The organism is Streptomyces sp. NPDC001204, assembly GCF_053598035.1.
Genome location: NZ_JBSFJL010000012.1, coordinates 42758 through 100428 on the forward strand (window position 1 = coordinate 42758; position 57671 = coordinate 100428).

Here is a 57671-nt window from a genome sequence, read left to right on the forward strand (position 1 = left end):
CGTCGGAGCCCGAGGCAACTCCGGCCCCGGCAGCCGAGGAGCCCACCCCGACCCCCGAACCGGCAGCCACGGAACCGGAGTCGGAGCCCACCCCGACTCCCGAACCGACGGCTGCAGAGCCTGAGTCGGAGCCCGAGGCAACTCCGGCCCCGGCAGCCGAGGAGCCCACCCCGACCCCCGAACCGGCAGCCACGGAACCGGAGTCGGAGCCCACCCCGACCCCCGAACCGGCAGCCGAGGAGCCGACCCCGGCAGCCACGGAACCGGAACCGGCAGCCGAGGAGCCGACCCCCGCAGCCACGGAACCGGAACCGGCAGCCGAAGAACCGGCTCCGGCATCCGAACCGGCGTCTGCGACCTCCGATCCGGCGGTTGAGGACCCGACTCCGGAACCGGCAGCCGAACCGGCAGCAGCGGAGCAGGAGCCGGAGCCCGAGGCGACCCCCGAATCGCAGGCCGAGTCCGCGGCAGCGACCGGGCCCGAGGCGGAGCCGAAGGCCGACGCACCGCAGGCCGCCGACGGCGAGGAAGCCCCGGAGCGGCCACTCGCACCCGACGACGAGACCCGCACGGGTGGTGCGAGTGCGAACGAACCGGCCGAAGGCGAAGCCGAGGCCGAACCCACCCCCGAACCCGCAGCCGAACAGCCGACCACGGAGCCGGAACCGGAGCCCACGGCTGAGCAGTCGCCCTCACCGGCCGAAGGCGAAACCAAGCCGGAGCCGGACGCCGAGTCCGAGGCTGGGCCGGCCGCCGAACCCGAGGCTGAGCCGGACGCCCAGTCCAAGCCGGAGCCGGCCGCCGAACCCAAGGCGGAGAACACGGGCTCCGAGCCCGCCACCCCCCGCGCCCACATCCACTCGCAAGCCCCCGCCCTCACCACCGCCTACCAGTCCGCCGCCTCCGCCCTCGCGAAGTACGACCTCACCGGCACCCGCGCCAAGGTCTACCTCGTCCTCGACCGCTCCGCCTCCATGCGCCCGTACTACAAGGACGGCTCCGCCCAGGCCCTCGGCGAGCAGACCCTCGCCCTCGCGGCCCACCTCGACCCCGAGGCGACGGTCCAGGTCGTGTTCTTCTCCACGGAGGTGGACGGCACCGGCGAGCTGACCCTCGCCGAACACGAGAACCGGATCGACGACCTGCACGGCTCCCTCGGCCGCATGGGCCGCACCAGCTACCACGCCGCAGTCGACGCCGTACTGGCCCACCGCGCCGAGTCGGCCGACGACCCGGCGACCCCCGCCCTGGTGATCTTCCAGACGGACGGCGCGCCGGACACCAAGACCCCGGCCACCCAGTCCCTCACCGACGCGGCGCAGAAGCACCCCGCCGTCTTCTTCTCCTTCGTCGCCTTCGGCGAGCACGACAACAAGGCCTTCGACTACCTCCGCAAACTGAAGACCGACACCGCGTCCTTCTTCCACGCCGGCCCCACCCCCCGCGAGCTCACGGACCAGGAGCTCTACGAGGGCGTACTGGCGAACTGGCGCCCGTGACCCAGCGGGCCGCACGCCCGTGACCCACCGGACCAGGGCCGCCCCTTCCCACACCTCAAAACGGGAAGCGGGCGGCCCGCCCGTGTCGGCTACGATTTCAAGGTTCCGTAGACGACCCGCACCCGACGAGATCGTCACCCCACGTAGCGACTTGGGAGCAGCCCGCGATGGCTCGACACCTCATCACCAGCGCCCTTCCGTACATCAACGGGATCAAGCACCTGGGCAACATGGTGGGGTCCATGCTCCCGGCGGACGTGTACTCCCGCTATCTGCGCCAGCGCGGCCACGACGTCCTGTACATCTGCGCGACGGACGAGCACGGCACCCCGGCGGAGCTCGCGGCCAAGGAGCAGGGCCTCCCGGTCGACGAGTTCTGCGCGCAGGCGCACGACGCGCAGAAGGCGGTCTACGACGGCTTCGCGCTGGCCTTCGACTACTTCGGCCGCAGCTCGTCCCCGCAGAACCGGGAGATCACGCAGGAGATCGCCCGCGAGCTCAAGGCGAACGGGTTCATCGAGGAGCGGGCCATCCGCCAGGTGTACTCCAACGCCGACGGCCGCTTCCTGCCCGACCGGTACATCATCGGCACCTGCCCGCACTGCGGCTACGACAAGGCGCGCGGCGACCAGTGCGAGAACTGCACGCGGGTCCTGGACCCGACCGACCTGATCGAGCCGCGCTCCGCGATCAGCGGCAGCAGCGACCTGGAGGTCCGCGAGACCAAGCACCTCTTCCTCCTCCAGTCCGTGCTGGCCGGCGAGGTCGAGGCGTGGGTCGACGAGCGCGCCGACGACTGGCCTGTGCTGGCCTCCTCGATCGCCCGCAAGTGGCTCACCGAGGGCCTGCACGACCGTGCGATCACCCGCGACCTGGACTGGGGCGTCCCGGTCCCGGCCGACACCTGGCCGGACCTGGCCGCCGAGGGCAAGGTCTTCTACGTCTGGTTCGACGCCCCGATCGAGTACATCGGCGCCACGAAGGAGTGGGCGGACCAGGACCCGGAGAACCGGGACTGGCGTTCGTGGTGGTGGGAGTCGGACGCGGACGTCCACTACACGCAGTTCATGGGCAAGGACAACGTGCCCTTCCACAGCGTGATGTTCCCGGCGACCCTGCTGGGCACCCGCGCGCCGTGGAAGAAGGTCGACGTCATCAAGGCCTTCAACTGGCTCAACTACTACGGCGGCAAGTTCTCCACGTCGCAGCGGCGCGGTGTCTTCACGCACGACGCGCTGGAGATCCTCCCGGCCGACTACTGGCGCTACTTCATGATGGCGAACGCGCCGGAGTCCGACGACTCGTCCTTCACCTGGGAGCACTTCACGGCCACGGTGAACAAGGACCTGGCGGACACGCTGGGCAACTTCGTCAACCGGGTGCTGTCCTTCTCCCGCAAGCGCTTCGGCGACGCGGTCCCGGAGGGCGGCGAGCCGGGCGAGGCCGAGGCCAGGCTCGGGGAGGAGATCGCCCGTCTCCTCGCCGAGTACGAGGAGCACATGGAGGCCATCCAGTTCCGCAAGGCGGCGGCCTCCCTGCGCGCCCTGTGGTCGGCGGGCAACTCCTACCTGGAGGAGAAGTCCCCCTGGCTGGAGATCAAGACCGACAAGGACGGCGCGGCCCTCACCCTGCGCACCGCGATGAACCTGATCCACCTCTACGCGGTGGTCTCGGAGCCGTTCATCCCGACCTCGTCGGCGGCCATGCGCGCCGCGTTCTCCCTGGACGACGACACGGCGACCTGGGTGACCCCCGCCGAGGCGGCCTCCCTGACCACCGTCCCCGCCGGCACCCCGTTCACGGTCCCGCCGGTCCTCTTCGCCAAGCTCACGGACGACGACCTGGAGACGTACAAGGAGCGCTTCGGCGGCTCGGACGAGTAGGGCTCACCGCTCGCGCACAGGGGCCCGGGAACGACGTGTCCCCGGGCCCCTTCGCACGCCTTACAAGTCACCACTCTCCTGGGAGATCCAATCCGAGGGCGAGGCGCGTCGCGCCGCCGCGCACGTCCTGGGCGTCCTGGACGTGCGCGGCATCGACGTCCCCGGAGCGATCCGGGAACGCATCACCGGCGGTGGCGACCCCGAGATCCTGCGCCACTGGCACCGGCGTGCCGTCACGGCCCGGCGGCCGAAGAGGTCTTCAAGGATGAGTAGCCTCAGGCCTTGAACAGGCAAAGGCCCGGAACCATGCAGGTTCCGGGCCTCACATCCACAGGCGAACTACTTCGGCTGCGGCTTGCGTACTGACAGGTGCAGTTCCCTCAGGCGGGACTCGTCCAGTTCGGTCGGGGCGCCCATCATCAGGTCCTGGGCGTTGCCGTTGAGCGGGAAGGCGATGGTCTCGCGGATGTTGGGCTCGTCCGCGAGCAGCATGACGATGCGGTCCACGCCCGGCGCGATGCCGCCGTGCGGCGGGGCGCCGAAGCGGAACGCGCGGAGCATGCCGGCGAACTTCTCCTCGACGGTCTCGCGGTCGTAGCCCGCGATCTCGAAGGCCTTGAGCATGATGTCCGGCTCGTGGTTCCGGATGGCGCCGGAGGACAGCTCGACACCGTTGCAGACGATGTCGTACTGCCAGCCCAGGATGTCCAGCGGGTCCTGCGTCTCCAGGGCCTCAAGGCCGCCCTGCGGCATCGAGAACGGGTTGTGGGAGAAGTCGATCCCGCCCGTCTCCTCGTCCCGCTCGTACATCGGGAAGTCGACGATCCAGCAGAAGCGGAAGACGTTCTCCTCGAACTGGCCGGCGCGCTTGGCGGCCTCCACCCGCACCGCGCCCATGATCTTCGAGACCTCGTCGAAGTCACCCGCGCCGAAGAACACAGCGTGACCGGGGGCGAGCGACAGCCGCTTGGTCAGCTCAGCGACGTTCTCCTCGGTCAGGAACTTCGCGATCGGGCCGGTCAGCGCGCCGTCCTCGCCGACCCGCACCCACGCCAGGCCCTTCGCGCCCTGCTCGACCGCGTACTCGCCGAGCTGGTCGAAGAACTTGCGGGGCTGCCCGGCGGTGTCCGGCACCGGCAGCGCGCGGACGTGCTTGCCCGCGAACGCCTTGAACTCCGAGCCCGCGAAGATGTCGGTGATGTCGACGAGCTCCAGCTTGGCGCGCAGGTCCGGCTTGTCGGAGCCGTACTTCAGCATCGCCTCGCGGAACGGGATCCGCGGGAAGGGGGAGGTGACGTGGCGGCCGTCCCCGAACTCCTCGAAGAGCTCCGTCATGAGCTTCTCGATCGGCTGGAAGACGTCCTCCTGCTCGACGAAGCTCATCTCGACGTCGAGCTGGTAGAACTCGCCCGGCGAGCGGTCCGCGCGGGCGTCCTCGTCACGGAAGCAGGGCGCGATCTGGAAGTAGCGGTCGAAGCCCGAGATCATCAGCAGCTGCTTGAACTGCTGCGGGGCCTGCGGGAGGGCGTAGAACCTGCCCGGGTGGACCCGGGAGGGGACCACGTAGTCGCGGGCGCCCTCGGGGGAGGTGGCGGACAGGATCGGCGTCGCCATCTCGTTGAAGCCCATCGCCGACATCTTCTGGCGGATGGCGGAGATGACCGCCGTGCGCAGCAGGATGTTGCGGTGCATGCGCTCGCGGCGCAGGTCCAGGAAGCGGTACTCCAGGCGCCGCTCCTCGTTGACCCCGTCCTCGGCGTTGATGGTGAAGGGGAGCGGGGCCGCCGCGCCCAGCACCTCGACCTCGCCGACCTCGATCTCGATCTCGCCGGTGGGAAGCTCGGGGTTGACGTTGTCGGCGCCGCGGGAGACGACCTTGCCGTCGACGCGGACGACGGTCTCCTTGGAGAGCTTGTCGAGGGCCTCGTACGCGGGCGTGCCGGGACGGGCGACGAGCTGCGTGATGCCGTAGTGGTCACGCAGATCGATGAAGAGGATGCCGCCCAGGTCGCGCCGATTGTGCAGCCAGCCACTCAGCCGGACGTCGGTGCCGACGTCAGAGGCGCGGAGCTCGCCGCAGGTGTGGGACCTGTACCGATGCATCGTCGTTCATCCAGTCTTCGCGGATCGGGGATCACCGGGCGGGCACGGCCCGGACCTACCAAGCGTACCGGGCACCTCAAGATCGGCTCCCCACCATTGAGAGAGGCCCCGGGCGGCAACGGGGCAGCACCGGGGCAGTTCCGAAGTCCGCACGGCCGTACGCCTTCGGTGGCAGTGTCCGATCGCCTCTTCTTACAGTGGGGCAATGCGCACTGGTGAGCCCCTGCCCGCCGTGGGGGACGTACTCGCCTCCCTCGCGACCGGGATGTGGCACTGGGACACGGCCACCGGCCTGGTCTCGGTCGACGCCGAGGCGGCCCGACTGCTCGGGCTGCCGGCCGAGGAGGCCACGCTCAGGGAAGCCCAGGTGCGCGCCCGCCTCCACCCGGTCGACTGGAACGAGATAACCGGCGTCGTGCAGCTGGCCGTCGCCGAGGGCACCCTCGCCGAGGTGCGCATCCGCATCATGGACGAGCGCAACCGGATCGTCCGCGTCGTGCGCAGCCGCTCCAAGCCGACCTTCGACGCCCGCAAGAAGGCGTACAAGCTGATCGGCACCCTTCAGGAGGTCGCCGAGCCGACGCCCGGTTCCCCCGCCGGGCGAAGAGCGGTCACCGGGGACTGGCGGCGCTCGCGGGAGGCCTTCCTGCTCGACGCCGGCCGGGCGCTGGCCGAGGCCCGCTCCACGGCGGAGGTGCTGCGGGTGGCGGCCGGCCTGCGGGTGGCGGCCGGCCTGTCGATGCCGGGTTTCTCGCCGGACGGGCTGGCGGTCTTCGGCATCCGGGGCGACCGGCTGACGATCATCGGCCACCACGGGCAGCGGCCCGGCGACGAGGGCCCCTTCGTGCACATGGCGCTGGAGACGGACTACCCGGCCGCCGAGGTGGTCCGCACCGGGCGGGCCGTCTACCTCTCCTCCCCGGGGCAGTACAAGTCCCGCTATCCCCTCACCTGGCCGCTCGCCGAGCGCTTCCACCGCCGCTCCTGGGCGTTCCTGCCGCTGACCGTCGCGGGCCGCACGATGGGCGCCTGGATGGCCGCCTTCACCTACCCGGTGGCCTTCACCCCCGACGAGCGCTCGGTGCTGACCACGGTGGCCCGCATGCTCGCCCAGGCCCTGTCCCGGGCCGGGACCGCGGAGACCGAGCGGGAGCTGAGCGAGGGCCTCCAGCGCGCGATGATGCCGACGGTGGGCCCCGAGGTGCCCGGCATGGACGTGGCCGCCCGCTACGTCCCCACCGGCGGCGGCCTCCAGGTCGGCGGCGACTGGTACGACATGATCCCGCTGCCCGGCGCCACCTCGCGGTCCCGCACGTCCGCCGGGCCGGGACGCTTCGCCCTGGTCATGGGGGACGTCCAGGGCCACGACGTGCGTGCCGCGGGGCTCATGGGCCAGCTGCGCATCGCCCTGCGCGCCTACGCCTCCGAGGGGCACCGCCCGGACGCGGTGCTCTCCCGCGCCTCCCGTTTCCTGCACGGCGTCCTTGCCGACGGCGCGGACGGCGCGGACACTGCCGAGGTCGCCGACCTGCGCTTCGCGACCTGTCTGTACGCCGAGGTCGACCCGCGCACCGGGGTCCTGGAGGTGGCCCGCGCGGGGCACCCGGACCCCGTGATACGGATGGCGGACGGCACGGTGCTGCAACGCCCGACGGCGGGCGGGCTGCCGCTCGGCATCGACCCGGACTCCGACTACCCGACCACCCGGTTCACCCTGGAGCCGGGCGAGACGATGATGATCTGCACGGACGGCCTGATCGAGACCGGCGGCCACGACCTGGACACCGGCTGGCAGCGGATCCGTACGATCCTGGAACGGCACGGCGGCGACGCCGAGGAACTCGCCGACGCGCTGGTGCAGGCCGTGCACGGACCCTCCTCGCACCACACCACCGGGCCCCTGGCCGACCGGCGCGAGGACGACATCGCCGTGCTGCTGCTGAGCCGGCGCCGTGACGGCCGGGCGGTCCGCCCCCGGCTGCGGCACACCCTGATGACGGTCGCCCAGGCCGAGCCCGAGCGGGTCTCCGTGGCCCGCCGGCAACTGCGGGAGCTGCTGCACGACTGGTCGAGCGAGGAGCACGTGGACACGGCGGTGCTGCTGCTGTCGGAGACCCTCGCCAACGTCCTGCTGCACACCGACGCCGACGCGCTGGTGCTGGCCGAGGTCAGTGGCGAGAGGGGCGAGCGGCGTCTGCGGGTGCAGGTCACCGACGCCGGCGACGATCTGCCGCACAAGCGCCGGCCCGGCGAACTCGCCTCCTCCGGGCGCGGGCTGGTACTGATCGAACTGCTCGCGGACGCGTGGGGCGTCGTGCCGCGGGGCCAGGGCAAGAGCATCTGGTTCGAGCTGTACGAGGCCTCGGTGGCCAGGTGAGCCGTTCCCGGCATGAGCCCTACGGCGAAGCCGCGTACCGTTCCCGCAGCTCGTGCGCGGTCCCGAAGGCCGCCGCGGTCAGCGGCACCGCCAGCAGCATCCCCACGATCCCGGCGACCGACGCGCCCCCGGTGATCGCCAGCAACACCACGGCCGGGTGCATCTGCACGGTCCGGCTCTGGATCAGCGGCTGGAGCACGTGCCCCTCCAGCACCTGTACCGCCAGCACCACCCCGAGCGTCCACAGCGCGACGACGAACCCGCGGTCGGCGAGCGCGACCAGCACGGAGACCGCACCGGAGAGGAAGGCGCCCAGGTAGGGGATGTAGGCGCCGACGAAGACCAGCGCGCCGAGCCCGACCGCGCCGGGCACCTTCAGCACGAGCAGGCCGACGGTGATGCAGACGGCGTCGATCAGCGCGATGAGCGTCGTGCCGCGCATGAAGCCCTCCACGGCCGCGAAGGCCCGCCGGGCCATGGCCTCCGCGGTGTCGCCGGTCCCGCGCGGGGCGAGCGTGCGCAGGGTCGCGACGGCCTTGTGCGAGTCGCGCAGGAAGAAGAACACGAGCAGCAGGGCCAGTACGGCCATGGCGATCGACTCGGCGACCACGCTGACCCCGCTGATGACGTTGGAGGCGGCCGTCCCGCCGAACTTCTCCAGCAGTCGCCTGCCGTTGGAGGCGAGGTCGTCCAGCGAGGTCCCGGCCGCCCCGAAGTGGGTGGTGAGCGACTGCGCGGCCTTCTTGAGCGAGGCGAGGATCTGGTCCCCGCTGTCGATCAGCGCGGCCACCACGATGTACACCGCACCGCCGACGACCACGACGACCGCCACACAGGTGATCCCGGCGGCGAGCGACCGGTTCACCCCCGCTCCCGCGAGCCGCCGGAACAACGGCCGCAGCAGAGCCGTCCCCAACAGCGCCAGCAGCACCGGGATCACCGCGGTCCGGAACTTCACACACAGCTCGACCCCGATCCACACCACCCCGGACACCAGCAGCACGGCGGCGCACCAGGCGGCGAGACGCCGGACGGGCTCGGGCAGCAGAGGAGCGGGGGCCTGCACACCTCCAGACGATCACACGCCGGACGTGCTGTCCCGCGCGGACGGCCCACCCGGGTGACACGGCGTCAGCCACCGGCGCTCCGGCCGGTGGCGCGGTCCGCGTCCCGCGCGGGGCCCGGCAGGAACGCGAAAGGGCCCCGTCCACCATCGGACGGGGCCCTCGCGCCGAGCGGCCGGGAGGGCCTACAGCCCTTCCTCGCTCATCCCGTGGATCGCCGGGACGGTGCCGAGGCGGCCCTTCTTGAAGTCCTCGAAGGCCTGCATGAGCTCGTCCCGGGTGTTCATGACGAAGGGGCCGTAGTGCGCCATCGGCTCGCGGATCGGCTGCCCGCCGAGGAGGACGACCTCCAGGTCGGGCGTGTGCGCGTCCTGCTTCTCGTCCGCGCGGACGGTCAGCGAGGAACCGGCGCCGAAGACCGCGGTCTGGCCGAGGTGGATCGGCCGGCGTTCGGCGCCCACGGTGCCGCGTCCCGCCATCACGTACGCCAGGCCGTTGAAGTCCTCCCGCCAGGGCAGGGTGACCTCCGCGCCTGCCGTCACCGTCGCGTGGACCATGGTGATCGGCGTGTGCGTGATGCCGGGGCCGGCGTGGCCGTCCAGCTCACCGGCGATGACCCGCAGCAGCGCGCCGCCGTCGGGGGAGGTGAGCAGCTGGACGCTGCCGCCGCGGATGTCCTGGTAGCGCGGCGCCATCATCTTGTCCTTGGCCGGCAGGTTCACCCACAGCTGGAGGCCGTGGAAGAGGCCGCCGGACACGACCAGCGACTCCGGCGGGGCCTCGATGTGCAGCAGTCCGCTGCCCGCCGTCATCCACTGGGTGTCGCCGTTGGTGATGGTGCCGCCACCGCCGTTGGAGTCCTGGTGGTCGAAGACTCCGTCGATGATGTACGTGACGGTCTCGAAGCCACGGTGCGGGTGCCAGGGGGTGCCCTTGGGCTCGCCCGGCGCGTACTCCACCTCACCCATCTGGTCCATCATGATGAACGGGTCGAGATGGCGGTAGTTGATCCCCGCGAACGCCCGGCGCACCGGGAAGCCCTCACCCTCGAATCCGCTGGGCGCGGTCGTGACGGTGAGCACGGGACGTGCCACGGCATCGGCGGGCGCGGCCACACGGGGCAGCGTCAGCGGGTTCTCGACGGTCACTGCAGGCATGTCGGTTCCTCCTTGTGCGACCACTTTAGTTGAGCGTTGAACTTTCTGCCACCCCCAACAGAGGAAGCCCGGAGGGAATTCCCTCCGGGCTCCGAGCGGCGGCGTCCACGGCCGGCCCTAGCCGTACATCCGGCGCATCGCGAAGTCGACCATCTGCTCGACCGCCTTGGCGTCGAACACCATCCGGTGCTCGCCTTCCATGTCGAGCACGAAGCCGTAGCCGGTCGGCAGCAGGTCGATCACCTCGGCACCGGTGATCACGAAGTACTTGGACTCCTTGCCCGCGTACCGGCGCAGCTCCTTGAGCGAGGTGAACATCGGGATCACCGGCTGCTGGGTGTTGTGCAGCGCCAGGAACCCGGGGTTGTCGCCGCGCGGGCAGTACACCTTGGAGGTCGCGAACACCTGCTGGAAGTCCTCGGCGGCCAGCTGCCCCGTGGTGAAGGCGCGCACCGCGTCCGCGAGCGAGGGCGTCGAGGGCTCGGGATAGGCCGGAGCCTGCTGGCCGTACCCGCCGACACCGCCGGGCATCTGCTGCTGCGGAGGGACGTACCCCTGCTGTGCCGCCCCGCTGTCCATCGGCTGGCCGTATCCGTACATGACCCACAGCGTACTGACCCGCACGAGGGCTCGGTCACACATGGCCGGATCGGGGTTGCTTCTTATTACCGACGGGTAGCATCATCGGAGCTACTAGTTGGTACGTGAACCAGATGCGAGGAGACAGTGCCTCGCCGAGTCCTCGACGGGAGCCGTGGCCATGGGGCACTACAAGTCGAACCTCCGCGACATCGAGTTCAACCTCTTCGAAGTGCTCGGACGCGACAAGCTGTACGGCACCGGCCCGTTCGAGGAGATGGACGCCGACACCGCCAGGAGCGTCCTGGAGGAGCTGACCCGCCTGGCGGAGAACGAGCTGGCCGAGTCCTTCGCGGACGCCGACCGCAACCCGCCGGTGTTCGACCCCGAGACGAACACCGCGCCGGTGCCGGAGACCTTCAGGAAGAGCTACAAGGCCTTCATGGACTCCGAGTACTGGCGCCTGGGCCTGCCCGAGGAGATCGGCGGCACCACCGCGCCCCCGTCCCTGATCTGGGCCTACGCCGAACTGATCCTCGGCGCCAACCCGGCGATCTGGATGTACTCCTCCGGCCCGGCGTTCGCCCGCATCCTCTTCGAGGAGGGCACCGAGGCGCAGCGGAAGATCGCCTCGATCGCGGTCGAGAAGACCTGGGGCTCCACCATGGTGCTCACCGAGCCCGACGCGGGCTCGGACGTCGGCGCCGGCCGCACCAGGGCGGTCCAGCAGGAGGACGGCTCCTGGCACATCGAGGGCGTGAAGCGCTTCATCACCTCGGGTGAGCACGACATGGAGGAGAACATCCTCCACTACGTCCTCGCCCGCCCCGAGGGCGCCGGCCCCGGCACCAAGGGCCTGTCCCTCTTCCTCGTGCCGAAGTACCTGTTCGACTGGGAGACCGGCGAGCTGGGCGAGCGCAACGGCGTCTACGCCACCAACGTCGAGCACAAGATGGGCCTGAAGGCCTCCAACACCTGCGAGATGACCTTCGGCGACCGCCACCCCGCCAAGGGCTGGCTGATCGGCGACAAGCACGACGGCATCCGCCAGATGTTCCGCATCATCGAGTTCGCGCGCATGATGGTCGGCACGAAGGCGATCTCCACGCTGTCCACCGGCTACCTGAACGCGCTGGAGTACGCCAAGGAGCGCGTCCAGGGTCCCGACCTGGCGAACTTCATGGACAAGTCCGCGCCCAAGGTCACCATCACGCACCACCCCGACGTGCGCCGCTCGCTGATGACGCAGAAGGCGTACGCCGAGGGCATGCGCGCCCTCGTCCTGCACACCGCCGCGGTCCAGGACTCGATCGCGGTCAAGGAGGCCAACGGCGAGGACGCCTCGGCCGACCACGCCCTCAACGACCTGCTCCTGCCCGTCGTCAAGGGCTACGGCTCGGAGAAGGGGTACGAGCAGCTCGCCCAGTCGCTGCAGACCTTCGGCGGCTCCGGCTTCCTCCAGGAGTACCCGGTCGAGCAGTACATCCGGGACGCCAAGATCGACACCCTGTACGAGGGCACCACGGCCATCCAGGGCCAGGACTTCTTCTTCCGGAAGATCGTCCGCAACCAGGGCGCCGCGCTGAACTCGATCGCCGAGGACATCAAGGAGTTCCTGGCCCTCGGCACCGGCGGCGAGGACCTGGCCGGCGCCCGCGAGCACCTCGCCAGGGCCGCCGCCGAACTGGAGGCCCTCGTCGGCCTGATGCTGACCGACCTCGCCGCCACCGAGAAGGACGTCAAGAGCATCTACAAGGTGGGCCTGAACACCACCCGCCTGCTGCTCGCCTCCGGTGACGTGATCGTCGGCCACCTGCTGCTCAAGGGCGCCGCGATCGCCGCCGAGAAGCTGGAGACGGCCTCCTCGAAGGACCGGGCGTTCTACCAGGGCAAGATCGCGGCGGCGAAGTTCTTCGCGGCCAACGTCCTGCCGGGCGTCACCCTGGCCCGCAAGGTCGCCCAGAACGTGGACCTGGACCTGATGGAGCTGGACGAGGCCGCCTTCTAGGACGGCCCCCGGCCCCCACCTCCGTCCGTCCCGCCCACCTGCGCTGTCCCCACCCCCCCACCTGCGCTGTCCCCACCCCCCCACCCACGAGGGTCCGCTCCCGGCACCGGGAGTGGACCCTCGTGACGTCGTTAAGGTGAACCCATGAGTACAAGCCAGCGCTTCGACCGCGGCCACACCGACGACCTGATGTCCTTCCTGGCGGCGAGCCCGTCGCCGTACCACGCCGTGGCGAACACGGCCGAGCGGCTGGAGAAGGCCGGCTTCCGCCAGGTCTGCGAGACGGACGCATGGGACGGCACGGCGGGCGGAAAGTACGTGCTGCGCGGCGGGGCGATCGTGGCCTGGTACGTCCCCGAGGGTGCCGCGCCGCACACCCCCTTCCGCATCGTCGGCGCGCACACCGACTCCCCCAACCTGCGGGTCAAGCCGCTGCCCGACACCGGGGCGCACGGCTGGCGCCAGGTCGCCGTGGAGATCTACGGCGGCCCGCTGATGAACTCCTGGCTCGACCGCGACCTGGGCCTGGCCGGCCGCCTCACGCTGCGCGACGGCTCCACCCGCCTGGTCAACGTCGACCGCCCGCTGCTGCGCGTCCCCCAGCTGGCAATCCACCTGGACCGCCAGGTCTCGGCGGAGGGCCTCAAGCTGGACAAGCAGCGGCATCTGCAACCGGTGTGGGGCCTGGGCGACGACGTCCGCGACGGCGACCTGATCGCCTTCCTCGCGGCGGAGGCGGGACTCGCCGCGGGCGAGGTGGCCGGCTGGGACCTGATGACGCACTCCGTGGAGCCCCCCGCCTACCTGGGCCGGGACCGGGAGCTGATGGCCGGCCCCCGCATGGACAACCTGCTGTCGGTGCACGCCGCGGCGGCGGCGCTCGCGGCCGTCACGGCGGGGACGCCGGAGCTGCCGTACATCCCGGTGCTGGCCGCCTTCGACCACGAGGAGAACGGCTCCCAGTCGGACACCGGCGCGGACGGCCCGCTGCTCGGATCGGTGCTGGAGCGCTCGGTGTTCGCGCGCGGTGGATCGTTCGAGGACCGGGCGCGCGCCTTCGCCGGCACGGTCTGCCTGTCCTCCGACACCGGCCACGCCGTCCACCCCAACTACGCCGAGCGGCACGACCCGACCCACCACCCGCGCGCGGGCGGCGGTCCGATCCTCAAGGTCAACGTCAACAACCGCTACGCGACGGACGGTTCGGGACGCGCGGTGTGGGTGGCGGCCTGCGAGAAGGCCGGCGTCCCCTTCCAGTCCTTCGTCTCCAACAACTCGATGCCGTGCGGCACGACCATCGGCCCGATCACCGCGGCCCGGCACGGCATCCGCACCGTCGACATCGGCGTGGCCATCCTGTCGATGCACAGCGCCCGTGAACTGTGCGCCGCCGACGACCCGTTCCTGCTGGCGAACGCGCTGGTGGCGTTCCTGGAGGGCTGAGCGGCACGGCTACCGAGGCCCATGAGCGGCCGCCTCCGCATGGTCACCCGGCTTGCGGGTACCCGGAGTTGACCGGAAGGGACCGGAACCGACCGGAACCACCGGACCCGACACCGGACAGGGAGGCGACACTCATGGGCCTCGGCGGCTGCATCATCCTCATCGCCGTGGGAGCCATTCTCACGTTCGCGACCGACTGGCACATGCAGGGGGTCAACCTGCACGTGGTCGGCGTCATCCTGATGATCGTCGGCCTGATCGGCGTCACGACGTTCAGCAGCATCTACCGGCGCCGCCGCGTCATGGTGCCGCCCACCACGGTCGTCGAAGAGGACCGCCACCACCACGCACGCGACGGCTACGGCGACGGCTACGGCATCTGAGCACGTGCCGAGCCGGACCCGCGGCCGCGGAACATGACGGACAGTCGCCGACAAGATTGAGCATTCCGTTACGCGCACCCCCTTGTCGTGTTGTGTGAATATCGTGAAGACTTGGCGCCCTTGAGCCCGTAGGGGAGAAACCGGGCATCAAGCAGCCATCACGACGGGGGACTCTGCCGTGCTCGACTTCGCCGCACCCGGCGGCCCCCTGGGCGCTGCGCCGACAGCGGGGCCCCGGCCCACGGGCCGGCACGCCGCCCGCCGCGCGCACGCCGCAGAGGAGGAGCCGGCCGGCAGACCCCGGCTCGCGGTCCTGATCCCCGCCCACAACGAGCAGGACCGCGTCGCCGCCGCGATCGAGGGTCTGTGGCGGCAGAGCCGGCGGCCGGACCTGATCGTGGTCGTCGCCGACAACTGCACCGACGACACCGCCCGGATCGCCGTCGCGCACGGCGCGCAGGTCTTCCACACCCAGGGCAACACGCACAAGAAGGCGGGCGCCCTCAACCAGGCCATCGCCTGGATGCTGCCCCACCTCGACGACCGGGACCTGCTGCTGGTGCAGGACGCCGACACCGTGCTCAACCCGTGGTTCGCCGAGACCGCCCTGGCCACCTTCAACCGCAAGGTCGGCGCCGTCGGCGGAGTCTTCTACGGCGAGGAGGGCGGCGGCCTGCTCGGTCTGCTCCAGCGCATGGAGTTCCACCGCTACGCCTGGGAGCTGGAGCGCACCGGGGGCAAGGCCCAGGTGCTCACCGGCACCGGCACCATGTTCCGGGCCCGGGTGCTGCGCGAGGTGCGGGCGGCCCGCCGCGCCGGCGTCATCGGCGGCGGCAACGGCTACTACAGTCTCGCCTCCCTCACCGAGGACGACGAGATGACGAAGGCGGTCAAGACCCTCGGCTACCGCGCCATGTCCCCGGCGGGCTGCGCGGTCACCACCGAGGTCATGCCGACCCTGGGCAAGCTGTGGCACCAGCGGCTGCGCTGGCAGCGGGGCGCCCTGGAGAACCTCCGCGACTACGGCTGGACCCGCGTCACCGCCCGCTACTTCCTCCAGCAGTTCCTCATGGGGTTCGGCGCGCTGTCCTTCCTCGTCTACCTGACCTTCATGATCACGTCCATCACCCTGTACGGCCCGCCGGGCCTGTCACCGGTGTGGACCTCGATCGGCCTGATCTTCGTCGTCGAGAAGGTCGTCTCCGTACGCCGTGCCGGCCCCCTGCCGATGCTGGTGGCGCTGCTGATGATCCCGGAGATGCTCTACGACCTCTTCCAGCACGCCGTCTACTTCTGCTCGCTGTGGGGCCTGCTGCGCCGCAGCGAGGAGAAGTGGGTGGCCACCTGAGCGCCCCCCACCCCGCGCCACACCCGCGGCGCGACCGCTTCACACCCGCACCAGAGCAAGGAGAACGGCATGTACGGACGAGTCGTCGGCGCCGGCACCACCGGCGCCGGAGGCGCCACGCTGGCCGCCACCGGCGTGTGGATGAACAGCATGGCCATGATGGTCGCGGCCACCACCCTGGTGGCCGCGGGAGTGGCCCTGTTCAAGCTGGCGCCGCGCCCGCGGCGCCGCTAGGGCCTGTCCCGCGGCCACTCGGCGATCAGCCTGCCGCGGTCTCGTCCATCCCGGCCAGGACGAGCGGCAGCCGGTCCGTCGCGCCCTCGGTGAGGCGGACCGGAACGCCCCAGTCCTGCTGGTGGACATGGCAGGCCGGGTACTCGTTCGCGGGGTCGTCGTCGCACGAGGCCGCCATCGCGGAGACGTGCAGGACACCCTCCGAAACGGCGGGGTTCAGCTCCAGTTCGCGACACAGGTCGGTGTCCGCGCCCTCGCCCTTCAGCAGCAGCTCGGGCGGGGTCGAGGAGACCAGCAGCCGGGTCGACGGTCCGTACCGGGTGTCGAGCTTCTGGCCCGCCGGGGCCTGGAAGATCACGTCCAGACGGAGGCGGCCGGGGGCGACCTCCGTGGCGGCGCGCCGGGTCCGGTGGGCGACGGCCTCGACCCGTACCGCCTCCTCCGGCAGCCGCAGCCGGGTCAGCCGGTGCCGGGCCGACTCCACGACCACGATGTCCTCACCGGCCAGCACGGCGTCGCTGGGCTCACGCAGGTCGGTGGCGAGCGTCGTGACCTCGCCGGTCGCCGGGTCGTAGCGGCGCAGGGCGTGGTTGTAGGTGTCGCTGACGGCGACCGAGCCGTCCGGCAGTGCGGTCACGCCCAGCGGGTGCTGGAGCAGCGCCTGTCCGGCGGCTCCGTCCCGGTGCCCGAAGTCGAACAGCCCGGTGCCGACCGCCGTGTGGACGGCGCCGTCGAGATCCACCCAGCGCAGGGCGGACGTCTCGGAGTCGGCGAGCCACAGCCGGTCGGGCGTGGCCGCGAGCCCGGAGGGCTGCGCGAACCAGGCCTCCGCGCCGGGCCCGTCGACGAGCCCCTCGTTCGTGGTCCCGGCGGTGACGGCGACGGTACCCGCGGCCGGGTCGTAGGCCCACAGCTGGTGCACGCCCGCCATGGCGATCCACACCTTGCCGTTCCACCAGGCCACGTCCCAGGGCGAGGACAGCTTCACGTCCAGCGCGGCGCCGGACGTGGCCTCGCCCTGCATCCACTGGTGTCCGGTGCCGGCCAGCGTCGTGGTCCCGCCCGTCTCCGGGTCGAAGCGCCGCAGGGCGTGGTTGACCGTGTCGGCGACCACGACGGTGCCGTCCGGCAGGAGGGCGAGCCCCTGCGGCTCCTGGAACCGGGCCCGGTCCGGGCCGCCGTCGGCCATCCCCCGGCCGCCCTGGCCGATCCGCCGCACCACGGTCTCGCCGTCCTCCGCCAGCTCCACCAGCTGGTGCCGGGTGGTGTCGCTGACCAGGAAGTTCCCGGACGGCAGCAGCACTGCCTTGCCCGGGAAGCGCAGGGTGGTGGGCTCCGGCTCCGGCGGCACGTACGGCCCGTCGCCGCGGCGCAGGGTGCCCTTCGCTCCGTGCTCGGCCTCCAGCTCCTCCACCAGCCGCTCGATCGCGTGCGCGTGCCCCTCGCCGGCGTGCTGCGCGACGACGTAGCCCTCCGGGTCGATGACGACCAGCGTCGGCCAGGCCCGTACCGCGTACTGCTTCCAGGTGGCGAGCTCCGGGTCGTCGAGCACCGGATGCTCCACGCCGTACCGCTCCACCGCGTCGACCACCGCCTGGTGCTCCGCCTCGTGCACGAACTTCGGCGAGTGCACCCCGACGACCACGACCGTGTCCCGGTGCTTCTCCTCCAGCTCCCGCAGCTCGTCCAGGACGTGCAGGCAGTTCACGCAGCAGAACGTCCAGAAATCCAGGACGACGCACTTGCCTCGCAGGTCGGCGAGCGTGAGGTTCTTCCCACCGGTGTTGAGCCAGCCGCCCTTGCCGATCAGCTCGGGGGCGCGTACGCGGGCTCGTCGGGGTGCCGTGTCGTTCATGGGACCAAGGGTGCCACCCGCCGGCGGCGGCCCGCCCGGCACGGTGCCGTACTGGGCCCGTCGGACCACCGGCGGCGTCGCCAGGGCGGAGCCGGGGAAGCGGTGAGGACATGAGATTCCTCGTACGCGACCGGATTTTCGGCATCGGTGACGACTACTGGATCGAGGACGAGCACGGCCGCAAGGTCTTCCTCGTCGACGGCAAGGCGATGCGGCTGCGGGACACCTTCGAGCTGAAGGACGCCCACGGCCGGGTCCTGATCAACATCCACCAGAAGATGCTCGCCCTGCGGGACACGATGGTGATCGAGCGGGACGGGGAGGCCCTGGCGAAGATCAGGCGCAAGCGGCTGTCGCTGCTGCGCAACCACTACCGGGTGTCCATGGTGGACGGCACCGAGCTCGACGTCAGCGGCAAGATCCTCGACCGGGAGTTCGCCGTCGAGTACGACGGCGAACTGCTCGCGGTGATCTCCCGGCGCTGGCTGAGCGTCGTGGAGACCTACGGCGTCGACGTCGTACGCGAGGACGCCGACCCCGCGCTGGTGATCGCGGTGGCGGTGTGCGTGATCCACCTGGCGGAGAAGGAACGCGAGGAGCGGTAGGCGCCGAGGAAGGAGCCGTGGGCGCTAGGAGCCGTCCTGACGGCGCGGCGGCTCCAGGCCCAGGACCCGGTCCTTCAGGGCCGGGAACTGGTCCCGGGTGGCCGGCACCCTCGCCGGGTCGAATTCGACCGTGAGGACCTCCTCGCCGGGGCCGGCCTCCGCCAGCACCTCGCCCCAGGGGTCCACCACGATCGAGTGACCCGCCTGCGGAACTCCCGCGTGCGTCCCGGCCGTTCCACAGGCGAGCACGAACGCCTGGTCCTCCACCGCCCGCGCCCGGGCCAACAGCGTCCAGTGCGCACGCCGCCGCTCCGGCCAGCCCGCCGGGACCACCAGGGTCTGCGCCCCGGCGTCGACGAGCCCGCGGAAGAGTTCGGGGAAACGGAGGTCGTAACAGGTCGCCAGGCCCAGGACGGTGTCCGGCAGAGGGACCGTCACCAGTTCCCGCCCCGCGCTCATCAGCACGGCCTCGCCCTTGTCGAAGCCGAAGCGGTGGATCTTGCGGTAGACGGCGGCCAGCTCGCCGGAGGGGGAGAAGACCAGGGAGGTGTTGTAGAGGGAGCCCGCGGCCGAGTCGCCGTCGGACGCGGCGCGTTCGGGGATCGAGCCGGCGTGCAGCCACACGCCCGCGTCGCTCGCCGCCTTGGCCATCGCCTCGTAGGTGGGACCCTCCAGCGGTTCGGCCTCGCGTTCGAACTCCTCGAAGGCGAAGGCCCCCGTGGTCCACAGCTCCGGCAGCACCACGAGGTCGGCACCGGCCTGCTCGCCCACCAGCGCGGCCACCCGCCCACGCCGTGAATCGACCGATTCACCCTCGTTCACGGCAATCTGGATCAGCGAGGCGCGCACACTACCACCGTCCTGGCACTCGAGTCGTCCGGACAGGCCTACGATCGTCACACGAAAGCACTGCCGGGCTGCCTCACAGCAGCGTAACTTAGCGTTCCAAGACACCCGCCGACCGCAGCCACCTCCCACTGGCAATGCCATCACATCCGCCCGTGTACCGACCGCCGAGGGGTCCCGTTCCGTGAGTCTGCATCCCACCCTCCAGCCCTACGCCGATGCCTGGACCCACTCCGTCGAGGCGATATCGGAGCTGATGCAGCCCCTGGTGGAGGCCGATTGGAACCGGCGCACCCCGTGCCCGGGCTGGTCGGTCCGCGACGTCGTCTCGCACATCATCGGCATGGACTGCGAGATGCTGGGCGACCCGCGGCCCATCCACGCGCTCCCGCGCGACCTGTTCCACGTCACCAACGAGCACCAGCGCTACATGGAGATGCAGGTCGACGTCCGCCGCCACCACACGTCGCCTGAGATGACCTCCGAGCTGGAGTACACGATCATCCGCCGCAACCGCCAGCTGCGGAACGAGTCCCGCGACCCCGGCACCAAGATGCGCGGACCGCTCGGCGCGGAGATCACCCTCGAAGAGGCCATGCGCTACCGCGCCTTCGACATCTGGGTGCACGAGCAGGACCTGCGCGCGGCCCTCGGCCGCCCCAGCGACCTCGACTCGCCCGGCGCCCACATCGCCCGGGACTACCTGCTGGCCGCCCTCCCGGACGTGGTCGCGGTCAAGGCGGACGCCCCGCGCAGCTCGGCGATCGTCTTCGACGTGCACGGCCCGGTGGAGTTCCTGCGCACGATCCGCGTCGACATCCAGGGCCGCGGCACCCTGGAGACGGCCCCGGCCCTCGGCCCGGCGGCGACCCTCGCGCTCGACTGGGAGACCTACGTCCGCCTGGCCTGCGGCCGGGTCACCCCGGAAGCGGTCGCGGACCGTGTGAAGACGGAGGGCGACCTGGACCTGGCGGCGGCGATCCTGCGGAACTTCGTGGTGACGGCCTAGGGTCGTGGCCGCGGACAGACGTGCCTCCCCGGGGACGAGCCGGATCCCCCCTGCTCCAGGAGCCGGGGGGAGGCGCCTGCCGGCCGCGGCGAGCGCACCGGACCCGGCCCCGCCTCGCGACGGCGCAGGGCACCGTCACGCCGGCACGTGCACCGTCTCCACCCGGCTGGCGACCAGCCGCTCCCGCTCCCGCCGGGCCGCCCGCTTCCGCAGCCGCAGGATCTGACTCACGCCCAGCGCCTGGAGCACGAACACCGCCGAGAAGGCGATCCGGTAGTCGTCCCCGGTCGCGTCCAGCAGCACGCCGATCGCGAACAACGTCGTCATCGAGGCCACGAAGCCGCCCATGTTGGTGATGCCCGACGCCGTCCCCTGACGCTCCGCCGGATTCGCCGGCCGCGCGAAGTCGAACCCGATCATCGAGGCCGGACCGCACGCGCCGAGCACCAGGCACAGCACGACCAGCAGCCACATCGGCGCCCGGCCGCCCGGATACGCCAGCGTCACCGCCCAGATGCCCGAGGTCGCCGCCACCGTGCCGAGCGCGAGCGGCAGCCGCGCCGCGTGGTGCCGGGCGACGATCTGCCCGTACACGAGCCCGACGGCCATGTTGGACACCACGACGAGCGTGAGCAGTTCGCCCGCGTCCGCCCGCGACAGGCCCTGGGCCTCGACCAGGAACGGCAGCCCCCACAGCAGCAGGAACACCATCGCCGGGAACTGCGTGGTGAAGTGCACCCACAGCCCCAGCCGCGTCCCGGGCTCCCGCCAGGACGCGGCGATCTGCCGGCGTACGTACGCGGCGCCCAGGTGGGGCAGCGGCTCCGGTTCGTGGCCCTCCGGGTGGTCCTTGAGGAACAGCACCAGCAGCACCAGCACCACCGCCCCGGCCAGCGCGCTGCCCGCGAAGGCCGCCGTCCAGCCCACGCCGTGCAGCAGCCGGGCCAGCACCAGCGTGGACACCAGGTTGCCGGCCATTCCGGCCAGCCCGGCCATCTGGGCGACCAGCGGCCCGCGCCGGACGGGGAACCACCGGGTGCCCAGCCGCAGCACGCTGATGAACGTCATGGCGTCCCCGCAGCCGAGCAGCGCACGCGAGGCGAGCGCGGTGCCGTACGACGGGGAGAACGCGAAGCCGAGCTGACCGGCCGTGAAGAGCACGGCGCCGATCGCCAGCACCTTCTTGGTCCCGAGCCGGTCGACCAGCAGACCGACGGGTATCTGCATACCGGCGTAGACGAGGAGCTGGAGGATCGAGAACGTCGACAGCGCCGAGGCGCCCACGTGGAAGCGGTCGGCGGCGTCGAGACCGGCGACGCCCAGGGAGGTGCGGAAGATGACGGCGACGAAGTAGACGGCGACGCCGATGCTCCAGACGGCGACGGCGCGCCGGCCGCCGGGTGGATCACCGGGCAGGGAGACAGGCGAGGACGAGGCGCTCACCGGACCTCCCCCCGGGCGAGGTGGGAGAACCAGTTGACGTGCCGGTGCACGACGTCGACGGCCGCCTCCGCGTCCCCCGAGCGCAGCGCGTCCAGGATCTGCTCGTGCTCGGCGAGCGTCTTGGCGAGCCGGTCGGGGTGGGAGTGCATGACGGCGACGCCCATGCGCAGCTGCCGGTCGCGCAACTGGTCGTAGAGCCGGGACAGGATCTCGTTGCCGCCGCTGCGGACGATCTCGGCGTGGAAGCAGCGGTCGGTGACGGCGGCCGCTGCGAAGTCACCTGCGGCGGCCTGCTTCTTCTGCTTCTGGAGCAGTTCCTCGAGCCGCTCGATGAGCCCCGGCGGCGCGGGTACGGCCTTCCGGGCCGCGTACTCCTCGACCAGCTGCCGGGTCTCGACCACGTCGGCGATCTCCTGCGCGGAGACCGGCAGGACGAGGGCCCCCTTCTTCGGGTAGAGCTTGATGAGCCCCTCGACCTCCAGCCGCAGCAGCGCCTCGCGCACGGGCGTGCGCGAGACCCCGACGGCCTCGGCCAGCTCGCCCTCGGTCAGCAGGGTGCCGCCCTCGTAACTGCGGTCCAGAACAGCTTGCTTGACGTGCGTGTACACGCGATCGGCGGCGGGGGGCTGTTTCACGGCCAGGCTCATGCCCACAGCATAGATACAACACGTACCCAAGGCCCGTCCCATCCAGCATGCGGACCATACGGGCCCGATGGCCGAATCCGCCCCGTAAACCGCGCAACCATCCGCCCCACCCGTGAGTCAGACAGGTGCGGCCCCACTTTGTGGGCTCTCAACTCTGCCGCACCACCGAGGAATACAACATAATCGGGGTACCTCACTTGAAAACCGGCATCCAGGGCATCCGTATCCGCAGAGCCGCCGCAGTCGCCGTGACCACGAGCGCCGTGCTCGCCGCCGGGGCCCTCACCGCGGCACCCGCGCAGGCCGTCACCACGCCGTCGATCGTGGCCAAGGGCGGCTACGTGATGGACGACGCGACCGGCAAGTCCCTCTACGGCAAGGCCGCGGACACCAAGCGCTCCACCGGCTCCACCACGAAGATCATGACCGCCAAGGTCGTGCTGGCCCAGCCGAATCTGAACCTCGACGCCAAGGTCACCATCCAGAAGGCCTACAGCGACTACGTCGTCAAGAACAACGCCTCCCAGGCCCACCTGATCGTCGGCGACAAGGTGACCGTCCGTCAGCTGCTGTACGGCCTGATGCTGCCCTCGGGCTGCGACGCCGCGTACGCGCTGGCCGACAAGTACGGTTCGGGCTCGACGCGCGACGCACGCGTGAAGTCCTTCATCGGCAAGATGAACAGCACCGCCAAGAGCCTCGGCATGACGAACACGCGCTTCGACTCGTTCGACGGCATCGGCAAGGGCAGCAACTACTCGACGCCGCGTGACCTGACGAAGCTGGCGCGCAGCGCGATGAAGAACTCCACGTTCCGCACGGTCGTCAAGACGAAGTCGTACACCGCCAAGACCGTTACCAAGACGGGCAGCACCCGCACGATGGGCAAGTGGACGAACACGAACACTCTGCTCAGCAGCTACAGCGGCGCGATCGGCGTGAAGACGGGCTCCGGTCCCCAGGCCGGCGCCTGCCTCGTCTTCGCCGCCACCAGGAACGGCAGGACCGTCATCGGTACGGTTCTGGCCTCGTCCACGTACGCGCAGCGCGCGACGGACGCGACGAAGCTCCTGAACTACGGGTTCGCCAAGAAGGTCTGACACCCGCCCACCAGGCCGAAGGGCCCGCCGCTGACCTCAGCGGCGGGCCCTCGGTTCGGGCGCGTGTGTTCCGGCGGGGCCTGGAGGTGGCCTGAGGTGGCCTTCGGCCCGCTCGGCGCGCTGCGCACCCGCCAGCCGAGCTGGCCCTCCCGGCCCGTCAGCCCCCTGGACCACCGCATGTGCTGGGGCGGCGCACCTCCGTGAGAGGTGCGCCGCCCCGTTTCGCCACGGGCTGCTACGCCCAGGTGATCAGCCGCTTCGGCTGTTCCAGGATCGCGGCCACGTCGGCCAGGACCTTGGAGCCGAGTTCGCCGTCGACCAGGCGGTGGTCGAAGCTGAGCGCCAGCGTGGTGACCTGGCGGGGCTTGACCTTGCCCTTGTGGACCCACGGCTGGAGCTTGATCGCGCCGACGGCGAGGATCGCGGACTCGCCGGGGTTGAGGATCGGCGTGCCGGTGTCGACGCCGAAGACGCCGACGTTGGTGATCGTCACCGTGCCGCCCTGCATGGCCGCCGGGGACGTCCTGCCCTCGCGTGCCGTGGACACCAGCTCGCCGAGCGCCTCCGCGAGCTGCGGCAGCGTCTTGACGTGGGCGTCCTTGATGTTCGGGACGATCAGGCCGCGCGGGGTCGCCGCCGCGATGCCCAGGTTGACGTAGTGCTTCTGGACGATCTCCTGAGCCGCCTCGTCCCAGGACGCGTTGATCTCCGGGTTGCGCTTGATGGCGACCAGCAGGGCCTTGGCGATCAGCAGCAGCGGGTTGACCCGCAGCCCCTGCATCTCCTTGTCCTGCTTGAGTTCCTCGACCAGCTTCATGGTCCGCGTCACGTCCACCGTCACGAACTCCGTGACGTGCGGGGCCGTGAACGCCGAGCCGACCATCGCCGCCGCCGTCGCCTTGCGGACGCCCTTGACGGGGATCCGGGTCTCGCGCACCCCGTCGTAGCTCACGGCGGGAGCCGGAGCCGCGGCCACCGGGACCACCGCCGCCGGCGGCTCGGGGGCCTTGGGTGCGGCCGGTGCCGCCACCGCCGCGTGCACGTCCTCGCGCGTGATGATGCCGTCCGGGCCGGACGGCACGACCGTGGCGAGGTCCACGCCCAGGTCCTTGGCCAGCTTGCGCACCGGCGGCTTGGCCAGCGGACGGGGCCCGGCGGGCACCGCGACGGCCGCCGGGGCCACGGTGCCGTGGCCGTTCAGCTCCGGCCGGGGTGCCGTCGCCGCCGGGGTGGCCGCGGCCTCCGGGCCCTTGCGCGGACGGCGCTTGGTGGAGGACGCCGAGACGCCGTAGCCCACCAGCACCGGCTGGCGGCCCTGCGGCTTCTCCTCCCCGTCCGGGTCCGGCTCGGTCTTCGGCTCGGCCGCCGGAGCGGCCTGCGCCGGGACCTCGGCCGGGGCCGCGCCCGCCACCTGCACCGCGATGATGGACGTGCCCACGTCCACCGTGGTGCCCTCGGCGAAGTGCAGCTCGCGCACCACCCCGTCGTAGGGGATGGGCAGTTCGACGGCCGCCTTGGCGGTCTCGACCTCGCAGACCACCTGGCCGTCGGTGACCGTGTCACCGGGCTGGACGTACCACTTGAGGATCTCCGCCTCGGTCAGACCCTCGCCGACATCCGGCATCTTGAACTCACGCACGGACGCATCGGTCATCGTCGTCACGAACCTCTCCCTCAGTACGCCAGCGAGCGGTCGACGGCGTCGAGCACGCGGTCCAGGTCCGGCAGGTAGGACTCCTCCAGGCGGGCCGGCGGGTACGGGGCGTGGTAGCCGCCGACCCGCAGCACGGGGGCCTCCAGGTGGTAGAAGCAGCGCTCGGTGATCCGGGCGGCGATCTCCGCGCCGGAGCCGAAGAACACCGGCGCCTCGTGGACGACGACGAGGCGGCGGGTCCGCTCCACCGAGGCCTGGATGGCGTCGAAGTCGATCGGGGAGACCGAGCGCAGGTCCAGGACCTCCAGGGACTTGCCCTCCTCGGCGGCCGCGGCGGCGACCTCCTGGCAGAGCTTCACCATCGGGCCGTAGGCCGCCAGGGTCAGGTCCGTGCCCTCGCGGACGACCTGCGCCTTGTGCAGCGGGTTCGGGATGGCCTCCGTGTTGACCTCGGCCTTGTCCCAGTAGCGCCGCTTGGGCTCGAAGTAGATCACCGGGTCGTCGCTCTGGATGGCCTGCTGCATCATCCAGTACGCGTCCGACGCGTTGGAGGGGCTGACGATCTTCAGACCCGCCACGTGCGCGAACAGCGCCTCGGGGGACTCCGAGTGGTGCTCGACCGCGCCGATGCCGCCGCCGTAGGGGATGCGGATGACGACCGGGAGCTTGACCTTGCCCAGCGAGCGGGCGTGCATCTTCGCGAGCTGCGTGACGATCTGGTCGTACGCCGGGAACACGAAGCCGTCGAACTGGATCTCGACCACCGGGCGGTAGCCGCGCAGGGCGAGGCCGATCGCGGTGCCGACGATGCCGGACTCGGCGAGCGGGGTGTCGATGACGCGGCTCTCGCCGAAGTCCTTCTGGAGGCCGTCCGTCACCCGGAACACGCCGCCGAGCTTGCCGACGTCCTCGCCCATGATGAGGACCTTGGGGTCGTTGTCCAGGGCGCGGCGCAGCGACTCGTTGATCGCCTTGGCCAGGGCCATCTTCTCAGCAGCCATGATCAGACCCCCTCTGCGTCCGCGAACGACGCCTGGTAGGCGGCGAACTGGGCGCGCTCCTCGTCGACGAGCGCGTGCCCGTCCGCGTACACGTTCTCGAAGATGGCGAAAAGGTCCGGGTCGGGCATGGCACGGACCGCTTCGCGCACTCGTTTGCCCAACGTCTCGCTCTCGGCCTCGAGTTCCTCGAAGAATCCCTCGTCCGCGTGGTTTGCGGCCTCCAGGTGGCGGCGAAGGCGCAGGATCGGGTCCTTCGCCTCCCAGGCCAGGCGCTCCTCGTCCCCCCGGTAGCGGGTGGGGTCGTCGGAGGTGGTGTGGGCGCCCATGCGGTAGGTGTACGCCTCGACCAGGGTGGGGCCCTCGCCGCTGCGGGCGCGCTCCAGCGCCCACTTGGTGACGGCGAGGCAGGCCAGTACGTCGTTGCCGTCGACGCGGACGCCGGGGAAGCCGAAGCCCGCCGCGCGCTGGTAGAGCGGGACGCGGGTCTGCTTCTCGGTCGGCTCGGAGATCGCCCACTGGTTGTTCTGGCAGAAGAACACCACGGGGGCGTTGTAGACGGCGGAGAAGGTGAAGGCCTCCGCCACGTCGCCCTGGCTGGAGGCGCCGTCGCCGAAGTAGGCGATGACCGCGGAGTCGGCGCCGTCCTTGGCGACGCCCATCGCGTAGCCGGTGGCGTGCAGCGCCTGGGAGCCGATGACGATCGTGTAGAGGTGGAAGTTGTTGCCGTTGGGGTCCCAACCGCCGTTGTTCACACCCCGGAACATGCCGAGCAGGTTGGTCGGATCCACCCCGCGGCACCAGGCGACGCCGTGTTCACGGTAGGTCGGGAAGACGTAGTCGTCCTCACGGGTGGCGCGGCCGGAGCCGATCTGGGCGGCCTCCTGGCCGAGCAGCGAGGCCCACAGACCCAGTTCGCCCTGGCGCTGCAGGGCGGTGGCCTCGGCGTCGAAGCGGCGGGTGAGCACCATGTCGCGGTACAGGCCGCGAAGCTCCTCGGCGGTGATGCCGGCGACGTACTTGTCGTACTCGGCGTTCTTGACGCGCTTGCCCTCGGGCGTCAGCAACTGCACGAGTTCGGGGTCGGCGCTCTTCTTGGCGCCGGTACGCCGCCTGGTGCCTGCGGCTTTATTGCCGGTCGCGCCGGCCTTGCTTCCGGCGCTGCGTCGCGGTGTGCGCGCGGCAGTGCTCTCCACGGTCACGTGTGCTCCTCCGTCGGTCCGGCCCCGGGGTTGCCGGTAGCCAGTGCGGCTCACCTGTTCCGGACCACCGGGCACGGGGTGGGTGCCACTCGGCCGGGAACAGGCGTGACAGGTGCCCCGGCGAGCGCCCTGCAGCAGTCACGTTACCCAGTGCTCCACATTTCTGGGAAACCCCCCTGACCTGGGCGTTTCCTTGGATTTCCAAGTATTTCCACTTGGACGTCCAAGTACCTCGCCGGACAGTCGGGGCAGCCGCTGGTCACAGCCGTGCAGGGGGCCGGAACACCGGCACGTTATCCCGGCCACCCCTGAGTCGGGAAGGGTCGACGAATGGCCGGAACTGCTCTTGATGGATGACCCCGCACGGGGGACGGCGAAACGGGACCCGCCGGGCGCCGGCAAGGGACGCCTCCGAAGGCGTACCGGCGCACGCCGGGCGCGGTCGGGGCGGCATCATGACCTCATGTGACCGAAAGCGACCATCGACGACTGTCTGTGACAAGCCCCAGCTCACGGCCTCCGCCGGTGCCCTAGCATCTGGCGCGTGCCGCGCCCATGTGTACCACCCCCCGTGCCCCACGCGCCCCCTCTGAGCGCCTTGCTGCGCCAGTACGCCGCCGGTTCCGCCCTCACTTGCGAGCCGGTCGACCAGGGCCTGCTCAACCGCGGCTACCGGCTGTGCACGACCCGCGGCCGTTATTTCCTCAAGCACCACTTCGATCCGGACACCGCCGATCCCACCGCCATCGCGCGTCAGCACCGGGCCACCCAGCGCCTGGCCGACCTCGGCGTCCCGGTGGCGCCGCCGCTCACCGGCCGCGACGGGCGCACGGTCGCCGTCGTCGGCGGCCACGCCTACGCCCTGCACCCCTGGATCGACGGCCGGCACCGGCACGGCGGGCAGCTCACCACCAAGCAGTGCACCCGTCTGGGAGCACTGCTGGGAGCCGTGCACGCGTGCCTGGAGCGGGTGATGCCGCCCAAGGGCCGCACCCGCCCCGCCGCGAGTCCCCACCCCGTGGAGAGCGCCGATCCCGCCGACACCTTCACGCTGATCGACGACCTGCTCGGGCACGTCAGCCGCCACCGGCCCCCGGACGCCTTCGACGAACTGGCCCGGCACCGGCTCCTGGAGCGGCGCGCGCTCCTGGAACGGCACGCGGACCGGCGTCCGCCGCCCGGCGGGCCCGTCGGCTGGGTGCACGGCGACTTCCACCCCTTCAACCTGCTCTACCAGGGGGACGCCCCCGCCGCGATCGTCGACTGGGACCGGCTCGGAGTGCAGCCCCGCGCGGAGGAGGCGGTGCGCGCCGCCGCGATCTTCTTCGTCCGGCCCGCCGGCACCCTGGACCTGCCGAAGGTCAGGGCGTACGCGCGCGCGTACCGGCTGGCGGCCGGCGCCACCCCCTCGGAGCTCGCGGCGGCCGTGCACCGCGTGTGGTGGGAGCGCCTGAACGACTTCTGGATGCTGCGCTGGCACTACGAGCGCGGCGACACCCGCGCGGACCCGCAGTTCCCGGCCGCCTCGGCGCTCGCGGTGTGGTGGACAAGGGAGTACGGGGCGGTGTGCGGCGCGTTCGCCGGGTGACGCCGAGGGAGCCGGACGGAACACCACGCGCGCGTGAGGGCCCGTTCGGCCTCACGCGCGCGTGAAGGATGCTCGGTTCGCGGCAGGACTCAGTTGCCTCCGACGGGGTTCCCCGCCGCGCCCGCTGCGGTGCCGGCGGCGTCGCCACCACCGCTGTCCCCGGAGCCGTCGCTCGGCGGGACGCCCGGGTCCTGGGAGGTCGACGGAGGTCCGGGGTCGGTCGGTTCGCTGGAGGTCTGCGGGTCGGACTGCTCGTTGGAGGGCTGCTCGCCGGACGGCTCCGACGGGGTCCACGAAGGCCGGTACGACGGCGTGTACTTCCAGCCGCCTCCGCCCGAGCCGTGGCCCCGGTCCGTCGACGTGTCCGACGGCTGCTCGTCCGACGTGTCGCTCGGGGTGGTGCTGGGCTGCGCGTCGTCGGTGGACTGCGTGTTCGACGGCGAATTGCTGGTGTCGACGCCGGTGCCGGTGTCACCGCCGGTGTTCTGCAGTGCCAGTGCCACGCCCGCGGCGATGGCGATCACCGCGAGGACGGCCAGGATCCACAGCTTGCCGCGGCCGCTGCCCTTGTTGCCGTGCCCCTCGAAGCCGCCGTCGTCCGGGTTGCCGTACCCGGCGGGCAGGATCGGCTGGGGGATCTGCGTGGTGCCGGAGCCGAGGTCGGCCTGATGCGGCATCACGGTCGTGCCCGCGTAGCCCGCCGCCGGGGTGTGCCGGCCGTCGTGCGCCTCGACCGGGCCGGTGTTCCAGGTGCCGGTGTTGCCGCCCTGGTCGTACAGCATCTGCAGCCCGTACTGGACCAGCCCGCGCATCTCCTCGGCGGTCTGGAAACGGTCGTCGGGCTCCTTGGCCAGCGAGCGCATGACCAGGCCGTCGAGCTCCGGCGGGCAGGTGCCGCCGGCGACCTGGGACGGCGGCACCGGCATGTCCTGGACGTGCTGGTAGACCACCGACAGCGGGGTCTCGCCGGTGAACGGGGGCCGCAGCGCGAGGAGTTCGTACAGCAGGCAGCCCGTGGCGTACAGGTCGGAGCGGTAGTCGACTGCCTTGCCGAGGGCCTGCTCCGGGGAGAGGTACTGCGGAGTGCCCATGACCATGCCGGTCTGCGTCATCGTCGTGGACGCCCCGTGCAGGGCGCGGGCGATGCCGAAGTCCATCACCTTCACGGCGCCGTTGTCGGTGATGATGACGTTGGCCGGCTTGATGTCGCGGTGCACGATGCCGTGCTGGTGCGAGTAGGCCAGCGCCTCCAGCACACCGGAGACGATGATCAGCGCCTGCTCCGGGCCGGGCGCCTCGGCGTTGAGCAGCAGATCGCGGATGGTGCGGCCCTCGACCAGCTCCATCACGATGTACGGCACGGCCTGGCCGCCCGCCTGGTCCTCGCCGGAGTCGTACACGGCGACGATCGCGTGGTGGTTGAGCCCGGCCACCGACTGGGCCTCACGTGTGAACCGGGCCTTGGAGACGGGGTCCTCGGCCAGGTCTGCGCGGAGCAGCTTGACCGCCACGGTCCGCCCGAGGCGCACGTCCTCGGCGGCGAACACCTCGGCCATGCCGCCCCTGCCGAGTCTGTGCGTCAACCGGTACCGGCCGTCGCCGACCAGGCCGTTGTTGCCCCACATCTCCGGCGCGTCCGACATACCGCCGCCAGTCGCCTCGGGGTCGGACGGGCCCTGGGCGCGATGCTGCTGTGCCATCAGTCCTCGCCGTCGTTTCTGCCCGCGGTGCGCGCGGTGTTGTCACGGTCTCCGTCGGCCACGCTACAGGCTCCGCGGGGGCCGCCGGTCCAGGATCGTCGCGGCGAGCACCGCCGGGACCGGCCCGAGACGGACCGGCCATGAAACCCCGTGCGGGTGCCGTGGTGCAAATTCCGTGTACCGGCCGTACGCCTGCTGTAACGCTTCCGCGACGCTTCTTTCGCGTACGGTCACGGAACGGGCACCGAGCTTGACGTGTCACTGCCCTCGGGCAGACTGGCCGGGAATGACTCATTCGATCAACGAGGGCGCCTGACGGCCTAGTGGGGGACGCGGAGACATGAGCCAGGACGGGGCACACGGCCAGTACGCGGGACGGGCCCTGGCCGGCGGCCGCTACCAGCTGCGCGACCTGCTCGGCGAAGGCGGCATGGCCTCGGTGCACCTCGCCTACGACTCCGTGCTCGACCGCCAGGTCGCGATCAAGACACTCCACACCGAACTCGGGCGCGAACAGGCCTTCCGCGAGCGGTTCCGCCGCGAGGCCCAGGCAGTGGCGAAGCTCACGCACACCAACATCGTCTCGGTCTTCGACACCGGCGAGGACGATGTGGACGGCATGACGACGCCGTACATCGTCATGGAGTACATCGAGGGCCGCCCCCTCGGCTCGGTGCTGGAGGAGGACATCCGGCAGCTCGGCGCGATGCCCGCCGACAGGGCCCTGAAGATCACCGCGGACGTGCTCGCCGCGCTGGAGATCAGCCACGAGATGGGCCTGGTCCACCGCGACATCAAGCCGGGCAACGTGATGATGACCAAGCGCGGCGTGGTCAAGGTCATGGACTTCGGCATCGCCCGCGCCATGCAGTCCGGCGTGACGTCGATGACCCAGACCGGCATGGTCGTCGGCACCCCGCAGTACCTCTCGCCGGAGCAGGCGCTCGGCCGGGGCGTGGACGCGCGGTCCGACCTGTACTCGGTCGGCATCATGCTGTTCCAACTGGTCACCGGGCGGCTGCCGTTCGACGCGGACTCCCCCCTGGCCATCGCGTACGCGCATGTGCAGGAGGAGCCGGTGGCGCCCTCCTCGATCAACCGCTCGCTCCCTCCGGCGGTGGACGCGCTGGTCGCCCGCGCGCTGAAGAAGAACCCCAACGAGCGTTTCCCCAGCTCCGAGTCCATGCGCGACGAGTGCCTGCGCGTGGCGGCCTCCTTCCAGGCGGCCGCGCCCAGCATCGTCCCCGGCGCCCACACGCCGAGCGGCGCGGGCGTCGGCTCGGCCGTCTTCCCGCCCGTCGACCAGACGTCCCCGGTACCCCAGGGCAATGTGCACGCGCCGTACCAGCCGGCCCCGACGCCCAATCCCTACAGCACCGGCGTTCCCACGCCCGCGAGCTACGGCTACCCGCAGCAGCCCGGCTACCAGACGCCCGTCGCGTCGCCGTACGCGCAGCAGCAGGCGCCGACCCCGCCGCCGTACGTCGTGTCGCCCCAGCACACGCCCCCGCCGGGCGGCGGCAGGAGCACCAGGCCCGTGGTCGTCGGGTCGATCGCCGTCGCCGCCATCGCGGTGGTCGGCCTGATCGTCGCGCTGGCCATGGACACCGGTGGCAGCGGAGACGAGGCCAAGGGCGGAGGCGGCGCGAGCGCGTCCACCTCCGTGGTCGAGGGCCACCGCGGGCCGGACACCTCGAAGACGATCGACTCCGACGACTGCAAGGAGCCGCGGGAGGCGTACGACGACCCGGACAAGGTCAGGCTGCCGGACTTCCGGTACAAGAACCTCGGTTCGGTCAAGGAGTGCCTCCAGGCCGCCGGCTGGAAGCTGAAGAAGATCGACACCAACGAGAACACGTACGGCCAGGACACGGTCATGAACCAGTTCCCCGCGGCCGACACGGACGTCGACCCGAACAACATGCCGGTGATCCAGCTCTACGTCTCGACCGGCAACCCTGAGTCGTCCTGACCGTCACCGCCCCGTCCGGCTCCCGTCGAGCACGGCGGGCGGTCCCGTGAGAAGCGCGGTCCCGTAAGTCCCGTAAGAAGAAGGCCCCGGCAGTACGGCTGCCGGAGCCTTTTCATGTCCGCGTTGCGAGGACAGGTGCGGGCGGGGGCGCGGCGTACGGCCCGCGGACCCGGCGCCCGCGGGCAGGACACCTGCGCCTACGGGCGCCTACAGGTACGGCCCGCCCGAGCGGCCGCCCGTGCGGGGGTCGTCGCCGCCGTCGTGCCCGATACCCGGGGGCAGGGCACGGCGCATCTGCTCCAGCTGGGCGCGGGCGGCCATCTGCTGGGCGAACAGAGTCGTCTGGATCCCGTGGAAGAGACCCTCCAGCCAGCCCACCAACTGCGCCTGTGCGATGCGCAGTTCGGCGTCACTGGGGGTTCCCTCGTCGGTGAACGGCAGGGAGAGCCGCTCCAGCTCCTCGACGAGTTCCGGCGCCAGGCCGTCCTCCAGCTCCTTGACCGAGCTCGTGTGGATCTCCTTCAGCCGGACCCGGCTGGCCTCGTCCAGGGGAGCCGCGCGCACCTCTTCGAGAAGCTGCTTGATCATGCTGCCGATCCGCATGACCTTCGCGGGCTGCTCCACCTGCTCCGTAACCGGGGTCTCACGGGAGTCGTCGTCCCCGCCGCCGCCGAGCGCCATTCCGTCCTGGCCCACGACCAGGATCTGCGGATTCTCCGGCGACCGTTCGTTCCTCGGCATCTCCATGCCGCCATTGTCGCGCACCCGTACATGCCACTTCCGTGGCGCCCCCACGGAAAGCGGTCCACCGCGTCATTTCCCCGCGTCGTCGGCCCGGGGGAGGTCCAGCCGGAGCAGACGGGCCTCGCAGTGGTCCAGCCAGCGGGACTCCGCCTCGGCACAGCAGATCAGCCGCTCCACGACCAGCAGCCGGGCCACCTCGTCCGGCCCCCTGAGCGGGCCGGCCAGGACCTCGGCGCGCTGCCGCACGTAGTCGTGCAGCGCCCTGGACACATGCCGGCGCTGTACCTCGACGACCTCGCGCACATCGACGCCGGGCGCCGCCACCGCCAGCACCAGCTTGATCGCCAGCTCGTCGCACGGCGGATCCGTCCGCTCCACCGGCCGCGCGTACCAGGCCCGCAGCTCGGCGCGGCCCGCCTCGGCCAGTGCGTAGACCACCCGGCCGGCTCTGTCCACACCCTCCCGGGTGACCAGGCCCTCGTGCTCCAGGCGGCCGAGCGCGGCACAGACCCGGCCGATGTGCGGCGGCCGGGCCGCCCCCGTGCGCGCCTCGAACTCGACGCGCAGCCGGGAGCCGTGGCGGGGGCCGTCCGCCAGGAGCGCCAGCAGTCCATGACGTATCGCCATAACCGGATTGTGCAGTGGGTTCGACCCGTTGGCCGATCCTGGAATGCCGGATTGGTCCGGTGATGTGACTGTTGTTGCAGAAATGATCTGATCCGCTGCCGGGCACCGTGAGGGGGTCCCCGACGTGACTCCATGGCTGCGCGCTCAGCTGCGCGCGACGGGACTGCTGATCGCGCTGGCAGCGGCCGTCCCGGCCAGTGGCTCCGCCTCGGCGTACGGCGCGACGCGGGCGCCCTCGGCGTACGGCGCCACGCGGGCGCCCTCGGCCTCCGCCGCGCCGCACGACTTCGCGTCCGGGGCCGCCACGGACGCCTCCGGCGCCTCTGCGTCCGGTACCCCGGCCCCGGGCACCGCCGCCCCCGGAACGGCCGCCGGCTCCCGCTCCTCGCCGGTCCACGGGCCCCCGCCCTCGACGCCGACGTCCCCAGCCTCCCACCCGGCCTCGCCTCCCTCCTCCCCCTCCGCCTCGCCGTCCCCGTCCCTGTCGTCCTCCGACCCGTCGCGGGCCGGGAACCACACCGGTGGCGGTCAGCATCGGCCGGGGCGGCCGCACTGGTGGGAGAGGGAGCGGGACCACGACGACGGCAACGAGGACTCCGAGAGCGCGAGCGCGACGCCGGAGGCGACGAGCGCCTCGCCCTCGGGTCAGGAGGCCGCTCCCGTGCCGTCCGGGCCGCAGGACAGTCCCGGCGCCCTGCCCGTCGCGCAGACCGGGAACGAAGCCGTGCTGCGGACCCTGTCCCTGGGCAGCGGGCTCGTCCTGATCGGCCTCGGCCTCGGCCTGGCGTTCATCGCCCTGCGGTTGCGCCGGAGCTAGATCCGGCGCAACCGCTGCGGCGGCGGAGGTGCGGGGATCAGGACGTCACCAGAAGCACCTTGCCGATGTGGCCGCTCTCCTCCAGGATCCGGTGGGCGGCCGCGGCGTCGCTCATCGGGAGTTCCTGGTCGACCACCGGCCGGACGTGCCCGTCGGCGAACAGCGGCCAGACGTGTTCGCGTACGGCGGCGACGATGGCCGCCTTCTCGCCGAGCGGGCGGGCGCGCAGCGAGGTCGCGCTGATCGCGGCCCGCTTGCCGAGCAGGGTGCCGATGTTCAGCTCGCCCTTGGCCCCGCCCTGCATACCGATGATCGCGAGCCGGCCGTTGACGGCGAGGGCCTGGACGTTGCGGTCCAGGTACTTGGCGCCCATGTTGTCGAGGATCACGTCGGCGCCGTTCCCGTTCGTGGCCCGCCGGATCTCCTCGACGAAGTCCTGCTCGCGGTAGTTGATCAGGATCTCGGCGCCCAGTTCGGCGCAGCGCTCGAGCTTCTCCTTGGTGCCCGCGGTCACGGCGACCCTCGCGCCCACGGCCCGGGCGAGCTGGATCGCCATCGTGCCGATGCCGCTGGAGCCGCCGTGCACGAGCAGCGTCTCGCCGGGGCGCAGCTGGGCGACCATGAAGACGTTGGACCAGACGGTGCAGGTCACCTCCGGCAGCGCCGCGGCCTGCCTCAGGCCGACGCCGTCGGGCACGGGCAGCAGCTGACCGGCCGGAACGGCGACCTTCTCGGCGTAACCACCGCCCGCGAGCAGCGCGCACACCTCGTCGCCGACGGACCAGCCGGACACCCCGGGACCGAGCGCCGCGATCCGCCCGGAGCACTCCAGACCGGGGTACGGGGAAGCACCGGGCGGCGGGTTGTAGAAGCCCTGCCGTTGCAGGATGTCGGCCCGGTTGACGGCACTCGCCGCCACCTCGACCAGCACCTCCCCCTCGCCGGGCACGGGATCCGGTACCTCGTCCCACACCAACGCCTCGGGCCCACCGGGTTCGGGAATCGTGATCGCATGCATGGGCCCGACGCTACTGCTTCGCGGTGCCGTCGTCAGTCCTGGGGAAGCGGCCGTGTGTCAGGGGTGACCTTCGTTCCCGGTGTGGCCCGGACGATGGTGATCAGACGGTCGGTCAGCTCCAGTTCCCGTACGGACGGGTCGTCGTAACCCAGCACCCGGTGTCCGCGCAGCACGCTCACCACCAGGTCGTCCATGTCCCGTGGGTCCTGGCCCACCTCGGCCTTTATGACGGGCCGTTCGATGATGTCCAGGCCGCTGCCCTGCTGGATGAGGTCCTCCAGGACCATGCTCGCTGCCGGACTGAGCACGGACAGCCCGAGCAGCCGCCCCGCCGCGCTCGCGCTGGTGACGACGGCATCGGCCCCGGACTGCTTGAGCAGCGGCGCGTTCTCCTCCTCCCGCACCGCCGCGACGATCTTCGCCGCCCGGTTGATCTGCCGGGCCGTCAGCGTGACCAGCACGGCGGTGTCGTCCCGTTGGGTGGCGATGATGATCTGCCGTGCCCGCTGCACCTCGGCCCGCATGAGCACCTCGCTGCGGGTGGCGTCTCCGACCACGCCCGCGTAGCCCTCCGCCGTGGCCGCGTCGACCACCTTGGCACTGGGGTCGACCACGACGACCTGCTGCTTCTTCAGCCCGGCCGCACAGACGGTCTGGAGCGCGGACCTCCCCTTCGTGCCGAATCCGACCACGACGGTGTGATCGCGCAAAGTGGACCTCCAGCGATTCAGGCGCCATTCCTCACGGGTTCGCTCGGTGAGGACTTCGAGTGTGGTGCCGACCAGGATGATCAGGAAGATCACACGCAGCGGGGTGATGACGAAGATGTTGGTGAGACGCGCGCTGTCGCTGACGGGGGTGACGTCGCCGTATCCAGTGGTGGAGAGGGTCACCGTCGCGTAGTACGCCGCGGCGATGAGGTCCATCGGGGCTTCTTTGGCACTGTCCTGGTATCCCTCACGGTCGGCGTAGACGATCACGACCGTCACGAGCAGCACCAGCACCGCCAGGAACAGCCGTTTGCCGACCTGACGTATCGGGCGCTCCACGACTTTTCGAGGGAGCTTCACCCGATGGGTCACGAGATGCTCGTCCGCCTGGCGGGCGATCGCGTCATGGCCCGGAAGTTTCACGTGAAACACACCCCGATTCCGGCGGCGGCCCAGGGCAGGTCGAGGAGTTCGGCCTCCCGACCCGGTCGGGCACCACCCGGTGGTACGACGGCGAGGGCATCGGCCGCCGCGACGCCGCGCAGCATGGCGGGGCCGTTGTAGTGCAGCGGAACGGCGCTGTCGCCGCGCAGCACCACGGGGACGAGCCGGGTGTCGTCCGGATGCCCGTGGACCGCGTCCGTCAGCGGCAGCGTGTACGGCTCCGGGGCCGGGCGCGCGGCCAGCGTGCGCAGCAGCGGCTCGGCGAGCGTCAGCAGACCCGAAACGGCCGCGAGCGGATTGCCGGGCAGGCCGACGAGGTGCTGGTTCTCCTTGGTACGGGCCAGGAGCATGGGGTGGCCGGGGCGCACCTGGACGCCGTCCACCAGCAGTTCGGCGCCGATGCGGCGCAGGGTGGGGTGGACGTGGTCGACCGGTCCGGCGGCGGTTCCCCCGGTGGTGACGATCACGTCGGCCTGCGACCCGGTGACCGCCTTGTGCAGGGCCTTGGCGTCGTCGCCGATCCGGCGCACACGGGTGACCTCGGCGCCCAGGGCACGCAGCCAGGACGGCAGCATCGGGCCGAGCGCGTCCCGGATCCGTCCGTCGTGCGGCAGGCCCTCGGAGAGCAGTTCGTCACCGAGCACGAGGACGTCGACGCGGGGGCGGGGGACCGTGGCGAGGGTGTCGTACCCGGCGGCCGCGGCCAGACCGAGCACCACCGGGGTCACCAGGGTGCCGACGGGCAGCAACTGGTCGCCACTGCGGCACTCCTGCCCGCGCGGGCGGATGTCCCTGCCGTGCCCGGACTCCTCGGTGGCGTACAGCCGGCCCTTGGCGTCGGTGCGGCCGTGTTCGCTGCGCAGCACGGCCGTGGTGTCCTGCGGGACGCGGGCGCCGGTCGCGACGCGTACCGCCTCGCCGTCGGTCAGCGGCTCGGGCTCGTCGTGCCCGGCCAGGACGCCCTCGTCGCGTACGTCCCAGGGGCCGGGGCCGGCGACCGCCCAGCCGTCCATGGCGGAGGTGTCGAAGGAGGGCAGGTCGCACAGGGCGGTCAGGGGAGCAGCCAGGACCAGTCCCAGGGCGGCCTCGAGGGGTACCTGGACGGGGGCCCGGCGGGCACCGGCACGGGCCGCGCGGGCGGCGGTCTCGCGGGCCTGCGGCCAGGCGATGGCCTGGTGGCGGGCCTCCTGGGAGTGCGCGGGGTGCGAGGTCCCGTGACCAGCACCGGCGCTCCCGTGGTCCTCGAAGGAGGCGGAGCCGGATACGGGGGTGCCGCCGTGTCCCGCCCGGCCCCGGCCGGGCTCGGGGGCACGCCGGCTGCTGCCTTCGTTCACCAGGGCGAGCGCCTCCTCCACGTCGAAGTCCTCGGCGTCCTCGGCGTTCTTGGCGTCCTCGGCGTTCTCGGCGTTCTTGGCGTTCTTGGCGTTCTCGCCGACCCGCGTGCCACGGCCGGACATCAGACGTCCGGGCGGGTGTCGGGCGTGGCGTCGGGCGCCACGTCGGGCGTGCCGGTGCCGCCGGTGGTCTCGTCCGCCCAGCGCTGGGCGAGGGCCGCGGCCTTGCGGGCGGCCTCGGCGACGGCTTCGGGGCCGCCCTCGGCCTGCGCGGCCGCATAGCCGACGAGGAAGGTGGTCAGGGGTGCCGCGGGCCGGGCCACGCCGTGGGCGGCGTCGCGGGCGAGGTCGAGCAGCGCGCGGGTGTCGACGTCCAGATCGATGCCCAACTCGTCCTTGACTGCGGAAATCCATTCATCCAACACGTGCCCATGCTCCCTGATACGTGCTCTGGCGATGACGATGTCGTCCCAGGTGTCGCAGTCGAAGGACGCGACGTCGTCGGGGACGCGGATGAGATCGAGCGCGGCGGTGAGCCGGCGCAGCGGCAGCCCGGTGAGGGCGCCGTCCCGGGCGGAGCCGCCCTCGGAAGCGGCGCGGGCGAGCGCGGCCAGCGCGCGGCGCAGCGCCTGCGCGCGGTAGGCGGCCACGAGCGGCTGGTCGCGGCCGCCGGCGTCGGTGAGCAGCACGCCGTCGGCCCGGCCGGCCCTCAGCGCGGTCAACAGCCGCCGTACCGTGTCGCGTTCGAGGAACGGCAGGTCGGCGGAGAGTACGACGACATGGTCCGCCGTGGTGTGACGCAGCCCGGCGTCGAGCGCGGCGAGCGGTCCGGCGCCGGCCGGTTCCTCGCGTGCCCAGCGCACGGGCCGCGCGGTGGGGCGGGGATCGGCGACCACCACCGTCGTGTCCGCGTCGGCGCAGGCGGCGAGCACGCGGTCGAGCAGCGCGCGGCCGCCGACGCGCAGGCCGGGCTTGTCCGCGCCGCCGAGCCGCCGGGCGGCTCCTCCGGCGAGCACGACGGCGTCGTGGGCGAGGGGCTCGTAGGAGGTCACCCCCCGAGTATGCGTCCCGCCCGCGATCAAGGGGAACGCGGGCGGGACACTGCCGTCACAGCGTGCGCAGCAGCACCGCCGGCTGTTCCACGCAGTCCGCCACATACCGCAGGAAACCGCCCGCCGTGCCGCCGTCGCACACCCGGTGGTCGAAGGTGAGCGAGAGCTGGACGACCTGCCGCACCGCCAGCTCGCCCTCGTGCACCCACGGCTTGGGGACGATGCGGCCGACGCCGAGCATGGCGGCCTCGGGGTGGTTGATGATCGGGGTGGATCCGTCGACGCCGAACACTCCGTAGTTGTTCAACGTGAAGGTGCCGCCGGTGAGTTCGGCCGGAGTGAGGGTGCCGGCGCGGGCCGCCTCGGTCAGCCGGGCGAACTCGGCGGTCAGGGACTCCGCGTCGCGCGTGTGCGCGTCCCGTACGACCGGGACGACGAGCCCGCGTTCGGTCTGCGCGGCGAAGCCGAGGTGCACGGCGTCCAGCCGGACGATCTCCCTGGCCTCCATGTCGACCCGCGAGTTGAGCTCGGGATGGCGGGCGAGCGCTGCCGTGCAGATCCGGGCCAGCAGCGCGAGCAGGGAGATCTTCTGTCCCCCGGCAGCGTTCATGGCGGCCCGGGCGCGCATCAGCTCCGTGGCGTCGGCGTCCACCCAGCAGGTCGCGTCCGGTATCTCCCGGCGGCTGCGGGACAGCTTGTCCGCGACGGCTCCGCGCACCCCCTTGAGCGGAACGCGGGAGCCGGAGGACTGCGCCGTCCCGGCCGCTGGCGCGGTCGCGGGAGCCGCCGGTGCGCCGGCACCACGGCCCCGTGCCGCGTTGGCCCTGAGCACGTCCTCGACGTCGGCGCGCAGGATCAGCCCCTCGGGCCCGGAGCCCGACAGCTGACGCAGGTCCACGCCGTTCTCCCGCGCGAGGCGGCGCACGAGCGGCGAGATGACGGGGACGGGACCGTCGGCGGACCGCTCGGCCACCGCGGTCGCGTGGACCGCCGACGGAACGCCCGCCGTACGCGCGGACCCGTTGGCGGCCGGTGCCGCGGCCGCGACGGGCGCCGCCGCTTCCACGGCACCGCTCGTGCCGCGCGAGCCCGGCGCCATCGGTGCCGGGCGCACCCTACGGCGGCGCGCCGGGGGCGCCCCCGTGCCGTAGCCGACCAGGACGTTGCCGGAGCCCTCGGTGCCGTCGGCCGCGTCACCCGCGGCACCGGCGTCCTGCTCCCCGACCGCCACCGTCAGCAGCGGCGCTCCCACGGGCAGTTCCGCGCCCTCCTCGCCGAAGCGGGCGGTGACCACGCCCGCGTAGGGGCAGGGCACCTCGACCATCGCCTTGGCCGTCTCGACCTCGACGACCGGCTGGTCGATGGCGACCACGTCACCCACCTCGACCAGCCAGCGGACGACCTCCGCCTCGGTGAGCCCCTCCCCGAGGTCGGGGAGCCTGAACTCCAGCACCTGTGCCATCAGCTCCCCGCCTCCCACTGCAGACGCGCCACGGCGTCCAGGATCCGGTCGACGCCGGGCAGGTGGTGCCGCTCCAGCATCGGCGGCGGGTAGGGGAGGTCGAACCCGGCCACGCGCAGCACCGGTGCCTCCAGGTGGTGGAAGCAGCGCTCCGTGACACGGGCGGCGATCTCCCCGCCAGGGCCGCCGAACCCGCTCGACTCGTGCACGACGACCGCGCGTCCGGTGCGCCGCACCGACGCGCACACCGTCTCGTCGTCGAACGGCACCAGCGAGCGCAGGTCGACGACCTCCAGCTCCCAGCCCTCGGCCCGCGCAGCCTCGGCGGCTTCGAGGCAGACGGGCACGGACGGGCCGTACGTGATCAGCGTGGCGCTCCTGCCGGTGCGCCGCACCACCGCGCGGCCCACCGGCTCGACGGTCTGCGGGTCGTCCGGGTTCCAGGTGTCCTTCGACCAGTACAGCCGCTTGGGCTCCAGGAAGACGACCGGGTCGTCGGATTCGATGGCGGCCCGCAGCAGCCCGTAGGCGTCGGCGACGGTCGCGGGCGTGACGACATGGAGCCCCGGAGTCGCCATGTAGTACGCCTCGGAGGAGTCGCTGTGGTGCTCCACACCACCGATGCCGCCGCCGTAGGGGATGCGGATGGTGATCGGCAGGGGCATTTTGCCGCGGGTGCGGTTGCGCATCTTCGCGACATGGCTGGCCAGTTGCTCGAACGCCGGGTAGGCGAAGGCGTCGAACTGCATCTCGACCACCGGGCGCAGCCCGTACATGGCCATGCCGACGGCGGCGCCGAGGATGCCGGCCTCGGCCAGCGGGGTGTCCGTGCAGCGGTCCTCGCCGAACTCCTTGGCGAGGCCGTCGGTGATGCGGAAGACCCCGCCGAGGGTGCCGACGTCCTCGCCCATGACGTGCACGGTGGGGTCGGCGGCCATCGCGTCGCGCAGCGCGCGCGTGAGGGCCTGGGCCATGGTGGCCGGCTTGAGTGCGACGGTGGTCATCGGGCCGTACCCTCCTCGGACTCGGCCTGGAGCTCGGCGACCAGCTGGGCGCGCTGTTCGCGCAGTTGCGGGGTCGGCTCCGCGTACACGTGGGCGAACAGGTCCATGGGGTCGAGCGGAGCGTCCTGGTTCATGCGCTCGCGCAGCCGCGCGGCCATCGCCTCGGCGTCCTCGCGGGCGGCGCGGACGCCGTCCTCGTCGAGCAGGCCGCGACCGGTCAGCTCCCGCTCCAGCAACTGGATCGGGTCGTGCTCGCGCCAGGCCTCGACCTCGGCGTCGCCGCGGTAGCGGGTGGCGTCGTCGGCGTTGGTGTGGGCGTCGATGCGGTAGGTCACCGCCTCGATCAGGGTGGGCCCGCCTCCCGCGCGCGCCTGTCGCACGGCGTCGGCGAGCACCTCGTGCACGGCGGCGGCGTCGTTGCCGTCGACCAGGCGGCCCGGCATGCCGTACCCGACGGCCTTGTGGGCCAGGGACGGTGCCGCGGTCTGCTTGGCGAGCGGAACGGAGATCGCGAAGCCGTTGTTCTGCACGAGGAAGACGACGGGGGCCTGCCAGACGGCGGCGAAGTTCAGCGCCTCGTGGAAGTCGCCCTCGCTGGTGCCGCCGTCGCCGATCATCGCCAGCGCGACCACGTCGTCGCCCTTGAGGCGGGCGGCGTGGGCGAGGCCGACGGCGTGCGGCAGCTGGGTGGCCAGTGGCGTCGACAGCGGTGCGACACGGTGCTCGTAGGGGTCGTAGCCGGTGTGCCAGTCGCCGCGCAGCAGCGTCAGGGCCTCGACGGGGTCGACGCCGCGGGCCACGACGGCGAGCGTGTCGCGGTAGCTGGGGAAGAGCCAGTCGCGCTGCTCCAGGGCGAGCGCCGCGGCGACCTCGCAGGCCTCCTGGCCGGTGCTGGAGGGGTAGACCGCCAGGCGGCCCTGCTTGGTCAGGGCGGTGGCCTGCGTGTTGTAACGGCGGCCCAGGACCAGCTGCGCGTACAGACGGCGCAGCAGCTCCGGATCGGCCTTCGCGGCCGCCTCCGTCCCCAGGACGCGGTAGGGCTCCGCGTCGGGCAGCAGCGGCGCGGGGTCGGTACGGGGCTGCCAGGCGGGCGGCGGCGATGGCCGGTACGCGCCCCGCTGCTCCATGACCGTCATGACGGCACCTCCTCGTGGGAGCGGCTACGAGGGGCGCGTCGGCTGTGACGCGCCCCACCTACCGATTGTTCGGTCGTCGGCACATTTTGGCTACAGGCGGGCCCAGGCTGTGGACAAACGGTTCTCCACAACCTGAGATGGACGCACTACGTCCACGAGGGAAAGGCGGGGGGACATGGCACCTGAACAAATGGCCGAGGAGCCGGACGGCGCCGTACCGCCACCGCGTCCGCTGGACGCCATCGACCAGGACATCCTGCGCATGCTCCAGACGGACGGGCGCGCGTCGATACGGTCGGTCGCCGAACAGGTGCACGTCTCGCGTGCCAACGCCTACGCCCGGATCAACCGGCTCATCGAGGACGGCGTCATCCGCGGCTTCGGCGCCCGCGTCGACCACGAACGCGCGGGGCACGGCACATCCGCGTACATCACGCTGAAGATCGTGCAGAACACCTGGCGCACGGTGCGCGAGCAGCTCAGACAGCTGCCCGGCGCCCACCACATCGCGCTGGTCGGCGGCGACTTCGACGTCCTGCTGCTGGTGCACACCCCGGACAACCGGGCGCTGCGTGAGCTGGTCCTCACCCGGCTCCAGGCCATCCCCGAGGTGCTCAGCACGCGCACGCTGCTGGTGTTCGAGGAGGAGGACCTGGAGCCGCAGGGGTGAGGCGGTGCGGGGTCAGTCGTTGCGCAGCCCCGAGAAGACCAGCCGCGTCACCGCGTCGGCCACCTCCCGCTCCCCCATGCCGCGCCCGTCGGGCCGGTACCACTCCACGATCGAGTTGATCATCCCGAAGACGAGCCGGGTCGCCAGCCGCACCTCCACGTCGGCGCGCACGTCCCCCTCCTCGGCCGACGCCCTCAGCAGATCGGCCACCCGGTGGTCGAAGTCGCGGCGCCGCTCCAGCGCCCAGCGCTCGGTCTCGGTGTTGCCGCGCACGCGCAGCAGCAGCGTCACATAGGGCAGTTCGGCGATGAGCACCTCGACCATGCGCCGCACCACGTGCTCCAGGCGTTCGACGGCGCGCCCCGTGCGCGCGTGCTCCTCGTCGAGGATCCCGAACAGCTCGTCCAGAGCCCTGCTGACCGCCCGGCGCAGCAGTTCCTCCTTGCCGGCGACGTGGTGGTAGATCGACGACTTGGAGATGCCGGCCGCCCGGGACAGGTGCTCCATGGAGGTGCCGTCGTAGCCGCGTTCGATGAAGACCTGAACGGCCACGGACAGCAGCGTCTCCGGGGTGTACGTGTCGCGCCTTGCGGTGGTCATGAGGTGCCCTCCCGCTTGTCGGTGGCGTAGGCGTGGCGGTAGAGCGCGAGCGACGGCGCGTAGCGGCCGGACGGATCGCACTCGTGCAGGTTGTCCAGCAGGGACCAGGCCCAGGTGCCGCCGAGCCTGCGGCTCCACTCGAAGGGCCCGAGCGGGTAGTTGACGCCCAGGCGCATCGCGGTGTCGATGTCCTCCTCGGTGGCCACCCCCTTGGCGACGGCGTCGTGCGCCAGATCGATGATCCGGGCGACCGTGCGGGCGACGATCATGCCCGGGACGTCCCCGATGACGCTGACCTGCTTGCCGAGCGCCTGGAACAGGCCGGTGGCCTCGGCGACGGTCCGCGGCGGGGTGTCCTGGGAGGCGGACAGGGCGATCCGCGTGGCCCCGCGGTAGTCGAGGGCGAGATCGAAGTAGACGGCGTCCCGGAACTCCACCGAGGTCTGCCCGTCGGCGAGGACCAGCCGGCCACCGCTCGGCAGCACCAGGCGGGTGCCGTGGTCCTCGTCCTCCTGGCGCACCTGGATGCCCGCCTCCCTGATCAGGGCGAGCAGGTCCGAGGCGGGCCCGAGACCGCCCTCGGCGACCACGTACGCGGGCGGCGCCTCCTGTTCCGCGGTGTGCGGCTCGGGGCGCTCGGCGCCCTCGCGGTAGTCGTACCAGCCCCGGCCGCTCTTCCTGCCGTGCCGGCCGGACTCGACCAGACGGCGCTGGGCCAGCGAGGGGGTGAAGCGCACGTCATGGAAGAACGACCGCCACACCGAGTGGGTGACCGACTCGTTGACGTCCTGCCCGATGAGGTCGGTCAGTTCGAAGGCGCCCATCCGGAAGCCGCCCGACTCGCGCAGGACCGCGTCGATGGTGGCGGGGTCGGCGCCCTGGGACTCGTACACCGCGAAGGCCTCGGCGTAGAAGGGCCGGGCGATGCGGTTGACGATGAAGCCGGGGGTGTCCGCGCAGGCCACGGGGGTCTTGCCCCAGGCGCGGGCCGTCTCGTACGCGCGCGTGGCCGACGTGACGTCGGTGGCGAACCCGGAGACCACCTCGACCAGCGGCATCAGCGGGGCCGGGTTGAAGAAGTGCAGGCCCACGAGGCGGCCCGGGACGCGCAGCGCGCCGCCGACGGCCGTCACGGACAGGGAGGAAGTGTTGGTGGCGAGCAGGCAGTCGTCGCCGACGACGTCCTCCAGTTCCTTCAGCAGTTCCTGCTTGACGTCGAGCCGCTCCAGGACGGCCTCGACGACCAGCGTGCAGTCGGCGAGTTCGGTCAGGCCGTCGGCGGCCAGGAGCCGGGCGCGGGCCGCGTCCCGCTCGGCGCCGGTCAGCCGGTCCTTCTCGACGAGCCGGTCGAGCCGGGCGCCGATCGCGGCGGCCGCCTCGCGGGCCCGCCCTGGCACGGCGTCGTACAGGCGTACGGTGTGGCCCGCGACCAGCGCGACCTGGGCTATGCCCTGGCCCATGGTGCCGGTGCCGACGACGGCCACCGGACTGCTGAGGTCGAGTGCTGTCATGTGCGCGATCCTCCCGCACGGCGCTGTCCACGGATGCGGCGGACCCCTTGTACCGACCGATCGTTCGGTTACTCTAACTCTGACCGCCTGTTCCTGCCCATGGCCGTGACCATGGAGATGCCAGATCACGGGCTCGACGAGGAGCTCTTGAGACGAGGAGTTGGTCCCGCATGGCCGCCGAACTGACCGCACACGAGCTGATCGCCAGGCATCGGCCCACCCTGGACCAGGCGCTGGAGGCAATCCGCACCCGCGCGTACTGGTCGCCCCACCCCGAGCACCCGAAGGCCTACGGGGAGAACGGCAGCCTCGACGCGGCCGCCGGCAAGGCCGCCTTCGACGCCGTCCTGGGCACCCGCCTCGACCTCGGCCAGCCCGGCACGGACGACTGGGTGGGCGGCGAGGTCTCGCCGTACGGCATCGAACTGGGCGTGAGCTACCCGCACGCGGACATCGACGTGCTGCTGCCCGCCATGAAGGCCGGCCAGCGGGCGTGGCGGGACGCGGGCGCGGAGGCGCGCGCCGTGGTGTGCCTGGAGATCCTCAAGCGGATCAGCGACCGGACGCACGAGTTCGCGCACGCGGTCATGCACACCTCCGGCCAGGCCTTCATGATGGCGTTCCAGGCGGGCGGCCCGCACGCCCAGGACCGCGGCCTGGAGGCGGTGGCGTACGCGTACGTGGAGCAGGTGCGCACCCCCGACACCGCCGAGTGGACCAAGCCGCAGGGCAAGCGCGACCCGCTCGCCCTCACCAAGCGGTTCACCGCCGTCCCGCGCGGGATCGCGCTGGTCGTCGGCTGCAACACCTTCCCGACCTGGAACGGCTTCCCTGGTCTGTTCGCCTCCCTCGCCACCGGCAACGCCGTCCTGGTCAAGCCGCACCCGCGCGCGGTGCTGCCGCTCGCGCTCACGGTGAAGACCGCCCGCGAGGTGCTCGCCGAGGCAGGCTTCGACCCGAACCTGATCGCGCTCGCCGCCGAACGTCCCGGCGAGGGCATCGCCAAGACGCTGGCCACCCGCCCCGAGATCAGGATCATCGACTACACGGGCTCGACGTCGTTCGGCGACTGGCTGGAGGCCAACGCCCGCCAGGCGCAGGTCTACACGGAGAAGGCCGGCGTCAACACGGTGCTCGTGGAGTCCACCGGGAACTACAAGGGGATGCTCGCCAACCTGGCCTTCTCGCTGTCCCTCTACAGCGGCCAGATGTGCACCACCCCGCAGAACCTGCTGATCCCCCGCGACGGCATCCGCACCGACGAGGGCCCCAAGTCCTTCGACGAGGTGGCGGCCGACCTCGCCAAGGCCGTGGACGGCCTCCTCGGCGACGACGCCCGCGCCAACGCGCTGCTCGGCGCGATCGTCAACCCGGACGTCAAGGCCCGTCTGGAGGCCGCCGCGGGCCTCGGCGAGGTCGCTCTCGCCTCCCGCGAGATCACCAACCCGGACTTCCCCGGCGCGGTCGTCCGCTCGCCGGTGATCGTGAAGCTGGACGGCGCCAAGCCGGACGCCGAGACCGCCTACATGAACGAGTGCTTCGGCCCCGTCTCCTTCGCCGTCGCCGTCGACTCGGCCGCCGACGCGGTGGAGCTGCTGCGCCGCACGATCCGCGACAAGGGTGCGATGACGGTCGGCGCGTACACGACGGACGAGGAGGTCGAGCAGGCGGTGCAGGAGGTGTGTCTGGAGGAGGCCGCCCAGCTGTCGCTGAACCTCACCGGCGGGGTGTACGTCAACCAGACCGCCGCCTTCTCCGACTTCCACGGCTCCGGCGGCAACCCGGCGGCCAACGCGGCCCTCACCGACGGCGCGTTCGTCGCCAACCGCTTCCGCGTGGTGGAGGTCCGCCGGGAGGCGTAGGTCTTTCAGGACGCGGGTGCGCCCCCGGTGGCGCTCCAGTGGTACAGCGTCATCGCCACACTGGTGGCGAGGTTGTAACTGGAGACCTGGGGGCGCATCGGCAGCGCCACCAGATGGTCGGTGCGCGCGCGCAGCTCGGCGGACAGGCCGCTGCGCTCGGAGCCGAAGGCGAGCACGGCGTCGTCGGGCAGCTTCACCCCGCGGATGTCCTCGCCTTCCGGGTCGAGCGCGAACAGCGGCCCGCGGGGCAGCTCGTCGACGTCCAGCCGCTCCACGGCGGTCGCGAAGTGCAGTCCCGCCCCGCCGCGCACCACCGTCGGGTGCCAGGGGTCCAGGGTGCCCGTGGTGACCACTCCGGTCGCCCCGAAACCGGCGGCCAGGCGGATCACCGCCCCCGCGTTGCCCAGGTTGCGCGGCTGGTCCAGGACGACGACCGGCGCGCTGCGGGGCGAGCGCGCCAGCGCCCGCAGATTGGCCTGGCGGGAGGGCCGTACGGCGAGCGCCGCCACGGCGGTGGGATGCGGGCGCGGCACGAGGGAGGCGTACGTCTCCCGCGGCACCTCGTTCAGCAGGGCGTCCAGCGTGTCCCGTACATCGGGGGCCAGCTCGTCGGCGAGGGCGAGCGCCGCGTGCCGGTCGGCGGTGACGGCCACCGGCACCTCGGCCCCGAAGCGCAGGGCGTGCTTGAGGGCGTGGAAGCCGTCGAGCAGCACGGAGTCGCCGGCCAGCCGGTGCCAGGCGCGTACGGGGTCGCTCATGCCGGGAAGCCTACGCGGGCGGGCCCGGCTTCCTCCGGGGAGCGCGGGTCCTTCTCCTGGGACCGGTCACCGCCCCGCCGCAGTCGCGCACGCGCGCGTGCCGCGAGGCCGCCCAGGCGGCGCAGGAAGGGCGTCGGCAGGAACACCGAGTCCGCCGCGATCATCGCCAGCGAGAAGAACGGCAGCCCCAGCACGACCGCGATCACGGCGTGCTCGGCCATCATGACCGCCAGCAGGACGTTCTTCACCCGCCGGTTGAACAGCGTGAACGGGAACGCGACCTGCGCCATCACCGTCCCGTAGGTCACCAGCATCACCATCGTGCCGCTGGCGGACAGCAGACCGGCCAGGGCCGGCCAGGGCGAGAAGTAGTCCAGGTGGAGCGGGTAGTAGACGGCGGTGCCGTCCTGCCAGCGCGACCCCTGGACCTTGTACCAGCCGGCCGTGGCGTAGATCAGGCAGGCCTCGGCCATGATCACGAGCAGGGCGCCGTTGTGGACGATGTCGGCGACGACGTTCAGCAGCATCCGCGGCTGCGTCGAGCGCGTCCGGCGCCCGGCCGCCCACCACAGGGCCAGGCCCAGCCAGACCGTCCACAGGAGGACGGGCACGAACACCTCGCCCTGCATCCGGCCCGCCGCGGTGATCACGACCAGGAACAGCCCCAGCACGCTCCACAGGGCGGGACCGGCCCGGTCGGGGACCCGCTCCCCGCGCGCGTGTGCCGCCCGTACCCGCGCGGCCCGGCGCGCGTCGAGCGACCAGACCTGGCCGCAGCGGGTGAACACCAGGTACAGCGACATCAGGTGCAGCACGTTGTCACCGCCGTCGCCCACGAAGACGCTGCGGTTCTGCAGGGAGAGCACGCCGACCATGAAGAGCACGGACGTGGTGCGGGTGCGCCAGCCCAGCGCGAGCAGCAGGCTCGCCAGCACGGCCAGGGCGTAGCACGTCTCGAACCAGAGGTCGCCGCGGAACCACAGCAGGGCGGTGAAGGCGCCGTTGTCCGAGGTCAGCTGCTGGGCCAGGTTCCAGCTCCACGGGCCGTCGGGGCCGTAGAGCTCGTGGCGGTGGGGGAACTCGCGCAGCAGGAACAGCAGCCAGGTCAGCGAGAAGCCGATGCGTATGACGGCGGTCTGGTAGGGCCCGAGGGCCGCCTCGGTGACCCTTGCGATCCCGCGCGAGACCGAGAGCGCGAGGCGGTTCACCGTACGCCTCCCCGGGTCTCGCCGGCCGGCACCGTCCACCACTGCAGCGAACGGTAGGCCGGCTTGCCTGTCGCCTTCTCGTTGCTCCACGGGGGCGGGGGCACGTTGCTGGTGCGGCTGCGGATCTGGACGCGTTCGAGGACGCCGCCCGCGCCGGCCGCGTCCCCGCGTTCCAGACGCAGCACCGCGATACGGCGCAGGTACTGCTCGGCCAGGGTGCCGCGCAGGCCCACCGCCCGGTTGTCGGCGTCGTGGGCGGCGCCGTAGAAGTCCCAGGCGCGGCGCAGTTCGTTCTGCTGGGTGTGGCTGGGCAGCAGATTGCCCTCGATGGCCCGGCCGTCCTCGGCGGACAGGTCGTACCAGCCGGTGGTACGGGTGCCGCCGTCCGCCGTGCGGACCTCCGCGCGCACCTGGACGGCGACGTTCTGCTGGAGCGGGTTCGGCGCGAACAGCTTCCAGTTCTGCTCGAACTCCGGGTAGACCCACCCGTCGACGGCCTCGGCGTGCTCCCTGTTCACCGTGTTCGACGGCGTGACGTGCAGGAACACCATCCCGAGATGCACACACACCACGACGGCGACCACCGCGAGCACCAGCACCGCACCCATCTGATACGGCAGGGACAAGGCGGCGACACCACCGCGAGACGCCGACCCGCCGGGCGCGGGGGCGGAGGCAGGTACGGGGTCTGGAGCGGTGCCAGGACCAGGAACGGCGCCGGGGGCGGGGGCGGATATGGAGGCGGGAGCGGGGCTGGAGTCGGGAACCGGAACTGCGGTCGGGCCGCGACCACGAGCGGGACCGGTGCCAGGACCAGGAACGGCGCCGGGGGCTGAGCGGGGAGCAGGAACCGAGACGGGCGCGGGGGCCGGGGCGTTCTCGTCCGGCCTGTCGGCGGTGCCGGCGTTCTCGTCCGGGCCGGCAGCGGACGGCGGCCCGTCAGCAGAACCGACGGAGGTCCGGGAGCCCTCGTCCGGCCGGGCGCCCGGGCGGCTGGGGGCACGTGAGGCGGTCGAGTCGTCGTCGTGCGCGTTCATCCCGCCCCGTTTCCGATCCCGGTCCGTCCTCCGGCCGCCACTCGGCCGCGGGGCGCCGTACCGCCCGCGCGCACCGCTTCCCGGCGCCGCACCGGAACGGTACTCAGGGCCGCCCTCCGGGCACACCCCCGGGGCGTACCGGGCGCCGCGCAGGACTGAGCCGGCAGTCGTCCGGCGGAGGGGGCCACCCTACGGCGGTCCGCCGCAACATGGAATCGGCCGGGCACACGGGATCAGCCGGCCGTCCGGCCGCGCCCATCCACCCAAGCCCACCGCACTTCTGACGCCCCGTAAGGCACAGATTCGGTACTGGGGAGTACAGGACCCCGCCCCGGTGTCACACCACCTGGCCGGGCCGCCCCTCGTCGGTCACGACGGGCCGCCCCGAGGCGGCCCACACCTGCATGCCGCCGTCGACGTTCACCGCGTCGACGCCCTGCTGGACCAGGTACATCGCGACCTGCGCCGACCGCCCGCCGGAGCGGCAGATCACATGGACCCGCCCGTCCTGGGGCGCCGCCCCGGTCAGTTCGCCGTACCGGGCCACGAACTCGCTGAGGGGAATGTGCAGCGCCCCCTCGGCGTGACCCGCCCGCCACTCGTCGTCCTCGCGGACGTCCAGCAGGAAGTCGCCGTCCTCGAGGTCCTGGACCTCGACCGTGGGCACACCAGCTCCGAAATGCATGAGTCGACGCTACCCGAAGCGCACCGGCGGGTTCCGGCCCGGACCGGCACGGATCCGGCACCCGGCCAGTCACGGGTGACGCAGGTCACGCGGGGGCAGGCAGCTCACACGGGGAGGGTCACGCGAGTCACGCGCGTCACTCCTGGCTCAGCAGCTCGGCCAGTTCCGCCTCGCGCTCCGCGACCTCCTTGCGCAGCTGCTCGGCGATCTCGTCGAGGAGGCCGTCGGGATCGTCGGGGGCCAGCCGGAGCATCCCGGCGATCGCGCCGTCCTCCAGCCCCTTGGCGACCACCGTGAGCAGTTCCTTGCGCCGGGCCAGCCATTCGAGGCGGGCGTAGAGCTCCTCGCTGCGGCTCGGCCCCTGCTCCTTGGGCTTCGGGCCCGCCGCCCACTCCGCGCCCAGCTCCCGCAGCTGGTCCTCGTCGCCGCGCGCGTAGGCGGCGTTGACCCGGGTGAGGAAGTCCTCGCGCCGCTTGCGCTCGTCGTCCTCCTGCGCCAGGTCGGGGTGGGCCTTGCGGGCCAGCTCGCGGTACAGGCGGCGGGCCTCCTCGCTGGGGCGCACCCGCTGCGGGGGCCGCACGGGCTCGTCGGTGAGCATCGCGACGGCCTCCGGGTACAGACCGTTGGAGTCCATCCAGCCGTTCAGCAGCTCCACGACCCCGGGGATCGGCTGCAGATCGGCGCGCGCCTCCCGCGCCTTGCGCAGGTCCTCGGGGTCACCGGTGCGCGCGGCCCTCGCCTCGGCCGTCAGCGCCTTCAGCTCCTCCAGCCGGGCGTAGAGCGGTCCGAGTTTCTGCTCGTGCAGCCGGGCGAAGTTCTCGACCTCCACCCGGAAGGTCTCCACCGCGATCTCGTAGTCGATGAGCGCCTGTTCGGCGGCCCGTACGGCCCGCTCCAACCGCTCCTCGGGCCGCGCAGAGGCGCCCTCGGACGTCGCCCGGTCCGCCCCGGCGACGTCACCCTGTTCAGCTTCCGGGGTCGTCACCCGACCAGACTAGCGCCGCACGGGCCGGGCCCCGCCCACCGCCGCGACGACCGTGGCCCGGCTCCAACGCCCTCTGTCCGCCGGGCCGCCCACAACGCCGGACAGGGAGGCGCAACGACATCTCCCCGGGCACGAACGGCGCGATTGCCGTCGGCGGCGGCCGCACCGGAGAAGGCCCCTCTGTTTCGAGCCGAACTCATTGCTGCGCACGACCCTGGTGACACCCGGCACCCCGGCACCCCGGCCGACCGTCAGTGGCCATGTCTTCGGCCACATCTGCGTCCCGCTGTCCGGCATCCCGCTCGACTAACTGGCAGGCCGACGACGCCGGCGCCCACGACATGGGCGGATACGCCTTATGGGGCCACCAGTTCACGGACTCCGCCGGCGCGTACACGCCGAGCAAGATCGTGCCGGGCCGCCATCCCGGCCGCACCCGGCACCTCCACGTCAACGCAGGGGCGCCCGGCCGTCCGGCACTCACCACCCAGCCGCACTTCCCCGGCGAGCCGTGCAACGGCACCGACGCCCTCTTCGCCCCGGCCCTGCTGACGAACGTCCGCGGACGGCGCACAACAGGTCCCCGTGCGTGAGATACCTCACGCTGCGGGGTCCGTTGTCCGTCGGCCGAGTTGTGCGATGGCCCACACTTGCCGGCACAACGAGAAACGGGCCCCCACCGTGACTTCCGTCACTGGCGGAGACCCGTTTCATCGGTATCTCATGGTGCGCGAGGGGGGAGTTGAACCCCCACGCCCTTGCGGGCACTGGAACCTGAATCCAGCGCGTCTGCCTATTCCGCCACCCGCGCATTGGGTGTGTCCTCCGGCTCCGTCCCCTGGGGGCTGGCGCCTTCCGACATGCAGAACATTAGCACGCCCCGAAGGGTGGATTCACATCGCTTTCCCAGGGCAGGGGCCCAGCCCCGGCCGACCGCGTCCGCCCGCCGACGCAGGCCTCCGGCCCCGGGCCGCGCCGCCCGGACGGAGTCCCCTTCCGTCTCGGAGCGCGCCCGTTCACGTATCAACCTCGTACCGGTCACGCCCGTCTGCCCAGGAGCCGGACGAGGACCACAGTCGGGTGCGGGACACTGGTCTGCGACCCCCTCTACGATCCTGGGCAGAAGTACCGAGCGACACCGGGCACGCGACAGGCGTCGACACCCGTCGACAGGGCCGACAGGGGGAACCAGCCGATTCACCGGCGCGTGGATACGATCAGTAAGCAGTACCAGGCAAGCAATACGCGGCACGACGGCACGACCCGCAGCGACGGCAACGATGGAGGAGGTGCCCCATGGGAGTCCTGAAGAAGTTCGAGCAGCGTCTCGAAGGTCTGGTCAACGGCACCTTCGCCAAGGTCTTCAAGTCCGAGGTCCAGCCCGTGGAGATCGCGGGTGCGCTCCAGCGCGAGTGCGACAACAACGCGACCATCTGGAACCGCGACCGCACCGTCGTACCCAACGACTTCATCGTGGAGCTCAGCGCGCCCGACTACGAGCGTCTGAGCCCCTACTCCGGCCAGCTCGGCGACGAGCTCGCCGGCATGGTGCGCGACTACGCGAAGCAGCAGCGCTACACCTTCATGGGGCCGATCAAGGTCCACCTGGAGAAGGCGGAGGACCTGGACACCGGCCTGTACCGGGTGCGCAGCCGTACGCTCGCCTCCTCCAGCAGCCAGCAGGCGCCCCAGGCACCCCCGGCCGGCCCGGGCGGGTACGGCTACCCGCCCGCGGCCGGCCCCTCGGCAGCGCCGCCCATGCCGTCCGCTCCACCGCCCGGCGCCCGCCCCGGCGGCTACGGCTACCCGCCGCCCGCCGCCCAGCGGCCCGCGCCCGCCCCGGCGAGCGGCGGCCGCACCCGCTACTGGATCGAGATCAACGGCACCCGCCACCAGATCTCCCGCCCGACACTCGTGCTCGGCCGCAGCACCGAGGCCGACGTGCGGATCGACGACCCCGGCGTCTCCCGCCGGCACTGCGAGATCCGGACCGGAACGCCCTCGACGATCCAGGATCTCGGGTCCACCAACGGCATCGTGGTGGACGGGCAGCACACCACCCGCGCTACGCTCCGCGACGGCTCGCGGATCGTCGTGGGCAGCACCACCATCATTTACCGGCAAGCCGAAGGGTGAAGCGGGGGCAATGTCAGAGCTGACCCTCACGGTCATGCGGCTGGGTTTCCTGGCCGTACTGTGGCTGTTCGTGATCGTGGCCGTGCAGGTCATCCGCAGCGACCTGTTCGGTACGCGCGTCACCCAGCGGGGGGCCCGCAGGGAGACGGCCCGGCCGCAGCAGGCCGCGCGCCAGACGGCGCCGCCGCCGCAGCGCGGTCAGCAGGGCGGTGGCCGCCAGCGGCGCAACGCCCCCACCAAACTCGTGGTGACCGAGGGCATCCTCACCGGCACCACCGTCGCGCTGCAGGGCCAGACCATCACCCTGGGCCGTGCGCACGACTCCACGATCGTGCTGGACGACGACTACGCCTCCAGCCGCCATGCCAGGATCTACCCGGACCGCGACGGCCAGTGGATCGTCGAGGACCTCGGATCCACCAACGGCACATACCTGGACCGGACCCGGCTGACGACCCCCACACCGATGCCGCTGGGCGCGCCGATCCGCATCGGCAAGACCGTCATCGAGCTGCGGAAGTAGTACGACTAATGAGCGAGCGGAGCGAGCACGCAACGGCGGCCGGCACCCCGGGCCCCGGCGCGCTCCCGACCGGAGGGTGGGCACCGTGCGGATGTACCCGGAGCCGACGGGCGAGGTGCGCATGAGTCTGTCACTGCGCTTCGCCGCCGGATCGCACAAAGGCATGATCCGCGAGGGCAACGAGGATTCCGGTTACGCCGGTCCTCGCCTGCTCGCGATCGCCGACGGAATGGGCGGCCAGGCCGCCGGCGAGGTCGCCTCCTCCGAGGTGATCTCCACCATCGTCGCCCTCGACGACGACATCCCCGGCTCCGACATCCTCACCTCGCTCGGCACCGCCGTACAGCGCGCCAACGACCAGTTGCGCGCCATGGTCGAGGAGGACCCGCAGCTGGAGGGCATGGGCACCACGCTCACCGCCCTGCTGTGGACGGGCCAGCGACTCGGCCTGGTGCACGTCGGCGACTCGCGCGCCTACCTGCTGCGCGACGGCGTGCTGACCCAGATCACCCAGGACCACACCTGGGTGCAGCGCCTCGTCGACGAGGGGCGCATCACCGAGGAAGAGGCCAGCACCCACCCGCAGCGCGCCCTGCTCATGCGCGCCCTCGGCAGCGGCGAACACGTCGAGCCCGACCTGTCCATCCGCGAGGTGCGCGCCGGCGACCGCTACCTGATCTGCTCCGACGGCCTCAGCGGCGTCGTCTCCCACCAGACGATGGAGGAGACCCTCGCCGGCTACCAGGGCCCGCAGGAGACCGTGCAGGAGCTGATCCAGTTCGCGCTGCGCGGCGGCGGCCCCGACAACATCACCGTCATCGTCGCCGACGTCCTGGACCTGGACACCGGCGACACCCTCGCCGGACAGCTGTCCGACACCCCGGTCGTGGTCGGCGCGGTCGCCGAGAACCAGCACCACCTGCACGACAACGGGATCATGCAGACCCCGGCCGGACGCGCCTCCGGCCTCGGCCGCCAGGTGCCCGGACAGGGCGGCGGTGGCGGCGAGTTCGGCCCGCCCGGATCCGGGGACACCGCCGGTTACGCCCCCGCGGCCGGCTTCGGCGACTACGGCGACGAGGACTTCGTCAAGCCCCGCAAGAGCCGCAGGTGGCTCAAGCGTTCCTTCTACAGCGCGCTCACGCTCGCCGTGCTCGGCGGCGGCCTCTACGGCGGCTACCGCTGGACGCAGACGCAGTACTTCGTCGGCGCCAACGAGGAGCACGTCGCGCTGTACCGGGGCATCAGCCAGGACCTGGCCTGGCTGAAGCTGTCGAAGATCCACACGGACCACCCCGAGATCGAACTCAAGTACCTGCCGCCCTACCAGCAGCAGCAGGTCAGGGCGACGATCACCGAGGGCGGTCTGAAGAACGCCCAGAAGAAGGTCGACGAGCTGTCCGTGCAGGCCTCCGCGTGCAAGAAGGAGGCCCAGCGCCGCACCGCCGAGGACAAGAACGGCGCCAAGACGGGCCAGGGCCAGGCCGGCGGCACCACGGGCACCAGCGCCGCCACGGGAACCAGCGCGGCCGCGGGAACCACCCGCACCGCCTTCACGTCCAAGGCGACGCCGACGCCGAACCCGTCGACAGCCACGTCCCCGTCCTCCCCGTCCACGTCCGCCACCGCGTCCACTCCCAGCCCCGGCCCCACTCTCTCGGAGGAAGAGCAGAAGGTCGTCTCGCTGTGCGGTAAGCAGTAGGCAAGCCGTGAGAGGCCCTGTCACACGATGAGCAGCACTACCAACCCGTCGACGCACCACACGTCCACGATCGGCGCGATCGGCGCGCCCAGCCGCCGCAACACCGAGCTGGCGCTGCTGGTCTTCGCGGTCGCCATCCCGGTGTTCGCCTACGCCAACGTGGGCCTGGCCATCAACAGCCAGGTGCCCGCGGGCCTGCTGAGCTACGGCCTGGGCCTCGGTCTGCTGGCCGGCGTCGCACACCTCGTCGTCCGCAAGTTCGCCCCGTACGCGGACCCGCTGCTGCTGCCGCTGGCCACGCTGCTGAACGGGCTCGGACTGGTCGTCATCTGGCGGCTGGACCAGTCGAAACTGCTCCAGGCCATCAACCAGGCGGGAACGGCCGCGCCACGGCAGCTGATGTACACGGCCCTGGGCATCGCCCTGTTCGTGGTGGTGCTGATCTTCCTCAAGGACCACCGGGCCCTTCAGCGCTACACCTACATCTCCATGGTCGGCGCGCTGATCCTGCTGCTGCTGCCGCTCGTGCCGGGCCTCGGCGCCAACATCTACGGCGCCAAGATCTGGATCTCGGTCGCCGGATTCTCCATCCAGCCCGGTGAGTTCGCCAAGATCGTGCTCGCCATCTTCTTCGCCGGCTACCTCATGGTGAAGCGGGACGCACTCGCCCTGGCCAGCCGCCGCTTCATGGGCCTGTACCTGCCCCGCGGCCGCGACCTCGGACCGATCCTGGTCGTCTGGGTGATCTCGATCCTCATCCTGGTCTTCGAGACCGACCTCGGCACCTCGCTGCTGTTCTTCGGCATGTTCGTCGTCATGCTGTACGTCGCCACCGAGCGGACCAGCTGGATCGTCTTCGGTCTGCTGATGTCCGCCGCCGGCGCCGTCGGCGTGGCCAGCTTCGAGCCGCACGTCCAGCAGCGCGTCCAGGCCTGGCTCGACCCGATGA

48 protein-coding genes, 1 tRNA gene and 1 pseudogene (1 of these 50 cut by a window edge) are annotated in these 57671 nt (G+C 71.8%); 21 read left to right on the plus strand and 29 right to left on the minus strand.

Annotated features, from left to right (window positions below):
* On the plus strand, positions 1–1499 hold a 1499-nt coding region (locus ACWC91_RS18440; protein WP_450725976.1), incomplete at its 5' end, for a VWA domain-containing protein.
* A 167-nt stretch (positions 1500–1666) separates the two neighbouring features.
* On the plus strand, positions 1667–3382 hold the full coding sequence (gene metG / locus ACWC91_RS18445; RefSeq protein WP_225076505.1) for a methionine--tRNA ligase: 1716 nt from the start codon (positions 1667–1669) through the stop codon (positions 3380–3382).
* Positions 3383–3721: 339 nt separating this feature from the next.
* Here metG and aspS read toward each other — a convergent pair whose 3' ends face one another.
* Positions 3722–5485, minus strand: a complete 1764-nt coding sequence (gene aspS, locus ACWC91_RS18450) for an aspartate--tRNA ligase (protein ID WP_225076504.1) — start codon at positions 5483–5485, stop codon at positions 3722–3724.
* A 205-nt stretch (positions 5486–5690) separates the two neighbouring features.
* Between aspS and ACWC91_RS18455 the strand changes: the two genes are divergently transcribed.
* Complete coding sequence (locus tag ACWC91_RS18455) at positions 5691–7862, plus strand: SpoIIE family protein phosphatase (protein WP_450643393.1); 2172 nt, start codon at positions 5691–5693, stop codon at positions 7860–7862.
* 19 nt (positions 7863–7881) lie between these two features.
* Here ACWC91_RS18455 and ACWC91_RS18460 read toward each other — a convergent pair whose 3' ends face one another.
* From ACWC91_RS18460 to ACWC91_RS18470, 3 genes are all read right to left on the minus strand, one after another.
* A complete protein-coding gene (locus ACWC91_RS18460; protein ID WP_225076502.1) occupies positions 7882–8928 on the minus strand; it encodes an AI-2E family transporter in 1047 nt (348 codons plus the stop codon).
* A gap of 183 nt (positions 8929–9111) precedes the next feature.
* A complete protein-coding gene (locus ACWC91_RS18465) occupies positions 9112–10083 on the minus strand; it encodes a pirin family protein (protein ID WP_225076501.1) in 972 nt (323 codons plus the stop codon).
* A gap of 117 nt (positions 10084–10200) precedes the next feature.
* The gene (locus ACWC91_RS18470) at positions 10201–10683 is read right to left on the minus strand and encodes an SseB family protein (RefSeq protein WP_450643392.1); all 483 of its coding nucleotides are present in this window, start codon (positions 10681–10683) and stop codon (positions 10201–10203) included.
* Positions 10684–10843: 160 nt separating this feature from the next.
* On the opposite strand from ACWC91_RS18470, the gene ACWC91_RS18475 reads away from it, so the two are divergent.
* The 5 genes from ACWC91_RS18475 (at position 10844) to ACWC91_RS18495 (ending at position 16078) form a co-directional block, all read left to right on the plus strand.
* Entirely contained in the window at positions 10844–12670 is a 1827-nt protein-coding gene (locus ACWC91_RS18475) for an acyl-CoA dehydrogenase (RefSeq protein WP_225076500.1), read from the plus strand.
* 144 nt (positions 12671–12814) lie between these two features.
* Complete coding sequence (locus tag ACWC91_RS18480) at positions 12815–14113, plus strand: M18 family aminopeptidase (RefSeq protein ID WP_225076499.1); 1299 nt, start codon at positions 12815–12817, stop codon at positions 14111–14113.
* Between the two features lie 134 nt (positions 14114–14247).
* Positions 14248–14496, plus strand: a complete 249-nt coding sequence (locus tag ACWC91_RS18485) for a DUF6458 family protein (RefSeq protein WP_225076498.1) — start codon at positions 14248–14250, stop codon at positions 14494–14496.
* Between the two features lie 313 nt (positions 14497–14809).
* The gene (locus ACWC91_RS18490; protein ID WP_141366434.1) at positions 14810–15844 is read left to right on the plus strand and encodes a glycosyltransferase family 2 protein; all 1035 of its coding nucleotides are present in this window, start codon (positions 14810–14812) and stop codon (positions 15842–15844) included.
* A 69-nt stretch (positions 15845–15913) separates the two neighbouring features.
* Positions 15914–16078 carry a hypothetical protein gene (locus tag ACWC91_RS18495; RefSeq protein WP_172632907.1) on the plus strand — a complete coding sequence of 55 codons (165 nt, stop codon included), beginning with the start codon at positions 15914–15916 and terminating at the stop codon, positions 16076–16078.
* A gap of 25 nt (positions 16079–16103) precedes the next feature.
* Here the strand turns inward: ACWC91_RS18495 and ACWC91_RS18500 are convergent, their stop codons facing one another.
* Positions 16104–17933, minus strand: a complete 1830-nt coding sequence (locus ACWC91_RS18500; RefSeq protein WP_225076497.1) for an NHL domain-containing thioredoxin family protein — start codon at positions 17931–17933, stop codon at positions 16104–16106.
* 110 nt (positions 17934–18043) lie between these two features.
* Between ACWC91_RS18500 and ACWC91_RS18505 the strand changes: the two genes are divergently transcribed.
* Positions 18044–18538, plus strand: coding sequence for an LURP-one-related/scramblase family protein (locus tag ACWC91_RS18505; RefSeq protein WP_141359801.1), 495 nt, complete (start codon positions 18044–18046; stop codon positions 18536–18538).
* A gap of 24 nt (positions 18539–18562) precedes the next feature.
* Here ACWC91_RS18505 and ACWC91_RS18510 read toward each other — a convergent pair whose 3' ends face one another.
* Entirely contained in the window at positions 18563–19387 is an 825-nt protein-coding gene (locus ACWC91_RS18510; RefSeq protein WP_225076496.1) for a carbon-nitrogen family hydrolase, read from the minus strand.
* A 181-nt stretch (positions 19388–19568) separates the two neighbouring features.
* Between ACWC91_RS18510 and ACWC91_RS18515 the strand changes: the two genes are divergently transcribed.
* Complete coding sequence (locus ACWC91_RS18515; RefSeq protein WP_225076495.1) at positions 19569–20393, plus strand: maleylpyruvate isomerase family mycothiol-dependent enzyme; 825 nt, start codon at positions 19569–19571, stop codon at positions 20391–20393.
* Positions 20394–20528: 135 nt separating this feature from the next.
* Here ACWC91_RS18515 and ACWC91_RS18520 read toward each other — a convergent pair whose 3' ends face one another.
* On the minus strand, positions 20529–21836 hold the full coding sequence (locus tag ACWC91_RS18520; protein WP_450643389.1) for an MFS transporter: 1308 nt from the start codon (positions 21834–21836) through the stop codon (positions 20529–20531).
* On the minus strand, positions 21833–22483 hold the full coding sequence (locus tag ACWC91_RS18525) for a GntR family transcriptional regulator (protein WP_225076493.1): 651 nt from the start codon (positions 22481–22483) through the stop codon (positions 21833–21835). The genes ACWC91_RS18520 and ACWC91_RS18525 overlap by 4 nt, the downstream gene beginning before the upstream one ends.
* Before the next feature lie 197 nt (positions 22484–22680).
* Between ACWC91_RS18525 and ACWC91_RS18530 the strand changes: the two genes are divergently transcribed.
* Positions 22681–23583 (plus strand): D-alanyl-D-alanine carboxypeptidase family protein, encoded by a 903-nt coding sequence (locus ACWC91_RS18530; protein ID WP_225076492.1) that lies wholly within the window; start codon positions 22681–22683, stop codon positions 23581–23583.
* Positions 23584–23818: 235 nt separating this feature from the next.
* Here ACWC91_RS18530 and ACWC91_RS18535 read toward each other — a convergent pair whose 3' ends face one another.
* The 3 genes from ACWC91_RS18535 to pdhA (ACWC91_RS18545) are packed head-to-tail and all read right to left on the minus strand — an operon-like array spanning position 23819 to position 27437.
* Entirely contained in the window at positions 23819–25237 is a 1419-nt protein-coding gene (locus ACWC91_RS18535) for a dihydrolipoamide acetyltransferase family protein (RefSeq protein ID WP_225076558.1), read from the minus strand.
* A 20-nt stretch (positions 25238–25257) separates the two neighbouring features.
* Entirely contained in the window at positions 25258–26238 is a 981-nt protein-coding gene (locus tag ACWC91_RS18540; RefSeq protein WP_225076491.1) for an alpha-ketoacid dehydrogenase subunit beta, read from the minus strand.
* Positions 26239–26240: 2 nt separating this feature from the next.
* Positions 26241–27437 (minus strand): pyruvate dehydrogenase (acetyl-transferring) E1 component subunit alpha, encoded by a 1197-nt coding sequence (pdhA, locus tag ACWC91_RS18545; protein ID WP_225076490.1) that lies wholly within the window; start codon positions 27435–27437, stop codon positions 26241–26243.
* Positions 27438–28008: 571 nt separating this feature from the next.
* Here pdhA (ACWC91_RS18545) and ACWC91_RS18550 point away from each other — a divergent pair.
* Positions 28009–29025 carry a phosphotransferase gene (locus ACWC91_RS18550; RefSeq protein ID WP_281156261.1) on the plus strand — a complete coding sequence of 339 codons (1017 nt, stop codon included), beginning with the start codon at positions 28009–28011 and terminating at the stop codon, positions 29023–29025.
* An 89-nt stretch (positions 29026–29114) separates the two neighbouring features.
* Here ACWC91_RS18550 and ACWC91_RS18555 read toward each other — a convergent pair whose 3' ends face one another.
* Entirely contained in the window at positions 29115–30725 is a 1611-nt protein-coding gene (locus ACWC91_RS18555; RefSeq protein ID WP_450643876.1) for a protein kinase domain-containing protein, read from the minus strand.
* 340 nt (positions 30726–31065) lie between these two features.
* On the opposite strand from ACWC91_RS18555, the gene ACWC91_RS18560 reads away from it, so the two are divergent.
* Positions 31066–32697, plus strand: coding sequence for a protein kinase domain-containing protein (locus tag ACWC91_RS18560; protein ID WP_450643875.1), 1632 nt, complete (start codon positions 31066–31068; stop codon positions 32695–32697).
* Between the two features lie 207 nt (positions 32698–32904).
* Here the strand turns inward: ACWC91_RS18560 and ACWC91_RS18565 are convergent, their stop codons facing one another.
* The gene (locus ACWC91_RS18565) at positions 32905–33444 is read right to left on the minus strand and encodes a bacterial proteasome activator family protein (protein WP_141359811.1); all 540 of its coding nucleotides are present in this window, start codon (positions 33442–33444) and stop codon (positions 32905–32907) included.
* A 66-nt stretch (positions 33445–33510) separates the two neighbouring features.
* Positions 33511–34068, minus strand: coding sequence for a PadR family transcriptional regulator (locus ACWC91_RS18570; RefSeq protein WP_225076486.1), 558 nt, complete (start codon positions 34066–34068; stop codon positions 33511–33513).
* Positions 34069–34192: 124 nt separating this feature from the next.
* Here ACWC91_RS18570 and ACWC91_RS18575 point away from each other — a divergent pair, with 124 nt between their 5' ends.
* Entirely contained in the window at positions 34193–34885 is a 693-nt protein-coding gene (locus tag ACWC91_RS18575; protein WP_450643874.1) for a hypothetical protein, read from the plus strand.
* Positions 34886–34922: 37 nt separating this feature from the next.
* Here the strand turns inward: ACWC91_RS18575 and ACWC91_RS18580 are convergent, their stop codons facing one another.
* Genes ACWC91_RS18580 through pdhA (ACWC91_RS18610) form a run of 7 tightly spaced genes read right to left on the minus strand, consistent with a single transcriptional unit; the run spans position 34923 to position 43045 of the window.
* On the minus strand, positions 34923–35903 hold the full coding sequence (locus ACWC91_RS18580; protein ID WP_225076484.1) for an NAD(P)H-quinone oxidoreductase: 981 nt from the start codon (positions 35901–35903) through the stop codon (positions 34923–34925).
* A 32-nt stretch (positions 35904–35935) separates the two neighbouring features.
* Entirely contained in the window at positions 35936–37036 is a 1101-nt protein-coding gene (locus ACWC91_RS18585) for a potassium channel family protein (protein WP_141359814.1), read from the minus strand.
* Positions 37033–38514 carry a molybdopterin molybdotransferase MoeA gene (locus ACWC91_RS18590; protein WP_225076483.1) on the minus strand — a complete coding sequence of 494 codons (1482 nt, stop codon included), beginning with the start codon at positions 38512–38514 and terminating at the stop codon, positions 37033–37035. The genes ACWC91_RS18585 and ACWC91_RS18590 overlap by 4 nt, the downstream gene beginning before the upstream one ends.
* Positions 38514–39443, minus strand: coding sequence for an NTP transferase domain-containing protein (locus ACWC91_RS18595; RefSeq protein WP_225076482.1), 930 nt, complete (start codon positions 39441–39443; stop codon positions 38514–38516). The genes ACWC91_RS18590 and ACWC91_RS18595 overlap by 1 nt, the downstream gene beginning before the upstream one ends.
* A 55-nt stretch (positions 39444–39498) precedes the next feature.
* The gene (locus tag ACWC91_RS18600) at positions 39499–40905 is read right to left on the minus strand and encodes a dihydrolipoamide acetyltransferase family protein (protein ID WP_225076481.1); all 1407 of its coding nucleotides are present in this window, start codon (positions 40903–40905) and stop codon (positions 39499–39501) included.
* Positions 40905–41909, minus strand: a complete 1005-nt coding sequence (locus ACWC91_RS18605) for an alpha-ketoacid dehydrogenase subunit beta (protein ID WP_225076480.1) — start codon at positions 41907–41909, stop codon at positions 40905–40907. The genes ACWC91_RS18600 and ACWC91_RS18605 overlap by 1 nt, the downstream gene beginning before the upstream one ends.
* Positions 41906–43045 (minus strand): pyruvate dehydrogenase (acetyl-transferring) E1 component subunit alpha, encoded by a 1140-nt coding sequence (gene pdhA / locus ACWC91_RS18610; protein WP_450640973.1) that lies wholly within the window; start codon positions 43043–43045, stop codon positions 41906–41908. Before pdhA (ACWC91_RS18610) ends, ACWC91_RS18605 begins: the two co-directional genes overlap by 4 nt.
* Before the next feature lie 190 nt (positions 43046–43235).
* Between pdhA (ACWC91_RS18610) and ACWC91_RS18615 the strand changes: the two genes are divergently transcribed.
* Positions 43236–43715: an Lrp/AsnC family transcriptional regulator gene (locus ACWC91_RS18615; protein WP_141366442.1), complete on the plus strand. Its 480-nt coding sequence runs from the start codon at positions 43236–43238 to the stop codon at positions 43713–43715.
* 12 nt (positions 43716–43727) lie between these two features.
* Here ACWC91_RS18615 and ACWC91_RS18620 read toward each other — a convergent pair whose 3' ends face one another.
* Both ACWC91_RS18620 and ACWC91_RS18625 read right to left on the minus strand, forming a co-directional pair.
* Positions 43728–44315, minus strand: a complete 588-nt coding sequence (locus tag ACWC91_RS18620; RefSeq protein WP_225076478.1) for a TetR/AcrR family transcriptional regulator — start codon at positions 44313–44315, stop codon at positions 43728–43730.
* Complete coding sequence (locus ACWC91_RS18625; RefSeq protein ID WP_281157233.1) at positions 44312–45826, minus strand: 3-hydroxyacyl-CoA dehydrogenase; 1515 nt, start codon at positions 45824–45826, stop codon at positions 44312–44314. Before ACWC91_RS18625 ends, ACWC91_RS18620 begins: the two co-directional genes overlap by 4 nt.
* A gap of 170 nt (positions 45827–45996) precedes the next feature.
* Here ACWC91_RS18625 and paaN point away from each other — a divergent pair, with 170 nt between their 5' ends.
* Positions 45997–47688, plus strand: coding sequence for a phenylacetic acid degradation protein PaaN (gene paaN, locus ACWC91_RS18630; RefSeq protein ID WP_450640975.1), 1692 nt, complete (start codon positions 45997–45999; stop codon positions 47686–47688).
* Between the two features lie 5 nt (positions 47689–47693).
* Here paaN and ACWC91_RS18635 read toward each other — a convergent pair whose 3' ends face one another.
* The 5 genes from ACWC91_RS18635 to ACWC91_RS18655 all read right to left on the minus strand — a co-directional run bounded on the left by ACWC91_RS18635 (position 47694) and on the right by ACWC91_RS18655 (position 52361).
* Positions 47694–48446, minus strand: a complete 753-nt coding sequence (locus ACWC91_RS18635; protein WP_376502732.1) for a TrmH family RNA methyltransferase — start codon at positions 48444–48446, stop codon at positions 47694–47696.
* Complete coding sequence (locus tag ACWC91_RS18640; protein WP_450640977.1) at positions 48443–49654, minus strand: HTTM domain-containing protein; 1212 nt, start codon at positions 49652–49654, stop codon at positions 48443–48445. The genes ACWC91_RS18635 and ACWC91_RS18640 overlap by 4 nt, the downstream gene beginning before the upstream one ends.
* Positions 49651–50691: a DUF5819 family protein gene (locus tag ACWC91_RS18645; RefSeq protein ID WP_225076473.1), complete on the minus strand. Its 1041-nt coding sequence runs from the start codon at positions 50689–50691 to the stop codon at positions 49651–49653. The genes ACWC91_RS18640 and ACWC91_RS18645 overlap by 4 nt, the downstream gene beginning before the upstream one ends.
* A gap of 337 nt (positions 50692–51028) precedes the next feature.
* Positions 51029–51358, minus strand: a complete 330-nt coding sequence (locus ACWC91_RS18650; RefSeq protein WP_281157238.1) for a rhodanese-like domain-containing protein — start codon at positions 51356–51358, stop codon at positions 51029–51031.
* Positions 51359–51512: 154 nt separating this feature from the next.
* Positions 51513–52361: a hypothetical protein gene (locus ACWC91_RS18655; RefSeq protein WP_450640978.1), complete on the minus strand. Its 849-nt coding sequence runs from the start codon at positions 52359–52361 to the stop codon at positions 51513–51515.
* Between the two features lie 184 nt (positions 52362–52545).
* Between ACWC91_RS18655 and ACWC91_RS18660 the strand changes: the two are divergent.
* Positions 52546–52927: pseudogene (locus ACWC91_RS18660) on the plus strand (carbohydrate-binding protein); the annotation flags it as partial.
* A 158-nt stretch (positions 52928–53085) separates the two neighbouring features.
* Here the strand turns inward: ACWC91_RS18660 and ACWC91_RS18665 are convergent.
* Positions 53086–53172: transfer RNA gene (locus ACWC91_RS18665), tRNA-Leu, on the minus strand.
* A 485-nt stretch (positions 53173–53657) separates the two neighbouring features.
* Here ACWC91_RS18665 and ACWC91_RS18670 point away from each other — a divergent pair.
* From ACWC91_RS18670 to ACWC91_RS18685, 4 genes are all read left to right on the plus strand, one after another.
* Positions 53658–54497: an FhaA domain-containing protein gene (locus tag ACWC91_RS18670; RefSeq protein WP_450640979.1), complete on the plus strand. Its 840-nt coding sequence runs from the start codon at positions 53658–53660 to the stop codon at positions 54495–54497.
* 10 nt (positions 54498–54507) lie between these two features.
* Positions 54508–55020: an FHA domain-containing protein FhaB/FipA gene (locus ACWC91_RS18675; RefSeq protein WP_225076470.1), complete on the plus strand. Its 513-nt coding sequence runs from the start codon at positions 54508–54510 to the stop codon at positions 55018–55020.
* Between the two features lie 121 nt (positions 55021–55141).
* Complete coding sequence (locus ACWC91_RS18680) at positions 55142–56722, plus strand: Stp1/IreP family PP2C-type Ser/Thr phosphatase (RefSeq protein ID WP_225076469.1); 1581 nt, start codon at positions 55142–55144, stop codon at positions 56720–56722.
* 27 nt (positions 56723–56749) lie between these two features.
* On the plus strand, positions 56750–57671 hold the 5' portion of the coding sequence (locus ACWC91_RS18685) for an FtsW/RodA/SpoVE family cell cycle protein (protein WP_225076468.1). Its footprint extends 515 nt past the window's final position; 922 of the gene's 1437 nt are visible here — the first part of the coding sequence; it begins with the start codon at positions 56750–56752; its stop codon lies off the right edge, out of view.

What these genes read in the sequence shown, in the direction of transcription:
- ACWC91_RS18625 (WP_281157233.1), bottom strand. Translation starts at nt 45,826, where the DNA reads ATGACAGCACTCGACCTCAGCAGTCCGGTGGCCGTCGTCGGCACCGGC.
- ACWC91_RS18620 (WP_225076478.1), bottom strand. Translation starts at nt 44,315, where the DNA reads ATGACCACCGCAAGGCGCGACACGTACACCCCGGAGACGCTGCTGTCC.
- ACWC91_RS18535 (WP_225076558.1), bottom strand. Translation starts at nt 25,237, where the DNA reads ATGACCGATGCGTCCGTGCGTGAGTTCAAGATGCCGGATGTCGGCGAG.
- ACWC91_RS18560 (WP_450643875.1), top strand. Translation starts at nt 31,066, where the DNA reads ATGAGCCAGGACGGGGCACACGGCCAGTACGCGGGACGGGCCCTGGCC.
- ACWC91_RS18470 (WP_450643392.1), bottom strand. Translation starts at nt 10,683, where the DNA reads ATGTACGGATACGGCCAGCCGATGGACAGCGGGGCGGCACAGCAGGGG.
- ACWC91_RS18645 (WP_225076473.1), bottom strand. Translation starts at nt 50,691, where the DNA reads ATGAACGCGCACGACGACGACTCGACCGCCTCACGTGCCCCCAGCCGC.
- ACWC91_RS18675 (WP_225076470.1), top strand. Translation starts at nt 54,508, where the DNA reads ATGTCAGAGCTGACCCTCACGGTCATGCGGCTGGGTTTCCTGGCCGTA.
- paaN (WP_450640975.1), top strand. Translation starts at nt 45,997, where the DNA reads ATGGCCGCCGAACTGACCGCACACGAGCTGATCGCCAGGCATCGGCCC.
- ACWC91_RS18570 (WP_225076486.1), bottom strand. Translation starts at nt 34,068, where the DNA reads ATGGCGATACGTCATGGACTGCTGGCGCTCCTGGCGGACGGCCCCCGC.
- ACWC91_RS18480 (WP_225076499.1), top strand. Translation starts at nt 12,815, where the DNA reads ATGAGTACAAGCCAGCGCTTCGACCGCGGCCACACCGACGACCTGATG.
- ACWC91_RS18680 (WP_225076469.1), top strand. Translation starts at nt 55,142, where the DNA reads ATGAGTCTGTCACTGCGCTTCGCCGCCGGATCGCACAAAGGCATGATC.
- ACWC91_RS18485 (WP_225076498.1), top strand. Translation starts at nt 14,248, where the DNA reads ATGGGCCTCGGCGGCTGCATCATCCTCATCGCCGTGGGAGCCATTCTC.
- ACWC91_RS18605 (WP_225076480.1), bottom strand. Translation starts at nt 41,909, where the DNA reads ATGACCACCGTCGCACTCAAGCCGGCCACCATGGCCCAGGCCCTCACG.
- ACWC91_RS18590 (WP_225076483.1), bottom strand. Translation starts at nt 38,514, where the DNA reads ATGTCCGGCCGTGGCACGCGGGTCGGCGAGAACGCCAAGAACGCCAAG.
- ACWC91_RS18555 (WP_450643876.1), bottom strand. Translation starts at nt 30,725, where the DNA reads ATGGCACAGCAGCATCGCGCCCAGGGCCCGTCCGACCCCGAGGCGACT.
- ACWC91_RS18495 (WP_172632907.1), top strand. Translation starts at nt 15,914, where the DNA reads ATGTACGGACGAGTCGTCGGCGCCGGCACCACCGGCGCCGGAGGCGCC.
- ACWC91_RS18525 (WP_225076493.1), bottom strand. Translation starts at nt 22,483, where the DNA reads ATGAGCCTGGCCGTGAAACAGCCCCCCGCCGCCGATCGCGTGTACACG.
- ACWC91_RS18505 (WP_141359801.1), top strand. Translation starts at nt 18,044, where the DNA reads ATGAGATTCCTCGTACGCGACCGGATTTTCGGCATCGGTGACGACTAC.
- ACWC91_RS18600 (WP_225076481.1), bottom strand. Translation starts at nt 40,905, where the DNA reads ATGGCACAGGTGCTGGAGTTCAGGCTCCCCGACCTCGGGGAGGGGCTC.
- ACWC91_RS18500 (WP_225076497.1), bottom strand. Translation starts at nt 17,933, where the DNA reads ATGAACGACACGGCACCCCGACGAGCCCGCGTACGCGCCCCCGAGCTG.
- ACWC91_RS18565 (WP_141359811.1), bottom strand. Translation starts at nt 33,444, where the DNA reads ATGGAGATGCCGAGGAACGAACGGTCGCCGGAGAATCCGCAGATCCTG.
- ACWC91_RS18465 (WP_225076501.1), bottom strand. Translation starts at nt 10,083, where the DNA reads ATGCCTGCAGTGACCGTCGAGAACCCGCTGACGCTGCCCCGTGTGGCC.
- ACWC91_RS18635 (WP_376502732.1), bottom strand. Translation starts at nt 48,446, where the DNA reads ATGAGCGACCCCGTACGCGCCTGGCACCGGCTGGCCGGCGACTCCGTG.
- ACWC91_RS18540 (WP_225076491.1), bottom strand. Translation starts at nt 26,238, where the DNA reads ATGGCTGCTGAGAAGATGGCCCTGGCCAAGGCGATCAACGAGTCGCTG.
- ACWC91_RS18475 (WP_225076500.1), top strand. Translation starts at nt 10,844, where the DNA reads ATGGGGCACTACAAGTCGAACCTCCGCGACATCGAGTTCAACCTCTTC.
- metG (WP_225076505.1), top strand. Translation starts at nt 1,667, where the DNA reads ATGGCTCGACACCTCATCACCAGCGCCCTTCCGTACATCAACGGGATC.
- ACWC91_RS18455 (WP_450643393.1), top strand. Translation starts at nt 5,691, where the DNA reads ATGCGCACTGGTGAGCCCCTGCCCGCCGTGGGGGACGTACTCGCCTCC.
- aspS (WP_225076504.1), bottom strand. Translation starts at nt 5,485, where the DNA reads ATGCATCGGTACAGGTCCCACACCTGCGGCGAGCTCCGCGCCTCTGAC.
- ACWC91_RS18615 (WP_141366442.1), top strand. Translation starts at nt 43,236, where the DNA reads ATGGCCGAGGAGCCGGACGGCGCCGTACCGCCACCGCGTCCGCTGGAC.
- pdhA (WP_450640973.1), bottom strand. Translation starts at nt 43,045, where the DNA reads ATGACGGTCATGGAGCAGCGGGGCGCGTACCGGCCATCGCCGCCGCCC.
- ACWC91_RS18670 (WP_450640979.1), top strand. Translation starts at nt 53,658, where the DNA reads ATGGGAGTCCTGAAGAAGTTCGAGCAGCGTCTCGAAGGTCTGGTCAAC.
- ACWC91_RS18580 (WP_225076484.1), bottom strand. Translation starts at nt 35,903, where the DNA reads ATGCATGCGATCACGATTCCCGAACCCGGTGGGCCCGAGGCGTTGGTG.